This is a genomic window from Asticcacaulis sp. YBE204, from assembly GCF_000495855.1.
Lineage (GTDB): Bacteria > Pseudomonadota > Alphaproteobacteria > Caulobacterales > Caulobacteraceae > Asticcacaulis.
This window is the reverse complement of record NZ_AWGF01000009.1, coordinates 57,672-115,342: the sequence shown is the minus strand read 5'-3', so window position 1 is coordinate 115,342 and position 57,671 is coordinate 57,672. Positions and strand designations below refer to the sequence as shown.

Below are 57,671 nucleotides of genomic sequence, written 5' to 3'. Positions count from 1 at the left end.
CTGATCGTCGGCACGATCTGGGTCATGTTCCACCTGAACCACAATATGCACCCCGGCATGATGCCCGGCGGCATGGGTTAAGATTGAATTTGAAGCTATCGAAACCGCCCGGACCCCCGTCCGGGCGGTTTTTTTATTGACTCACAACCGAACGCGGCCTGACATGTCTCTGATATTTTTCGGAGGGCAGGATGGAACGTCGGCAGCTTATAACGGGATTGGCCGGTCTGACGGCGCTGGGTTTGTCACCTCTGGCGCGTGCGGCGGCCACCAGTCAGATCGCCACCCTCGCCGCGAAGGTGCAGCCCAAGGTCGTCGCGTGGCGGCGCGATGTCCACGAACACCCCGAACTCGGTAATCATGAAGTCCGCACGGCGGCTTTGGTCGCCACTGAACTGCGCCGTCTGGGCCTCGAAGTTCAGGAGAAGATCGCCTTTACCGGCGTCATCGGCGTCCTGAAAGGCGGCAAACCCGGTCCGGCAGTGGCGCTTCGCGCCGATATGGACGGCCTGCCCGTGCTGGAAAAGACCGGTCTGGCCTTCGCCTCCAAAGCCACCGGCGAATACGACGGCAAGACCGTGCCGATCACCCATGCCTGCGGCCACGACGCCCACGTCGCCATGCTGCTGGGGGCCGCCGAGGTGCTGACCGCGCTCAAAAGCGATATCGCGGGCAGCGTCGTCTTCATCTTTCAGCCCGCCGAGGAAGGCCCGCCCCCCGGCGAAAAGGGCGGCGCAGAGCTGATGGTCGCCGAGGGGGTCATCGAGACCTATAAGATCAAATCGATCTTCGGCCTGCACGTCTGGCCGATGGAAACGGGCAAGCTCTACTGGCGACCCAAGGGCTTTATGGCCGCCGCCGACCGCGTCGAAATCCGCCTGACCGGCAAGCAGACCCACGGCGCGCAGCCGTGGAACGGCGTCGATATCACGGCGCTGGCCTCGGATATTGTCGGCGCGGTCAATCAGATCGCCGCGCGTCAGATCGACGTGACGACCGAGGCCACCGTCCTGTCGATCACCACCATGCAGGGCGGTGTGCGTTTCAACATCATCCCTGAAGAGTTCAAGCTGGGCGGCACGCTGCGCACCTTTTCCGAAGCCCGTCGCGCCGACGTCCATGCCCGCGTGACCAAGACCGTTCAGGCGCTGGCCGAGGCCTATGGTGCGAAAGCGGAAGTCGAATTCGTCCTGTCGGCACCCCTGACCTATAATGACCCGAAACTGGCCGTCGATATCGCCCCGACGCTCGCCCGCGCCGCCGGGGGGACCGACAAGATCGAGCCCAACACCTCGGCCATCACCGGGGCCGAGGATTTTTCGCAGTTTCAGAAAAAGGTGCCGGGCGTCTTCGCCTTCCTCGGCGCGGCCTGGCCGGGCAAGAAACCCGGCGAAAGCCCACCCAACCACTCGCCCTATTTCGACATCTACGAACCGGCGCTGGAGGTCGGCGTCCGCGCCCATGCCGAGGCCGCCCTTTTCCTGCTCGGCTGGAAAGCCTGACGCTTCACAAAATCGTATGGGAAAAGGGTTGATCGGGGTCCAACCGGGCGTCTAAAGATAGACGCCTAAGGAGTCCCCATTGGAACCCATCTCGATCGTTCTGGTCATGCTGCTGGCCGTCGTGCTCAGCGGCGTCTTGAGCCGTATGTTACCGTGGGCCCTGCCCCTGCCTCTGGTGCAGATCGCTTTCGGCGCCCTGATCGCGCTGGTGACCGACGTCAATATCGAGCTGAATCCGGAGATTTTCTTTCTCCTCTTCCTGCCGCCGCTGCTGTTTCTCGACGGCTGGCGCATCCCCAAGGACGGCCTGTTCCGCGATATCGGCACGATCCTCGAACTGGCGCTGGGCCTCGTCGCCTTTACGGTCATCGGCGTCGGCCTGTTCATCCACTGGCTGATCCCAAGCATGCCCATCGCGGTGGCCTTCGCGCTGGCCGCTGTGTTGGCCCCGACGGACCCGATCGCCGTCTCGGCCATAGCCGCGCGCGTCCCGATCCCCAAGCGCCTGATGCACATCCTCGAAGGCGAGGCCCTGCTCAACGATGCGTCGGGCCTCGTCTGCCTGCGCTTCGCCATCGCCGCCGCCCTGACCGGGACCTTTTCGGCCGGCAATGCCGCCCTGACCTTCCTGTGGCTGGCGCTGGGCGGTCTGGCCATCGGCATCGCGGTCGCCTGGGCCATCACCCGCGCCAAGGGCTGGGTGTCCGAGCGCTACGGCAACGATCCGGGCTCGTTCATCCTGATCAGCCTGCTCATCCCCTTCGCCGCCTATCTGGCCGCCGAACACGTCCATTGCTCCGGTATCCTCGCCGCCGTCGCCGCCGGTTTCACCATGAGCTTCGTCGAAAAGCCGTCGCAGGGCGCCGCCGTCAGCCGCATCCGCCGCGACGTCGTGTGGGACATGGTGCAGTTCGCCGCCAATGGCGCAATCTTCGTCCTGCTGGGTGAGCAACTGCCCGGTATCTTTCAGGGTGCGGTCGATACGGTTCAGCTGACCGGCCACCATGAGCCGTGGTGGTTGGGCATCTACGTGCTGGCTATCACCGCGCTTCTGGCCTCGGCGCGCTTCGTCTGGGTCTGGGTGTCGCTGCGTTTCACCACCTTCCGCGCCAAACGCAAGGGTCAGCCGACCGTGCGGCCCAACTGGCGCATCATCGCCGCCACGTCGCTGGCCGGGGCCAAGGGCGCGATTACGCTCGCCGGTATCCTGACCTTGCCGCTGGCCTTGAGCGACGGCACGGATTTCCCGGCCCGCGATCTGGCGATTTGTCTCGCCGCCGGGGTGATCATCGTGTCGCTGATCGCCGCCAGCCTCGGCCTGCCGCTGCTACTGAAGAATCTCGACCTGCCGCCGGAGCACGAGGACGAAGCCCACGACGCCGCCCGCACCCGCGCCGCCGAAGCCGCCATCCGCGCGGTCGAACAGGCGCAGCACAATCTGGCCGACGGGCGCGTCGATGCCGACCTCTATGCGCAGGCGGGTTTGCGCGTCATGGCCTATTACCGTCAGCGCATCGACACGATAGCCTTTGGGGGTAACGCCAGCCCCGAAGACGCCGCCAGCGCCCAGCGCCTGCGCGACATCGAGCGCGAACTGTTCAGGGTCGGCATAGGGGCCGAGCGAGAGGAAATCCTGTTCCTCGGTCGCCGTCAGGACATCCACAACGAAACCATGCAGAAGCTGATCCGCGAAGCCGACCTGATGGAGGCGCGGCTGGCCCTGCGCTAGCTATTTATGATGTGACATCCTAAATACATGTCATGGCCTCTAAAACGACCCTGAACGCCACGAATCTCGAAGCCCTCGGCGCGGAACGGCTGGCGGCGCTTTTAATGGAAATCAGCACCGGCGACGCCAATGCCAAGCGCCGACTGCGCATGGAACTGGCCGGGCAGGACAGCCCCGACAAGCTGGCCGCCGAAATCCGCAAGCGCCTGACTACCATTGCCGCCGCCGAAACCATGATCGGCTGGCGCACGCTCAAGACCTTCCGCGCTGACCTGCACAGCCAGCGCAGGCTGATCGTCGAACAGGTCGCGCCCGCCGCCCCCGCCGAAGCCTTGTCTCTAATCGGGCAGTTCCTGCGCATGAGCAATGCCGTGCTGGAACGCGCCAGCGACAATTCCGGCGAGATGCTCGCTCTGTTCGCGCAGGCCGCCGTCGATTTCGGCGCCATCGCTGCGTCGGCCCAAATCGCCCCGCCCACCCTGATCCCGCAGGTCGTGGAATTGCTGATCCACAATGGCTATGGACAGGCCGACCCGCTCGTCGCCGGACTGGTGCCGACTCTGGGGGACGACGGCCTCGTGGCCCTGCGCGGGCAACTGGAAACCGCCGCCGCCATTCCTGAAAAAGCCGCCGCGCCGAAATCGCGGCGCATGTCGAAGTGGCGGCGTAACCGCACATTGGAATATAGCTTCGCCCGCCGCCGGTCGCGTGCCGATAGTCTTCGCGTGGCGCTGGAAGCCATTGCGGATGCGCTAGGCGATGTCGACGCCTTTATCGCACTTCAACCCAGTCGCCGGACGCTGGCGACCGCCTTGCGCATCGCCGAACGGCAACTGAGCGCCAACCGCGCCGAAGACGCTCTAGCCACGCTCGATGGCGTCACCGAGCGCCCCCGCGACCGGCCACCGGAATGGACGCGCCTGCGCGTCGAGGCATTACAGGTCGCCGGACACAGCGAAGAGGCACAGGCGCTGCGGCTCGACACCTTTCTCGCGACGCTCGATGCCACCTATCTTCGCGAACACCTGAAACGCTTGCCCGATTTCGACGATATCGAGGCCGAAGACGAAGCGCTTGACCGGGCCATGTCGCACCCCGATGCCGGTCGGGCGCTCGACCTGCTGATTGCGTGGCCGTCGCTGGAGCGCGCGGCGCGACTGATTATCGAGCGCATCCGCAACCTGAACGGCGATGACGAAGCGGGATTGACCGCCGCCGCCGACCGACTGGCCGCGCGTTATCCGCTGGCGGCGACCCTGCTGCTCAGGAAAGTCGTCGAATCGATCCTCTTCAATGCCCACAGCGACCGTTACAAGGCCGCCGCCGCCGCGGTGTGGGAGATCGAACGCCTCGACCCTCATATCGAGGATTACGGCGCATCGACACCCCATGCCGAGTGGCTCGGCGGCTTGCGCAAAACCTACCGCCACCGCGTCGAGTTCTGGCGCGCCGTAGACGAATAGGTTTCACCCTTGAAAGGCATCGAATCCTTTCAGTCCCGCCGTCTATGTCAAACGCAACCCCACGCTTTGACGACGGTGACCATGACCATACGCTACAAACTCGGCTGCACACTCGCCTACGAGGTTCGCACGCCCACCGTCTTCATTTTCAATATCGAGGTGGCGCGCCTGCAACGACATCTCGATCTGGTCGAGACCCTGACCCTGACGCCCGATCTGCCCCTCAGCCAGCATACGGTGCCGGACATCAATAACCGCTATTTCGGTATCCATGCCCCGGTCGGTCCCCTGACCGTACACTATGAGGCCGAGGTGACGCTCGACGTGTTCCGCGCCAATCCGGCCACGGTTCAGGAAACGCCGGTTGAGCGTTTGCCGCTTGATATCATGCCGTTTCTCCTGCCGTCGCGCTTCGTGCCGTCCGATCGGCTGGCGGCCTTCGCACGCAAGGAGTTCGGCTACCTCGCGCCGGGGTTCAGCCGCGTGACGGCGATCTGTAACTGGCTTTACGACAATATAGACTATCAGCGCGGATCGTCGAACGAGCAAACCACCGCCTCGGAAAGCCTGTTGCTGCGCGCCGGGGTGTGTCGCGATTTCGCCCATCTTGGCATTGCCTTCTGTCGGGCGCTGAACATCCCGGCACGTTTCGTCAGCTGCTACGCCTACGGTCTGCAACCGCGCGATTTCCATGCGGTGTTCGAAGCCTATCTCGATGGCCGCTGGTGGCTGTTCGACGGCACGCGTCAGGCGCATCTCGACGGACTGGTGCGCATCGGCGTCGGGCGTGACGCCGCCGAAATCGCCTTTTGCTCGCCGTTCGGCGGCGAGGTCGACTACGGACCGGTCGAAATCCGCATCGAACACGCCGACGGCTCGCCGGAACTGGACGGTCGGACAACGGACGCCATATCGACCGAAGAGCCCGCCCCGAATGGCGGCGCGGTGTAAATTTTTGCGTTGCCGCCGGAGCCTTGCCGTTTAAGGCCTCCGCGCACAATTATCTCCGACGATTTCGCACGATATCCGCCGTCTACTGAGTTATGGTTTTTCATCTGCGAAGGGAGAGGGTCGTGTGTGAAACCGTTATACCGTTCGGTGACGCCTTGTCTCAGGGTTACGCCGGGGTTCTGAGCATCGACCTGACGGCGCTAAGACATAATTACCACCTGTTACAAGCCACCGCGCCCGACGCCAGCATGGCCGCCGTCGTCAAGGCCGATGCCTACGGGCTGGGAGCGGCGCGGGTGGCCCAAACGCTTTATGACGCCGGGTGCCGGGATTTTTTCGTCGCGCTGGTTACCGAAGCCGTGGCCCTGCGCCCGACACTGCCCACCGACGCCCATGTTTACGTCCTGAATGGCCTGCTGCCGGGCGCCGAGGCGCTGGCGGTCGAACACGACCTTATCCCCGTCCTCAATTCGCTAGAACAGGTCGCGCGCTGGTCCGCCACGGCGCAGCAGGCGGGTCGTCCCCTCACGGCGGTTGTGCAGGTCGATACCGGCATGTCGCGGCTGGGGATGCAGCCCGATCAGTTGCGCACACTGGCTGCCGAACCGGAACGGCTCAGAGGCATCGAGATCACCCATCTGATGAGCCATCTGGCCTGCGCCGACGAACCCGAACACCCCGCCAATGCCGATCAACTCACGGTCATGGCCGAGATGTCGGCCCTGTTCCCGCACCTGCCGGTCAGCTTCGCCAATTCCGGCGGCGCGTTTCTGGGGCAGGCCTATCACAAGGCCCTGATCCGTCCGGGGATCGCGCTCTATGGCGGCGCGCCGTCCACCGACGGCAATCCCATGCGCCCCGTGGTCACCTTGCACGTCGCCGTGATCCAGACGCGTGAGGTGCCGACCGGCACACGCATCGGCTATGGCGGCACGGTCGTCGCGGATCGGCCTTTGCGGCTCGCCACTCTGTCGGCGGGCTATGCCGATGGCCTGCCGCGCGCCCTCAGCAACCACGCGGGCGTGTGGTGGCAGGGCATCCGTCTGCCCTTCATCGGGCGTGTCTCGATGGACTCGATCATCATCAACATCAGCGCCTTGCCCGACGGTGCGCTGAACCCCGGCGACGTCGTCGAACTGCTTGGCCCGCACCAGTCGATCGACGATCTGGCCTCGGCCGCGGGGACCATTTCCTATGAAATCCTGACGGCGCTGAGGTCGCGCTATTACCGGCACTATGTGGAGGCTTAAGGCATGAAAATCGTCATCCTCGGCGCCGGGGTCATCGGCATCACCTCGGCCTGGTATCTGGCCAGGGCCGGTCATGAGGTCACCGTCATCGACCGTCAGAGCGCCCCGGCGCTGGAGACCAGCTTTGCCAATGCCGGTGAAATCTCGCCCGGCTATTCGTCGCCGTGGGCCGCCCCCGGCATCCCGCAAAAGGCCGTGAAGTGGCTGTTCATGAAGCGCGCGCCGCTGATCCTCAACCCGATCTTCGACGCGGCGACCGTGCGCTGGATGATGGCCATGCTGCGCAACTGCACGGCGGAACGCTACGCCGTCAACAAGGCGCGCATGGTCCGCGTGGCCGAATATAGCCGCGACTGCCTGATGGCGCTGCGCGACGAGACGGGCATCCAATACGACCACCGCACACAGGGGACGCTGGAGGTCTTCCGCACCCAGAAGCAGATCGACGGCATCCAGAAAGACCTTCGCGTGCTCGAAGCGGGCGGCGTGCCATTCGAACTGCTCGACGTGGCCGGCTGCGTGGCCGCCGAACCGGGCCTGAGCGGCGCGCGCGACAAGCTGATGGGCGGCCTGCGCTTGCCGAACGACGAGACCGGAGACTGCTTCCTGTTCACACAGGCGCTCGCCAAAAGGGCCGAAGCTCTCGGCGTCCGCTACCTGTTCGACACCGCCATCGACGGTATCCGCACGGAGGGCAACCGCGTCGTCGCCGTCACCACTTCGGCGGGCGAGATCGAGGCCGATGTCTTCGTCGCCGCGCTCGGCAGCTATACCCCGCATATGGTCAGGCCGCTGGGCCTGTCGGTGCCGGTCTATCCGGTCAAGGGCTATTCGATCACCGTGCCGATCGCCGATGAGGTCCGCGCGCCCGTCTCGACCGTGATGGACGAGGCGCACAAGGTCGCCATCACGCGACTTGGGGGGCGCATCCGTGTCGGCGGCATGGCCGAAATCGCCGGTTTTTCAAAGAGTTTGCCGCAAAAGCGTCAGGATATGCTGACCTATGTGGTCGAAGACCTGTTCGAAGGTGCGGGCGATCAGTCTGCGGCCAAGTTCTGGTCCGGCCTGCGCCCGATGACGCCCGACGGCACGCCGGTGATCGGCCAGACGCGCTACGACAACCTGTGGCTCAATACCGGCCACGGGACTCTGGGCTGGACCATGTCGTGCGGGTCGGGTCGCATGCTGGCCGACTTGATCTCCGGTGTGAGACCGGAGATCAAGACCGACGATCTGGCCCTGAGCCGCTATCATTAGGGTATCCATTCGGCCACATTGTTGCCGGTCGAAATTTCCTTCGGCGCGCCGTCGAGTTCGAGCCGCACACGCCAGCCTTTTGCTCCCTGCGGCACGGTCAGGGACACGTCGCGTGTTTTGGGCAGGAGATCGAGCGGCGCCGCAAGGGCGGCAAAGGATGCCCGCGCCAGAACCTTGCCGTCCGCAGCCTCGATGATCACCCATCCGGCAGGCGTCGACTTTGCCCCCAGCGAATGGACGCGCACCGTCAGTTTACGTCCTTTCACGGTAATATCGTCCTTCGACAAACCGATATCGGGCCGGTTCGACGGGTCTTCGCCGGGTGTCACCAGCGTAAATTGATAGACCATGCTCCGGCGCGACGGGAAGGGCAGCGGCAGGGACGTGCCGCGTTCCAGGGCGACCGTCTGATCGAATGTAACCGCATCGGGCACATCGTCGCCGTCGGCATCGATCCCCCCCGTCACGCGCCACGTCCCCGACGCCATCTGATCCGCTGTCAGAATGCCTGTGACATCGCCGGTCTTCAGCAGGTTATAACCGATGACACGGAACGCTTTCGGATCGCCGTTGCGCACCAGCAGGGCCACATCCTCGGCGGTGCCGCCGGTGAACGCCCAGCGCACCAGATTGCCGGGATAATAGACGTTGCGGCGGTGGCCGACGCCACCCAGTCGCGTCCGTTGCAGCAGTTCGTTCGGCACGCTGACGCGGTCGGACCACAGATGGCCTTCGGTCAGGATCGGCATCCGCTGGGTGCTGGCCTCGATTTCGCGGCCATAAAGGTCGCTGATCAGCGACTTGTCGCCCGTCTGCTGCCAGCGGACGAAGGCCGCGAATTCCGTGTCGCCGATGCCGCCGAGATTGCGGTCGATGGCCCCGCCTCTGCCGCCGACCTCGCCCGCGACGATCTTCTGCGCCAGAGCCGCTCCACCGGGAGCGCGGGCCATGACGTCGGCATTGATCTGCGACAGATTGCTGAGGTTACCGCGCTGGATATCGCCCTCGATAGGCCGCAGATATTTGGTGTCGCCGGTCCAGATATAGGCCGCCCAGAACAGGCTGATCGCGCTTTGGACGCCATTGCCCGCGCCCTTGTCGGTCGCCCATTCGATGTCGGACGGGAAGGACCAGTTGCCTTTGGCGTCTTGCTTGCCGTGGGCCAGCCAGCCGTCGGCGACCTCCAGCAGCAGGGCTTTTGTCGCAGCATTGCCGTTGTAATCGACCAGCAGCAGCCCCGGATGGGTGATCAGCAGGCCGAACTGCCGCTGCCAGCCGAGCGTGCCTTCGCGGTAGATTTTGGTACCGCTGAAATAGGCGCTGACCTCGTGGCGGTGGCCGGCGGGATTGACCTCGAACAGGCGCGGAAACTCACGCGCCACGGCCATGCCGCGCTCGATGGCGGTGGGGTTGCCCCAGTCCATCTGCATCGATTGGGCGACCGTATTGATGCCTTCTTCGTAGGAATGCAGTTCGTCGGTGGCGATGCGGCTCAGGCCCCCGCTCCACATGCCGTTGGCGTAGGTCGCATCGAGCACCTTGCGCTGCGAGGTGATATAGCGCTGCGGATCGACACCCATCAGCGCCAGCGGCACCCAGGCATTGACCAGATCGGTATCGTCCGACAAACCGCCACCGAATTCGCCGTTATCGACCTGACGCTCGTCGATCCACCAGTCGACGAAGCGCTTGTAAAGTTTCAGGTCTTCGATCTGACGGCTGGCCCACAGCGGCACCTCCGGATCGAGCGGCGGCAGGGCGACCGGCGCATAGGGCTGTTCCGGGTTCTTCTCGACCCAGTAGGCGCGCGCCAGGGCATTGCCCGGATCGACGCGCAATACGTCGCTGATGTCGCGCTCGAACCGAGTCCACAGGGGATAGGCGCGGATATTGGGCTGTTCCTCGACGAAGAAGGCGAGATTGTCGCGCGCCTGCTCCATGCGGTCGGCGACGTGTTCGGCCTTGGCTTCCGACGCCGGTTTGAACACCAGCCGCACCTGCGCACCGTTGAGCGCCTGCGCGTCGAAGCCGCCCCCGGCGACGGCGATGGTGATGATAAAGCTCGCCGTCGGCGGCAGGATGCGGTCGCGCGTATCGAGCCACAGGGTGCGCGCCTCATTAGGTTTCACCGCCACATTGATGTCGATCAGGTCGCGTTCCGGCCAGTTCGGGTCGCGCACGCGGATATTCAGCGGCAGCAGCCCGTTATGCGTCGCCTCGACCTTCATGGCGGGCAGGTCGATGGCGATGCCGTCCAGCCCCGCATCCATATTCTCCCAACCGTAGGAAAAGCGCGTCGGCCCCTCGCCCGGTCGCGTATCTCGGAAATCGCCGGGGATCAGAAGATGCACGACCGGCGCGCCCTTAGCTGTCGGTTTCGCGGCCTTGCGCGGCGCGCCCTTGGGCAGGGCGACGGCCACCGCGCGTTCTTCGGGCACGAAGCGCCCGCCGATAAAGCCGCGCACCTCGTCCAGCGCCGGATAGAGCCCGGCATCGGCCGCCGTATCGACGGTATAGCTCAGGGTCGCGTAGCCCGCAGGCACCTCGCCTTTGGTGACGTTATAGGCGGCGATTTCCTGAATCGGCGTTTCCTGCGCCGTGTTCTCGAAACGCAGCTTGCCGCCCGTGTGATCGGCCACGACCGCCGAGGTACGCTCGGCGCCTTTTATCCGCTTAAACAACAGCTTGCCGTCGAGATTTAAACTTCCGTATGCGGCACCCGTCAGCTCGATCCGGTTCCACGGCTCGTCAGGTAAGCTCAGATCGTAGGCCTTGCCGCCTTGGGAATAGACGTTCCAGTCGGGCAGCTCGAAATAGTCGTGCCGCCCCTCAAGGCGCGAGCGGTTATAGACCCCCGGCCACGTCGTTTCGCGGATGCCGTCGGCCCCCTTGAACATCCTGGCTTTCAGATCGCGCATGTCGGTAAATTCGACCTTGCGAATACGGGTCACGGGATCGCTGAGATAGGCGGGCGCGGTCGTTTCCCAGCCATAGCGCTTCAGCCACGCCGCCCGGTTATCCGGCACCGGCGGCACGACGGGCGTCCCGTTCGTGGCCAGCGCCGCGACACCGGCATCGTCCAGCCTGCGGTCGTAGATGCGTATCTCGTCTATGTCGCCCGACCGGCGGAAATTGTACATCGAATGGACCTGATACGGTGCCACGATGCGCTGAAACGGTCCGAAGGCGTAGAGGCCGGAATCGTAGAGCGCCGCGCCATCTTTTTGCGCCGCCGGTTTGCCGTTGATCCACAGCTTGACGCCCGTCGCCTCGTCCCAGGCGAAGGCCACGTGCACCCAGTCGTCCTTCGCCGGAATGCGGTCCATTTTAAATGACACGCGCGAGCGGCTGAGATTGGTGTCGGTCACAAAGGCGTCGAAACCGTGCCCGTTCCAGTCGATGCGCAGCCACGCCATGTCCCAGCTTGTGCCGTCCGCCGCGCCGACGCGGAACACCGGGAACGGGGCCTCCCCCAAAGGCTCACGCGGGCGAAAGTAAAACGACAGGGTGCCGCGCTGGGCGTAGATATTGCTGGCGGCGGGCCAGACCAGCGTCAGGGTATCGTTGAGCCCCAGCCCCGGCCCCTTGGCGCCGTTGGGGATCGTCTGTGCGCCGACGGCAAACAAGGGCTCGGCCTGTCCGGCGGCGTGTTCCGCCGTCAGCCCCTTGTCGCCGGACAGGGAAAACAGCAAGCCCTCTTCAGCCATAACAGGAGGGGCTATGGCGGGCGTTGCCAGCAGCAGGGCGAGCCAACAGATAAACGGTTTCATGAACGACTCCCCATGAACGACTTTCTGAGCACACCCGCTCTGACGGCGGGTCATGCTTTATAGCCCTGTTCCACGCATTAGCGAGCAGAAACCGTCTCTATCAAGCGTGACCTCCTGGCGTTTTGCGACGTCTACGCGTTACAAAGCCCGCTTGTACAGGGCCAGAAGGTTGGCCCACGCCTTTTCGGCGGCGGCTTCGTTGTAGACCTGACTGGTGCGCACGGTCCAGCCGTGGTCGGCCCCCTCGAAGACCTCGACGATGGCCGGACGTTTGGCGGCCTCGAAGGCGGCTTTCAGGCGGTCCTTCGCCCCCGGGTCCTTGGCGTCGTCATTGGCGGCGATCTCGATCAGGTACTCGGCCTTCGTTTGCGGGATAAGCAGGTGCGGGCTCGACGGCTGATCGGTGGCCAGCCCGCCGCCGTGAAACGTCGCCACGGCTCCGATGCGCTCGGAGGCGGCGACGGCGGTGCGGAAAGCCAGCGGCCCGCCCATGCAATAGCCCTGAACGCCGACCTTGCGCTTAGTGTCGGTCACGGCCTGCGCATCGAGAAAGGCGACGAAGGCCGTCGCATCGCGCAGCGTGCCTTCCGGCGTAATACTGGCGCGCAACGGCGTCAGTTTCTCACGATCGGCAGGGACCGCAAAATTGAACGTGCCTTCGACGACGGGCGATTTGCGCACGCGGTAATAGGGATTGGGCACCAGAACCACATAGCCTTCGGCGGCCAGCCGGCGTCCCATATCCTCGAACACCGGACGCAGGCCCATCACGTCGGTCCAGATCAGGACGGCGGGCCATTTGCCCTTGCTAGCCGGGTGGAACAGGACCGCATCGGCCTCGCCGTCCGGCGTCTTGACCGTAACGGCGGAGGCGGTGACCGCCGCGGCGGCAAAGGTCTGGCTTGAAGCCAGAGTCAGTCCGCCCGCCGCCGCCAGCGCGAAACCCCGTCGCGACAGGCGCGGATCGTGAACCAGGCCCTGATGGATATCGTCATCGCACATGCTGTTCTCCTCCTTGAGCGATATGCCAAAAAGTGTCAGCGGTTTTTGGCAATAATATCGCGGCAAAAAAATCTGACTTGAAGGGAACTTACACCGTGAACCGTCCGGTTCAATAGGGTTCGTCTTTATAAACGTCGCGACTTACGCAACCGCCAGCGCTTCCATCTGGCGCTTGACCTCTTCCGACGCCGTGGCGACCTGATGGAAGGTGCCCGAAATCGTACCCATCGAGTCGGTGATGCGACCCACCGCGCTGACGGCGGATTGCATGTCCGAGCTGATCGTCGTGGTGGCGGCGTTCTGTTGCTCAAGCGCCCCGGCGATCGAGGCGACGTTTTCCAGCACGTCGTTCATCGAGCCCGAAATGAGGTTGAGCGTCCCGGTCACCTCGCTGGTCACGCCCTGCATGTTGGCGATTTCCTCGGAAATGGTCTGGGTCGAGCGCGCGGCTTGGTTGGCCAGCGACTTGACCTCGGACGCCACAACGGCGAAGCCGCGCCCGGCCTCACCGGCGCGCGCCGATTCGATGGTCGCATTGAGCGCCAGCAGGTTGATCTGGCTGGCGATATCCTGAATGAGGTTGACGACCTGAGTCATCGATTCCGCCGACTTGCCCAGCCGTTCGGCGGAGATATTGGCGGTTTCGGTGTGTTTGAACACGGCCTCGACCCCGCCGCGGGCATTGCCCATCGAGTTCGAGATTTCGCGTACCGAGGCCGACAGCTCCTCGGCGGCAGACGCCACCGCGTGGATCATGGTGCCGGTCTCGTCGGTGGCGTGAGCGACGCGCGACGTCATGGAATTGGCGTCGAGGATCTGACCGATCACCGCGCCCAGTTCCTGATTGAGGCGCTCGGAACGCTCGCGCCGCTGAACCGTGGTCGTGATATCGCTGGCGAACTTGACGACCTTGACCACCTCGCCTGAGTCGTCGAAGACCGGATTATAGGTCGCCTGAATGTGGATTTCGCGCCCGCCCTTGCCGACGCGTTTATACTCCGCCGACTGGAACTCGCCGCGTGCCAGCGCTTCCCAGAACCGGCGATAGGCCTCGCTATTGACCACCGCCGTGTCGCAGAACAGACTGTGGTGGCGACCGCGGATTTCGTCGAGCGTATAGCCGACGGCGGTGAGAAAATTGGCGTTGGCCGTCAGGATTTGGCCTTTCGGCGTGAACTCGATCACGGCCTGCGCGCGATCGATGGCGTCGATCTTGCCCTTGTAATCCATGTCGCGCAGCTTGGCCTCGGTAATATCCGAAGCGAACTTGACGACCTTGATGACCTTTCCGGCCTTGTCGCGGATTGGATTGTAGGTCGCCTGAAGCCAGAGCGGCGCACCGTCGCGGCCGAAGCGCTTATAGACCCCGGCGGCGAAGTCGCCGCGCGCCAGATCGGCCCAGAAGCGGCGATAGGCCTCGCTTTGGGCATAGGCAGGATCGCAGAACAGGCTGTGGTTGCGCCCGGCGATATCGCCCAGACTGTAGCCCGTCGCCTTGAGGAAATTGTCGTTGGCCGTCAGGATGTCGCCATGGGGCGTAAACTCGATGACGGCCTGAGAGGCATGGAGGGCGGAAACAATGGCATGATCGCTATCGGCGGTCTTATGAGAAAAGAACATAGGCACCTCACTTACACATTACTCAACCGAAAGATGAGACAGCAAGGTTAATCGCCGGTTACCGCCAGGGGTTGGGATAACGATATTTTTCTCACCTCACGCGATTGTGGGTTTGCGCGCGGGCTTTGGTTTGAAATCCGGACGTTTGGCAGAGGGCGAAATCGCCAGCCAGCGCGGATGCAGGTCGCGGAACCGCTGTTCGCTGCCGCAGGCCGAAAAGCCCGACGCGGTCATCTGTCCCTTTTCCAGAGCCTCGGCGCAGAAAAAGACCCGCGACGCCTGAGGTTCGGTCAGGTCGAAACGCGCGATATTGATGATCGCCGTGCGTCCCGGCGCGCCGTTCAGGCCGGCTATATATTGCGTGATCGGCGTATAGCCGCGCTGCGCCGTCGCCTTTTGCCGTAACCGGAACGACGCCGGGAGATTTTTCGAGGTGCCGTTGAGGCCGTATTTATACACCACGGCCAGCGCCAGTTGTGCCCGCGCCACGCCGCCATCGGCCTGAGGCTGCAAGTCCTCGGCGCGCGAGGTCATGGCGGTTTCCAGAATGTCGAGATCGGCGTGCGGATCACCGGCCAGCGTGGCGCAGCCAGCTATTAGGGTCGCCAGCCCAACCAGCGACAATATTTTAAGTCTCTGCATAATACCCCCCGATATCACTATATAGCATCCCCCCTGATATCAGGGGGGAAACCGGCTTTAGCCGGAGGGGGGTTATACCGCCGGTAATAACCCCACCGTCTTTTTGAGCTCACGCTCAAAAATCCCACCATTGGCGAAAGCTATACTTTCGCTGCACTACACCCCTAATATCAGGAGAGGTGCTTTGTTATCTTCGCCCGTCAGGCAAACAGCATCGCCGTCGTATTGACCACCAGCGAACGCAGTTCCTGCGCCGAGGCCCCGGCCCGGGCGCGGACGCCTAGATTGGCGGTGATGCCGCCGATCATCTGGGCCAGCACCTTCGGGTCCTGCCCGGGCTTGAGACAGCCGTATTTCTGACCGTCTGAAAAGAACTTCTCGAAGCGGATATCGAATTCCTCGATCGTGCTTTGCAGCATTTCAAGGATCGACTCGTGCTGAGGGGCCTCGTTCAGCGCCGTACACATGAAGGCGCAGCCCAGCGGATGCTGACTTTCACCCGTATAGGTGTCGATGATGATGTCGAAATAGCGCCGGATGATCGACAGCACCGTGTCGTTAGGATCGCCGTTGCAGATCAGCACCTCGTCCAGCCGCTCGGCCAGCGATTCGCGGTAACGCTGCATGGCCTTGAGATAGAGCGACTCCTTATCGCCGAACCCGGCATAGAGGCTGGGGCGATTGACGCCGGTTGCTTCGACCAGATCGTCGAGCGAGGTAGCGGCGAAACCCTTCTGCCAGAAGACCTTCAATGCCTTTTGCAGCACTTCGTCGGGATTGTAGGCGCGCGGACGGCCTCTCGCCTTGGGCTTGCAGACGCAGGCTTCGGGATCGAGGCTTTGCGCACCACACACACCGTTCAGGTCGAGGTTGTCGCTCAGATCGATCTCAGGCGTTTTGTGAATCACGGTTTCAAAGGGCTGATGCACCATGATGACGCTTATACTCCTGTGGCGGTGTGCGCCGACGTTCATCGGCCTTATGCACACGCCGCGTTTGACGTGACCCCACTCTAACCTCAGTTGAACCGCGCCGCCACCCTTATAAGCATCCCCCTTTATATGGGAGGACACCTTTCGGGTCGGAAGTCGGCTGACAGATGGGAATAACCCCACCCGTCGGCTTCGCCGCCACCCTCCCCTGAAACGAAGTTCGGCGTAAGCCAAATCAGGGGAGGTGCTTAAAGCCTTTATTTTTAAGTCTTCCACACCGCATTACGTCATTTTTGTGCGAATTAGTACAAAAATTTTGACTTTTTGGTGTCCGCCCTCTATTAATTTGCGGGGCAGTACATAAATAGGCCTCGTTGACGCCATTTCAAGCGTACCGCTCACCAAATTCCTTTTCCCTTTCTCCCCGAAGGTGACCCGCCATGACCCCCTCCGAACTGTACAAAAAAGTCCCCCGCAAGCCCTTGCTGGCCGCCGTGGCCGCCGCCGCCCTCGGTATCGGCGGCTTAAGCATCGCCGCCGTGACCTCCAACGCCTCCGAGCAGGCCGCTCCGGCCGCGCCCCCGGCCATCCCGGTCAAGGTCGCCGTCGTCGAAGAACAGACCACATCTAGCTGGGAATCGTTCTCGGGCCGCCTTGAGGCTGTCGAACGCGTCGAAATCCGCTCGCGGGTCTCCGGCGCAGTCAAATCGATCCACTTCCGCGAAGGTGCGTTTGTGCGTCAGGGCGATCTGCTGGTGACCATCGACCCGGCGCCTTACGCCGCCGAGGTCGCCCGCGCCAAGGCGCAGGTTCAGGCCGCCGAGGCTCGCCTGACTCTGGCCCGTTCAGACAACGACCGCGCCGAGCGCCTGCTGGCCGAACACGCCATCTCGCAGGCCGAGGCCGAAAGCCGCACCAACGGCCTGCGCGGGGCCGAAGCCGACGTCGCCGCCGCCCGCGCGGTGCTACAATCGGCCAATCTCAACCTCTCCTATACGCAGGTCCGCGCCCCCGTTTCGGGTCGCGTCGGTCGCGTCGAAATCACCCAGGGCAATCTGGTCGCGTCAGGCGCCGGTTCGCCGCTGCTGACGACGCTGGTCTCGGTGTCGCCGATCTATGCCTCGTTCGACGCCAATGAAGAGGTCATCAACCGCACCCTGAAAGACCTCAACGGCACCGCCTTCGAGCGCATTCCGGTCAAACTGGAGCTGGACGACGGCAATGCCCCGCTCGACGGTCACCTGCAACTGATCGACAATCAGTTCGACGCGCAATCCGGTACCGTCCGCGCCCGCGCGGTCTTTTCCAACGCCGACGGTCGCCTGATCCCCGGTCAGTTCGTCCGCGTTAAGTTGGGTGAGGCGACCGCCAAGCCGCTGATCCTGATCAGCGAACTGGCCGTCGGCACCGATCAGTCGAAGCGCTTCGTCTATGTCGTCGGTAAGGGCAATGCGGTCGAATACCGCGAAGTCCACCTCGGCGGCACAGTCGAGGGCCAGAAGGTCGTCATCGACGGCCTCAAGCCCGGCGAGCGTGTGGTGATGTCGGGCCTTCAGGCCCTGCGTCCCGGCGCGGTCGTCGCGCCTCAGATCGTTGCGCTGAAGCCCGTCATCGACGCCACGCCGAAACCGAACGCATAAATTCTCTCCTCCCTGCGCGCAAGCGTGGGGAGGGGGACCGCCAGCGAAGCGCAGCGGTGGTGGGGGATGACTCCCAAAGCCGGATCGCGCTGAAACCTTACCCAATCCCCCTCCGTCTCGCCGCTAACGCGTCGAGCCACCTCCCCACGCTTGCGCGCAGGGAGGAGGGAGACTCTCAACCCTCATGTTGCCCGAAGGGCCATGCCATGAACCTCTCCAAATTCTTCATCGACAGGCCGATCTTCGCCGGTGTGCTGTCGCTCCTCATCGTGGTGTTCGGGCTCCTCAGCCTGCGCAGCCTCCCCGTCTCGGAATACCCCGAAGTCGTCCCGCCGCAGGTCGTGGTGCGCGCCTTCTATCCGGGCGCCAGCCCCGCCGTCATCGCCGAAACCGTCGCCACCCCCATCGAGGAAGCGGTGACTGGCACCGAAGACATGCTCTACATGTCGTCCGCCGCCACATCGGACGGTGCGATGACCCTGACCCTGACCTTCAAGCTCGGCACCGACCCCGATCTGGCCCAGCAGATGGTTCAGAACCGCGTCTCTCAGGCCGAGGCCCGCCTCCCCGCCGACGTGCGCGCCCTGGGCGTCACCACGCAAAAGAGCCAGTCCTCGCTGCCGCTGGTCGTTCACCTCGTCTCGCCCAACGGACGTTACGACGAAAACTACCTGCGTAACTACGCCCTGATCCACGTCAAGGACCGCCTGCAAAAGATCGAAGGCGTCGCCCCGCTGCAAATGTTCGGCGGCGGCGAATATTCGATGCGCATCTGGCTCGACCCGCAACGGGTCGCCGAACGCGGCCTGTCCGCATCGGACGTCGCCAACGCCGTGCGCGGTGAAAACGTGCAGGCCGCCGCCGGCATCGTCGGGGCCTCGCCCGGACAGCCGGACATCACCCTGCAAATGTCGGTCAATGCTCAGGGCCGCCTGAAGACCGAAGAGGACTTCCGCAACATCGTCGTCCGTTCGCAGGATGGCGCGGTAACCTATCTCGGCGACATCGCCCGCGTTGAATTAGGCGCGTCCGACTACGCCCTGCGCTCGCTGCTCAACAATCAGAAAGCCGTCGCCGTGCCGATCTTCGAGCAGGCCGGGGCCAATTCGCTGCAAGTCTCCGCCGACGTCAAATCAACCATGGCCGAGTTGCAAAAGACCATGCCCGAAGGCGTCGAATACCGCATCGCCTACGACACGACCGAATACGTGCAGGAATCGATCGACTCGGTCATCCACACCCTGCTCGAAGCGATCATCCTCGTCGTCATCGTGGTCATAGTCTTCCTTCAGACGTGGCGCGCCTCGATCATCCCGCTGCTGGCCGTCCCCGTTTCGGTCATCGGCACCTTCGCCATCATGCATCTGGCCGGGTTCTCGATCAACGCCCTGACCCTGTTCGGTCTGGTGCTGGCCATTGGGATCGTCGTCGACGACGCCATCGTCGTGGTCGAAAACGTCGAGCGCAATATCGAAGCCGGGAAGTCGCCCAAGGAAGCCACCTATCAGGCCATGCGCGAAGTCTCCGGCCCCATCATCGCCATCGCTCTGGTGCTGGTCGCCGTCTTCGTACCGCTGGCCTTCATCACCGGTCTGTCGGGGCAATTCTACCGTCAGTTCTCGCTGACCATCGCCATCTCGACCGTCATTTCGGCGATCAACTCGCTGACCCTGTCGCCCGCTCTGGCCGCGCTCCTGCTGAAGGATCACCACGCCAAGAAGGACGGCCTGACGCGCTTCATGGACAAGTGGCTGGGCGGCTTCTTCCGTCTGTTCAACCGCTTCTTCAACCGGTCGTCGGATAACTACGGCAAGAGCCTGGGCGGCATCATCTCGCGCAAGGCCCTGATGCTCGGCCTCTATGTCGTGCTGGTCGGCACCACCCTGTTCATGTTCAAGACCGTCCCCACCGGCTTCATCCCGGCGCAGGACAAGGCCTACCTCGTCGGCATGGTGCAACTGCCCGAAGGCGCGACGCTCGACCGCACCGAGGCCGTAGCCCGCGCCATGACCGACATCGCCATGAAGCAGGAAGGCGTCAAAGACGCCCTGTCCTTCCCCGGCCTGTCGATCAACGGCTTTACGCTGGCGTCCAACTCCGCCGTCGTCTTTCTGGCGCTCGACTCGTTCGAGCATCGCTCGAAGCACCACCTCGACGCCAATGCCATCGCGGGCGCCCTGAACCAGAAGTTCATGGGTATCGGCGAAGGCTATGTCGTCGCCTTCCCGCCGCCGCCGATCCTCGGCCTCGGCACCACCGGCGGCTTCAAGCTGCAACTTCAGGACCGCGGCGCGCTGGGTCCGGAAGCCCTCGATCAGGCGACCAAGGCCTTCATGGCCAAGGCCTATCAGACCAAGGAACTGGCCGGGGTCTTCTCGAACTACCAGATCAATGTCCCGCAGGTCTATGCCGACATCGACCGCGTCAAGGCCCGCCAACTGGGCGTCAATGTGCAGGATGTCTTCGACACCATGCAGATCTATCTCGGCTCGATGTACGTCAACGACTTCAACAAGTTCGGCCGCACCTATTCCGTGCGCCTTCAGGCCGACGCGCCTTACCGCGCCCGTCCGGAAGACATCGGCAAGCTCAAGGTGCGTTCCGCCAGCGGCGAGATGATCCCCTTGTCGGCGCTGCTCAAGGTTGAACCCTCGTTCGGTCCGGTCAACGCGACGCGCTATAACGGCTATCTGGCGGCCGACATCAATGGCGGTCCCGCCCCCGGCTTCTCGTCAGGCCAAGCCGAAGCCGCCGCCGAACGCATCGCCAAAGAGGTGCTTCCGGCTGGGATCGACTACGAATGGACGGACCTGACCTATCAGCAGATTTTGGCGGGCGACTCGTCTGCCGTCATCTTCCCGTTGGTCATCCTGCTCGTCTTCCTCGTTCTGGCGGCGCAATATGAAAGCATGGTCCTGCCGATTTCGATCCTGCTGATCGTGCCGATGGGCCTGCTCGCCGCCATCACCGGCGTGTGGATTTCGGGCGGCGACAACAACATCTTCACCCAGATCGGCCTGTTCGTTCTGGTAGGGCTGTCGGCCAAGAACGCCATCCTGATCGTCGAGTTCGCCCGCGAACTGGAACTGTCAGGCCGCAAACCGCTCGACGCCGCGATCGAAGCCAGCCGCCTGCGTCTGCGCCCGATCCTGATGACCTCGATCGCCTTCATCATGGGGGTTCTGCCTCTGGTGCTGGCGCATGGCGCAGGGGCCGAAATGCGCCACGCCATGGGCGTCGCGGTCTTCGCCGGCATGATCGGGGCCACCGTCTTCGGCCTGTTCCTGACGCCTGTCTTCTACGTCACGCTGCGCGCCCTGAGCGGTAATCGCCCGCTCAAGGCCCACAATACCCCCCACGACGACGCCGGTCACGAGGTCATCGACACGACCCCGACCACCGCCGCGCTTTCAACCCAACCGGAGGCATAACCATGTCCCGTCTTAAATCTCTCCTCCCTCTGTCCTTCGCGGCCTTGCTCCTCGCAAGCTGCGCCACGGAACCCCTGACCAAGGACACCGGTCTCGCCACGCCGACGGCGTTCAAGGCCCCGGTGACGACCGAGACCACCGCCCCGCCGCTGGCCAAGAAAACCGGCGCGTGGTGGCTGATCTTCTCGGACCCCGTGCTCGACGATCTTCAGGCTCGCGCCATGACGCGCAATACAGACCTTGAGATCGCCGCCGCCCGCTTGCAGCAGTCGCGCGCCTTCGTCCGCCAGGCCCGCGCCGTGCAACTGCCGCAGGTCAATGCGGGTCTGCAATCGAGCCGTGGCTCCGACGGCGGCCCCAAGGCCTCGACCATCCACGCGCTGGGTGTCGATCTCGACTACGAGGTCGATCTGTTCGGCCGCCTGTCGAAGGCGACCAGCGCGGCGAAGCTCGATGCCGAGGCGTCCGCCGAACTCTATCGCGGGGCGCAGCTTCTGGTCTCGGCGCAGGTCGCGGAAACCTATTTCGCGCTCCGTGCGATTGATGAGGACCGCGCCATCGTCAACGAGACCCTGACCGCCTATCGTGAGACGCTCAAGGTCACCCAACGCCGCTACGAGGCCGGGGACGTGGCCGAACTCGACGTGGTGCGGCTGCAAACCGAGGTATCGTCGACCGAGGCGGAACTGAAGGCGCTCGACCGTCAGCGCGCCCAGATCGAAAACGCGCTGGCCGTGCTGGTCGGCGACATCGCCTCGACCTTTACGGTTCAGGCATCGGTGTGGGACGCGCAGGCGTGGTCGCACGCCGTGCCGCTGATCCCGGCGGGCCTGCCGTCGGAACTGCTGGAACGCCGTCCCGACGTCATCGCCGCCGAAAAAACCATGCAGGCGGCACAAAAGCGCGTCGGCATCGCCAAGGCGGCGTGGTTCCCGCGTCTGGCGCTGACCGCGTCGGGTGGCGGCGCGTCGAACGAGCTGGGTGACCTGTTCGAAGATGCGGCACGGAGCTGGTCCCTGACCGGCATTCTGACGCAGGCCATCTTCGACGGCGGCCAGCGCAAGGCCGCGACCGAGCTGGCCGAGGGCGATCTGGCCGTGGCCTTCGCCCAGTACCGTCAGAGCGTGCTGGTCGCCTTTGCCGATGTCGAAAACCAGTTGTCGGACATCGACGGTCTGGCTAGTGAGGCGAAGACCCAGGGCGAGGCGCTCACCGCCGCGCAACGGGCGCTCGACCTGTCGCAGTCGCGCTACAGGCACGGCTACGTGTCGCAGCTTGAGGTGCTGGACGCCCAGCGCTCCTATCTGCGCCTGCGCCGTCAGGACCTGTCCGTCCGCGCCCAGCAGTATCAGGCGACCGTCCGCCTGATCCGCGCGCTCGGCGGCGACTGGAAGGCGTAACTCTCTCCTCCCTGTGCCGCAGGCATGGGGAGGTGGCATTTGCGCAGCAAATGACGGAGGGGGATAACGCCGGACTTTTCAGCCTGCACTGGCCTTCGGAGTCATCCCCCTCCACCATTCTGCACTTCGTTTGAATGGTCCCCCTCCCCATCGCTGCGCGACAGGGAGGAGATGTCAGCTTCTCGGCTTGACCTGCCCCGGATCGACGATATCGCCGGGCGCAGGCGGGGTGATCACCGTCGGCGCGGCCCAGTAGCGCCCACCCATCCAGCTATCGAGTTCGCCTACCGTCAAATTCGTGACAGGGGCGAATTTCGCTGAGGCCATATAGTCCAGCACCGACCGGCGCAAAGATGGCGCCCCGGCATGGCCCTTCAATCCGGCGTCCGACAGATCGAACGAGGTGACCATCAAACGCCCCTCGCCGACCTTCGCTTCGAACAGCATAGCCAGACGCAGATTGCGGTTCCAGTCGTCGATCGGCTGCACCACCGGCGTCAGGGTCTTCGGCAAGGCCTCGACATTCAGCGCCGTCGTCTTTTCCAGCAGATCGACCCACTGCCAGTCGCAGTTCGCCTGCGTCGGGAAGCCGCCCAGCGCCGCGTGTTGAGTGTCGCACAGCAGGCCAAGCATCCACGCACGGCTGGGGTTCATCAGGCGGTTCCAGAAGATCGGCACGGTCGTCAGGGCCAGATCGGGCACGGGTTTTTCCGGCTTGCCCGACAGGAACAGCACGCGCCCGCCTCTGGCCAGAGCCGCCTTGGCCTCATCCCACGAGGCGGTCACTGTTACCCCGACGGGCACGCCCGCATCGACGCTGGCCGGATAAACCCAGAACGGCCAGCTATTGCGGAAGGCCGTGCCTTTCAGTTCCAGCACCAGCGTGTAGGCCGCAGGGCTTTTCAGCTTCGACAGGTCCGCCGTGATCGTCCCCAGCTTCAGGTTCTTGCCGCGCGGTGCGGCGCGCTTGGCCAAGGCGCCCGACTGCACCGTCTTGCCCGCCGCATCGAGGATCCGCCACACCGGCGTCACGGACGACAAGGCTTTCGGCCCGAAATGCGCCAGTTCGGCCTCGGCGGAGAGCGTCTTGTCGGACGTGAATACGCGATCTTTCAACCGCACCAGCGGCACGGTCGTGTTGCAATACTGACGGAACTCATCCGCCGTGACATAGCCCTTCTCTTCCCAGAAGGCGTCGAGCAGCCCCATCAGCGCCCCGCCCTGCCCCAGATAGTCGTGCAGATCGAGCAGGTGATACCCCGAATAGGACGGGGTGCGCAGATTGGCCTCGATCTCCTCCTTGTAGCAGGCGACCTGAAAGCGGCCCGAGGCATGGGCCAGGGCCTTGTTGCGCGACAACATCCCGTGCGCCTCGGCGGAATCGCGCATGATCTCGTAATTGCCGGGGACCATATAGGCCTGTTTCCCCCAGCCGATACCTTCCGGGAAGGCGGCGTATTTCCCTTTGCCTGAGAACTTTTCGATGATGCCGAAGTCGGGATAGGCGCACCATTGCCCGACCTCGTGGGCGATGCACGGAATGTCGGCATTGCCAGTCGATTCGGTCAGGGCCTGCTCGTAATCGTTGCCGAACCAGCCGCCCGGCCCGCGCCCGCGGATCGTCCCCAAAAAATCCGAGGCATAGGGCGTCCCCGGGCCGCCCGGCGGCGGCGAAAAGCGCCCGATACCGTCGGCGTAAAGACGACGCGGATCGGCCTTGCGCCACTTCAAATCCCATTCGGGCAGTTGCGTCGGGTACTGCCCCGCCGGCTCGTTCGACGCCGCCAGCATGATGAAGGACGGATGGTTGCCATAGGCCTTGAGCAGCTTTTCCGTCTCTTCGTTGAGGACGCCCAGCATCTTGCGGCCCGGATCGAAATTGTTCCACATGCCGCATTCGGGTTGCAGATAGAAACCCAGCTCATCCGCCGCCGTGAAGGCCGCTTCGGGCGGGCACCACGAATGGAAGCGCATCGCATTGAGCCCCCATTGCTTGCAGATACCGAGGATGCGCCGCCACGTCTCGACATCGGTGGCCGGATAGCCGGTGAGCGGGAAGCCGCCGCCGTCGTGCGTAGCGCGGAAATCGAGCTGTTCGCCGTTGAGCAGGATCTTGCGGCCATCGGTTTTGATCTCGCGCATCCCGAAGGTCAGGTCGCGCGTATCGTCGGCATCGGTCCCTTTCAGGGCGACCGTCAGCTTTTGCAGGACCGGCGTAAATTCCGACCACGGTCTGGCGTCCGGCATCGGCACATCGATCACCGCTTCGCCACCGTCAACAGCCCACGACACCGGCACGGAGACCTTGCCCGCGTTCAGCGTACCCGACCCAGCCTTGCCAGTCAGATTGCCGATCTTTACGCGGACCTGCGCCGATTTCTTGCCGAGATCGGTATAGACCTGCGCGTCGTCGATCCATACCGGCGAGGTGGCCTTAAGCTCGATACGCCCCACCACGCCGTTCCACGTCGAGCCTTCGCCATCCGACACCCCGTGGCCGTCCGGGCGATAGACCGGCTCCTGCATCGAATTGTCGATGCGCAGAGTCAGGCGGTGCGTACCGGGCTTGAGAATGCCCAGATCGAAATCGTGCGGCGCGACCAGCGACGAATCCGTCCCCACCAGCCGGTTGCCGACCCACACATCGGTGCGCCAGCGCGTCCGCTCCAGCGACAGGGCGATGCGCTTACCCGCCCACGTCTCCGGAATCTCGATATCGCGCTGATACCAGGCGACGCCGAGATAGTGGCGGATGGGTTGCGACAGGTACGGCACCTTGACGTTGCCGGGTTCGGTATAGGCCTTGTACTGCGGCAGCAGATACCAGCGCATGTCGCGCGGCAAGGCGGCAACAAACTGCGTCTCGGCGGTGATCTCGTTGCCGTACCCTTGCGTTTGCAGGATGCCGGGAAGCTTGATCTTCAGGTCCGACGGCATGGTCTTGTTGAACCAGTAATCCGCCGCCCCGACATCGGCGCGGTCGAGCGCGAAACGCCAGTCTCCGGCCAGCGACACGGTCCCTTCCCGCGCCGGCGTTTCCGGCGTCGACGCCGCGTGCAGCACGGTCGGCGCCACGGCGGCGGCGGACCCCAGCAGGGCGATAAAGGTACGGCGGTCGGGATGGACGGTCATGGATAGCCCCTGTCGGTGATGGGCCGCTGCCGGGCCCTTTGGTATAAGTCATATAATTATCAGGTCGGAGCCACAAGGCGGATATTTAAGACAACCTCTCTCATACCTCCCTGGCTTGCCAGGGAGGTATAATAAAACGCAGCGGCAAGTGTTCCAAATTCAGCAACACCAAGTCATCACATCGCACACTTCTGAAACACCGGCGTTACGGCTATTTCTCCGTCAACGACCTGAACCACAGGCCGCGCTTTTAAAACCCACCTTTGAAAGGAACCTGTGTCCTGTCCAAGCTCGAATCCGTCACCCCCGCCTTTGCCCGTCTGCTGATCGCGGCCCTGTTCATCCTGTCCGGCCTGTCGAAGCTGGCCGCCCCCGAAGGCACCATCGGCTATATCGCCTCGGTCGGCCTGCCCTTCCCCGAACTGGCCTATGTCGGGGCCGTCGCCGTCGAAATCCTCGGCGGTCTGGTCTTCCTCGTCGGCTATCAGACGCGTCTCGTCTCGCTGGCTCTGGCCGCCTTTACCGTCGCGACCGCCGTGTTCTTCCATAGCAATCTCGCCGATCAGAACCAGTTCATCCACTTCATGAAGAATATCTCGATCGCCGGTGGCTTCCTCTATGCCGCGATTTACGGCGGCGGCGCGGTGAGCCTCGATCACTGGCTGGCCAATCGCAGCAAGGCCCGCCTCGCCAACGCCTAAACGCTTTTGCCTAAACCTTCGCCCGCCGCTCTCCTCCCCCGGAGCGGCGGGCGCTTTTTATTTGCGCGCCGCGTCCGTGCCGCCTATAAGTCAGACAAATAAAAAACAGGAACCGTCCGATGAAAAAGGCCCTTCTTCTTACGCTTGCCGCGCTGACGCTCATCCCTCTTTCTTTGGCAGGCTGCGCCCACGTCACCAGCGGATCGGGCGTCGCACCCAAGCCGCTGTTCCGCGATCCTGTCTACGACGGCGCGGCGGACGTCTCCATCGTCTACGACAAGGCGGCGAAGGACTGGAAGATGTTCTACACCAACCGCCGCGCCACGCTGAAACTGCCGGACAAGGACGTGAGCTGGGTCCACGGCACGGCCATCGGCATCGCGTCGTCGAAGGACGGCGTGAAATGGGACTATCAGGGCACAGCCAGCGTCCCGGCGGCCTGTACCGGCGAGACCCTGTGGGCGCCCGAACTGTATGAGGAAAACGGCACCTACCACATGTGGCTGACCGTCGTGCCGGGCGTGTTCAAAAACTGGCAGGGCGACCGGTTCATCGTCCACCTGACCAGTCCGGACCTGAAAACGTGGGCGTGCAGCGACCGGCTGGCGCTGGGTACCGACCGCGCCATCGACGCCAGCGTCGTCAAGAAGGACGGCGTCTACCGCCTGTGGTTCAAGGACGAGCGCAAGGGCAGCCGCCTGTTCACGCTGGAAAGCCCCGATCTGAAATCTTGGGTCCGTCAGCCCGACCCGGTCATCGACACCAATGCCGAAGGCCCGAAGGTGTTTCAGTTCGGCGGCCATTACTGGCTGATCGCCGATGTGTGGAAGGGCCTGATGGTTTTGCGCTCCGACGACCTCAAGACCTGGACACCGCAGCCGACGCGCCTGCTGGAACAGCCCGGCCTGCAACCAACCGACAATGACAAGGGCCAGCACCCGGACGTGATCGTTAACGATGGGAAAGCCCTGATCTATTACTTCGTCCATCAGTACAAGGCCCCCGAAGCCGCCAGCGATCCGAGCTATGGACAACGCACGGTCATACAGGTGGCCGAGTTGAAAATCGGAGCCGACGGCTGGCTGACGGTCGATCGTGAGGCGAAATTCGATGCGCGGTTAAAGGCTCCGAAGTAGGCATTACGCCCCTCCCCTAATTTTAGGGGAGGTACCCGCCAACAGGCGGGGGGTGGGGTTAATACCGCTCTATAACCCCCCTCCGGCTTCGCCGGGTTCCCCCCTGATATCAGGGGGGATGCTTAGGGTGTTCATCCCTCCTCGCTGTTGTTCGTCCCGCACGCCCTGTTCAGGTCCGCGCGAAACGGCCACAGCGGTGTCATGCACACGCTCAACATCCTTACCCATATCGCCGCCGGTTGCGCCGCCCTTGGCCTCGGCCTGTTTCCGCTCCTGACCGCAAAAGGCAGCCGCTGGCATCGCTTCACCGGCTGGCTGTTCGTCATCGCAGGCAGCTTCGTGCTGGGTTGCGCGGTGATCGGCGTCACCTTTTACCCGCAGCCCGCCCCGCTCATCATGGCGACGCTATCGGCTAGCTACCAGTTCATCGGCGGTTTGCGGGCGCTGAAACGGCTCAACACCATCGACACCCTGATGGCGCTGGCGATGCTCGGCGCGTGCGTCTGGCTGGCGTTGAACATGCATAACGCCAACCGGTCGTGGCCGCCGGTGATCGGCTATTCGATCCTCGGCTTCCTCAGCACAATCGCCCTCTACGACCTGAGCCGCTCCCTGTGGCGCGCGACATGGACGCGGATCCGCCATATCGACCACGGCCTCAAGATGACCGGGGCTTATTTTGCGATGGCCTCGGCAGGGCTCGGCAATCTTTGGCCCGCCGGTCAGCCGTGGAGCCAACTGGCACCCTCGCTGATCGGGCTGGTCGTCATGGTCTTGCTATTAGCCGTACATCTGAGCGAAAAGAGGGAAACGAAAGTCGTTCCATGAAACTGCCGAGCTGGTGGCCCCTTGCCCTGACCGGGCTGATTTACGGCGAAACCGTCGGGTTTGCGGCCACCGCCGCGCGCGACCTGAGCGGCGGCACGATGTCGTGGACAGCGGCACTCCTGTGGCAAGGGCTGAACTATGGCACGTGGCTTCCCTTTGCCGCCCTTGTCCTCTGGCTGGCGCGACGGCTGGGCCTGAGTGTGAAATTCCTCATCGCGCTTTACCCCACGATTGCCGCCTATACGTTTCTGCACGGCGGAATCAGTGTCGGGTTATCATGGCTTTTCGCCGACAGCGCACCGTCGTTTCGCGGCTGGTTGTACCGCCTGCCTGTAGAGGTGCTGATCGCCACGGCTATTGCGGCTTCGGTCGCCGCCCTGCGCGCCTACCGTCTGGCGGTCGTGGAGCGCGAGCGTGCGAGCGCGCTGCAAGCTGCACTCGATGAAGCCCGCGGCACCCCACCGGCCACCGAGGAGCGCCTCTGGGTATCGACCGGACGTCGCAAGACCGCTGTCAACCTGAGCGAAGTCGAATGGTTCGCCGCCGCCGGGAACTACGTCGTCGTCAACTGGAATGGCCGCGAAGGCCTGATGCGCGAAACCCTGAGCGCGCTGTCCGAGCGGCTCGACCCGGCGGTTTTCGTGCGTACTCACCGCTCCAGCCTTGTCAATCTGGGGAAGGTCCGCAGTACTGCCTTGCTAGCCGACAGTTGGGTGCTGACGCTGGAGTCCGGCGCGGAACTGGCCGTCAGCCGCACCTGCCGCGATGCGGTTCTAACGAGATTAGGACACAAAAAACCCGCCTGAAGCGGAAGGGTTTTAGCAGACACTCGCATTCCCGCGAACCTCCCTCCTCCCTACGCTTGCGTGGGGTATAGCGTCAGCGAAGGTATAGCCTTCGCCAGCGGTGGCCGAAACGCAAAGCGTTGAGGCGGAGGGGGTAACGCCAAGCTGTTCAACGGGCTGGGAATTTCGGAGTCATCCCCCTCCGGCAGTCTGCGTCGCAGACTGCCACCTCCCCATCGCTGCGCGACAGGGAGGAGGGAGTGTATTTGGATAAGACGGCTCTCTATGGTTTTGTAACCCCGCCCCATCCTCCGGCAAGCCGGATCGCTTAATTCAACCCACCGCCCAGCGTGGCGTACAGATTGACCAGATTGAGCGAGCGCACCAGGCGCACGCCGATCAGGGTCTGTTGCGCGCCGTAAAGCGTGCGTTGCGCATCCGTCAGGGTCAGGCGCGAATCGACACCGCGGTCGAAACGAGCCTGCGACAGGGTCTGGGTCTCGGTCGCCGCTTCGACGACGCGGGTCTGCGCCGCCAGACGACGATCGATCGTCGAACGCGTGGCCAATTCGTCGGCCACGTCGCGGAAGGCCGCCTGAATAGCACCTTCGTATTGCGCCTGAGCGATGTCGCGCGCCTTGCGCGTGGCTTCGAGATTGGCGGTATTGGCCCCGCCCGAGAAGATCGGGATCGAGATCGACGGGCCATAGCTCCAGGTGCTGCCGCCGTCGAACAGATTGCCCAGATCGGTCGAGGCCTTACCCACGCTGCCGGTCAGGGAAATGCGCGGGAAGAAGGCCGCGCGCGCCGCGCCGATATCGGCATTGGCACCTTTCAGCGTATATTCCGCCGCCACGACGTCCGGGCGCTTGAGCAGGACTTCGGACGGCACGCCCGCCGGCAGGTCGGCCAGGATGGCGTTTTCCGGCAAGGTGTCCGGCAGAAGATCGGCGGCGACTTCGGCCCCGACCAGCAGGCGCAGGGCGTTCTTGTCCTGCTGCACCGTGGCTTCCAGTTGCGCGACGTCGGCGCGGGCCTGTTCGGCCAGGGTTTCGATCTGACGCAGTTCCAGTGCCGAGGTCGCCCCCAGATCGAAGCGACGTTGCGTCAGGTTGAGGCTGTCCTCGCGCAGGCGCAGGGTCTCACGCGACAGGCGCAGCTGATCCTGATCGGCCCCGAGGTTCAGCCAGGCGCTGGCCACCGCCGAGATCAGGCTGATCTGGGCCGCCTTGCGGTTTTCCTCAACGGCGAAATAGGATTGCAGGGCGGAGTCGCTCAAAGAGCGCACACGACCGAACAGGTCCAGTTCCCAAGACGCGCCGATATCGGCGGAATAGGACTCGGTTTCACCCGCGCCGGTATCGGCCTTTCGACCGCTGACCGTCCCGTCGAGCGCCGGAAACAGCGAGGCGCGCTGAATGCGGTACTGGGCGCGGGCGCGCTCGACATTGAGCACCGCCACACGCAGGTCGCGGTTGTTGGTCAGGGCCTGATCGACCACGCTTTGCAGACGCGGATCGAGCAGAACCTGTTTCCAGCTCAGGGTCTCGGCGGAGGCCCCCTGCGCCGTGGAGGCGGTCGGGAACTGATCGGTGACCGGCAGGGTACCGCGCTCGTATGTCGGGGCCAGGGTACAGGCCGAGAGCGTCACCGCACCGGCAGCGGCCAGAAGGGCAGGTTTCAGAAACAGACGCATATTAGTGACCTTCCGGAGTGTGATCGGCACGGTTTTGTCTCGATTGTTCCAGCGCCGCCAGCGCCAGACGTTCGTCAGCCTGAGCTTTAAGGTGTTTTTCGTCGGCTTTGAACAGTTTTTCAATGATGACGAAGAAGAGAGGAATAAAGAACACCGCCAGGAAGGTCGCCGACAGGATGCCGCCGACAAGGCCGGTACCGATGGCGTTCTGGCTGCCCGACCCCGCGCCATTGGCGAAGAAGAGCGGCAGGATGCCGAAGGTGAAGGCCAGCGACGTCATGATGATCGGACGCAGGCGGACGCGGGCGGCTTGCAGGGTGGCCTCGATCAGGTCCATGCCGCGTTCGTGGTTATGCTTGGCGAATTCCACGATCAGGATGGCGTTCTTCGCCGACAAACCGATAATGGTCAGCAAGGCCACCTGAAGATATATGTCGTTCGACAGGCCACGCAGCATGGTGGCGAGCAGTGCCCCCAGGACGCCGAGCGGGATGACCATGACGATGGCGACCGGGATCGACCAGCTTTCATAGAGCGCCGCCAGCAGGATGAAGACCACGAAGATCGACAGGGCGTAAAGCATCGGGGCTTCGGCGCCGGACTGCTTTTCCTGAAGCGACAGGCCCGTCCACTCGTAGGAAATCCCGGCGGGCAGCGTGGCGATGATCTCTTCCATAGCGGCCATGGCCTGACCCGATGAGTGACCCGGCGAGGCCATGCCCTGAAGGTTCATCGACGGCGAACCGTTGTAACGCTCCAGACGCGGCGAACCGTAGGCCCAGTGCGAGGTGGCAAACGCCGTGAACGGCACCATCTCGCCCTGATCGTTGCGGACGTACCACTGGTTCAGGTCTTCCGGCTTCATGCGGAACGGTGCATCGGCCTGTACGAAAACCTTCTTGACGCGGTTGCGGTCGATGAAGTCGTTGACATAGGCCCCGCCCATCGCGGTCGACAGCGTCGCATTGATGTCGGCCAGGCTGACGCCCATCGAACCGGCGGCGGTCTGATCGATTTCGAGCTTCAGTTCCGGCGTGTCTTCCATGCCGTTCGGACGCACGGCCATCAGGGCCGGGTTCTGCGCCGCCATACCAAGGATCTGGTTGCGGGCATTGAGCAGGGCATCGTGGCCGAGGCCGCCGACGTCCTTGAGCTGAAGGTCGAAGCCCGACGAGTTACCGAGTTCGGACACCGCCGGCGGCACGATGGCAAAGGCCATGGCGTCGCGGAACTGGCTGAAGGCGCCCATGGCACGACCGGCGACGGCCGGGGCCTTGAGGTTGTCGCCCTTGCGGTCGTGGAAGTCCTTGAGGCGAACGAAAGCCAGACCGGCATTCTGACCCGGACCGGAGAAGGAGAAGCCCGACACGGTAAAGACCGCTTCGACGGCCTCCTCTTTGCGGAAGTGCGCGCCAATCTGATCCAGCACGGCATTGGTGCGCTCTTCGGCGGCACCCGGCGGCAACTGCACGATGGTGAACAGGATGCCCTGGTCTTCGTCCGGCAGGAATGAGGTCGGGATGCGGGTGAACAGCAGGACCATCAGGCCGACGATCACGGCAAAGACCACCATGTACCGAACGCTCTGGCCAAGAATCTTCGACACGATACCGCGGTAGCCGTTGGCCATGCGGTCGAAGTTGCGGTTGAACCAGCCGAAGAAGCCCTTCTTTTCATGGTGGTGCGCGTCATCGACCGGCTTGAGCAGGTGGGCGCAGAGCGCGGGCGTCAGGATCAGGGCCACAACGACCGACAGGGCCATGGCCGAGACGAGCGTGATCGAGAACTGGCGGTAGATGACGCCCTGAGAGCCACCGAAGAAGGCCATGGGGATGAACACCGCCGACAGGACCAGCGCTATACCGATCAGCGCCCCGGTGATTTCTTCCATCGACTTGAGGGTCGCGGCCATCGGCGGCAGCTTTTCCTCGGTCATCACGCGTTCGACGTTCTCGACGACGACAATAGCGTCGTCGACCAGCAGACCGATCGCCAGCACCAGACCGAACAAGGTCAGCGTATTGATCGAGTAGCCAAAGGCCGCCAGCACGCCGAAGGTACCGAGCAGAACCACCGGCACGGCGATGGTCGGAATGATCGTCGCGCGCCAGTTTTGCAGGAATAGGAACATGACGACGAAGACAAGCACGACGGCTTCGATCAGGGTCTTGACCACTTCGTGGATCGACAGCTCGATGAACGGCGTCGTGTCATACGGCACGACATAGTGGTAACCCTTGGGGAAGTTTTTCTCAAGCTCGACCATCTTGGCCTTGACGGCATTGGCGGTATCGAGCGCGTTGGCGCCCGTCGCCAGACTGAGGGCGATGCCCGCCGCCGGACGGCCATTATATTTGGCAGTACCGGTATATTGCTGCGCGCCCAGTTCGATGCGCGCCACGTCGGACAGTTTGACCACCGCGCCGGTTGAGGCGTTCTTGACGATGATATTGCGGAACTGCTCGATCGTGGTCAGGCGCGACTGCGCCGTGATCGTGGCATTGAGCGCCGTGCCCTTGACCGACGGCAGGCCGCCCAGTTGTCCGGCGGACACCTGGGTGTTCTGGGCGCGAATGGCCGCGATGACATCGGTGGGCGTCAGGCTGAAACTGTTCAGCTTGGCAGGGTCGAGCCAGATGCGCATGGCGTATTGCGACCCAAAGTTCTGGATCGTGCCCACCCCGTCGACACGGCTGACCTGATCGACGATGGTCGATTGCAGATAGTCGCCGAGGTCGGCATTGGTCACCGTCGCGTCGTCGGAGTAAAGCCCGACCACCATCAGGAACCCGCTGGTCGCCTTGGCGACCGTCAGGCCCTGCTGCTGCACTTCCTGCGGCAGGAGCGGCGTCGCCGATTGCAGCTTGTTCTGAACCTGAACCTGCGCGATGTCCGGATCGGTCCCGGCCTTGAACGTCAGGGTGATCGAGGCCGCACCGCTCGAATCCGAGGTCGCGTTCATGTAAAGGAGCCCGTCGAGGCCCTTCATCTGCTGCTCGACGATCTGCGTCACCGAGTCTTCGACGGTCTTGGCCGATGCCCCCGGATAGAAGGCCGAGACCGAGACCTGCGGCAGGGCGATCTGCGGATACTGCGCCACCGGCAGGTTGGCGATCGAGAGCAGGCCCGCCATCATGATGACGATGGCCACCACCCAGGCAAAAATAGGTCGATGAATAAAGAAACGCGAGATCATGACGGTGTCCTCGGAGGGAGCTGAGGTGTCTGAATTGGGCGGGCGGCGAAACCACCTGGATTAAAGACGCACTTCGGGCGTCAGTTGCCACCAGCCAAAATTTAAACGCTTAAATTACTTAGACTTTTGTTCGGCAGGCTTTTCACCCGCAGGGGCAGCGGCGGCTTGACCTTCCTTGGTTGCCGTGATGACCGAAGCCTTCACCGGCGCATCCGGACGGACCTTTTGCAGGCCTTCGACGATGACCTTGTCACCGGCCTGAAGGCCTTCGGTAACCAGCCACTTGTCGCCGACGGTCTGGGCGACCTTGATCTGACGCTGCTCGGCCTTGTTGTCCTTGGACACGACCATCACGAGCGCGTTGCCCTTGGGGTCGCGCGTCACGGCGGGCTGCGGCACCAGAATGCCGTTGCCTACGACGCCGGAGACGATGCGCGCCTTGGCGTACATGCCCGGCAAAAGCGTGCCGTTCGGGTTCGGGAACAGGGCGCGCAGGGTCACCGTGCCGGTGGCCTCATCGACACTGACATCCGAGAATTGCAGCTTGCCCTTGAGCGGATAGACGCTGCCGTCCTCGAGGATCAGTTCGACGTCGGCGGTCGCCGCCTCGCCGATCTGGCCCGTGGCGGTACGGCGCTTGAGCGCCATCAGTTCGTTCACCGACTGGTTGATATCGAGATAGACGCTGTCGATGTTCTGAATCTTGGCCAGTTCCACCGTCTGCGACGCCGTGACCAGCGCGCCGGGGGTGACGTTCGACTTGCCGATGCGGCCGGAAATCGGCGCGATGACCTTGGTGTAGTTCAGGCTGATGCCGGCGGTTTGCAGACCGGCCTTGGCCGTCGCCACCGTCGCCTTCGCCTGAGCATAGGCGGCCTGAGCGTCGTCATTGTCCTGCTTGGAGACGGCGTTGATCTTGACCAGTTCGGCATAGCGCTCGGCCTTGAGACGCGACGAGGTCAGATTGGCCTCGGCCTGAGCGACCTGAGCCTGCGCAGAAGCGTATTCGGCCTGGAACGGCGCGGAATCGATCTGATAGAGCGACTGACCGGCCTTCACGTAGCCGCCTTCGGTGAAATAGCGCGCCTTGACGATGCCGCCGACCTGCGGACGGACATCCGAGATCAGATAGGCCGAGGTGCGGCCCGACAGTTCCGCCGTCAGATTGACCGGCTCGGACGCCACGACCACGACGCCGACCTCGGTCGGCCCGCCGCCGCCCATGCCGCCGCCCGCGCCGCCGTCTTTCTTACCGCACGCGGTGAGCGCCAAACCGAGCATCAGCAACGCAGCAGCAGGCTTGATCATGTAGGAGGGCGATGTCATGCGGGGTCTCTCCGGAAAATTCAGTCGCTTCAAAATGTCGCCACACGGCGCTATGTCAAAGGGTGCAACGCAATACTAACAGACACCTGTCGCACAGGCATGTAAAAAAATGTCAGCAGTGAATGAGAGTGAACGATCATTCTCATTTTTAGTGGCATTAAGCCCCTTTTTCATGTATGTCAAGCGAAGCAACGACATTAAAAAATCTTAACCACCTTACGTACCAAGGATCAGCCATCATAGATGGATAAGCCTGCCCCCTCCCCCGTCATGCCTGAAATCCCCGTTTCCAAGCCTCGCCAGAGTCGCGAAGCGCGCCAGCAACAGATCCTCGACGCCACGCTGCGCTGCGTCAGACAGTCCGGCTTTCATGGCGCGTCCATGTCCGACATTGCGGCGGAAGCGAAGATGAGCGTCGGCGTCATCTACCGTTACTTCGAGAACAAGGAAGCCATCGTCGAGGCCATCGTCGCCAACGATCTCGCCGAGATGCGCGCCAAGTTCGCCGAATGGGACCAGACAGCGGACGAAGACCTGCTCGATACCCTGCTCGACACCATCGACTTCGCGCTGGAACATAAGTACGGTCCCGACAATTCGGCGCTGGCGCTGGAAGTGCTGGCCGAGGCCGCGCGCAACCCGCGCGTCGCCGCCATCGTTCAGGCCGCCGACGTGCAGGAACGCGAACTGGGCCGTCATCTGTGTACCCGCCTGAACGCCGATTGCGATCCGCAGCGGCTGGATGCCCGCGGTGAAATCATCGGGATGCTGTTCGACGGCATGATGATCCGCGCCGTGTCCAACCCCCATATCGACCGCAAGGCATTGGCGCTGGAACTGCGCGACGTGCTGCGCTACCTGTTCGTGATCCGGTAGGATTTTGCCATAGTTTGTATCGGCGGGCGCACCGTCACACAACCGTCATCAAACTGTTGTAATCGACCCTCTGACCTGACTGTCACGGTCGTTCAAGCCTTGTGTCATATTAGTTTTACGCAGGAGTGATTTACCGGTGGTCAGACACACCGCACCGTGGCACAAAATCCCGCCCGGAACGGATCATCGGAGACGACTGTATGTTCAAGCCTTTCGCCGTCGCGCTCGGTGCGCTTCTGCTGTTGACCGCCTGCTCGGACAAGAGCGCGGAAAAGGCTGGCGACGCCCCCGCTGCGGGCGATATCACCGGCGCGGGATCGACCTTCTTTGCGCCCTTGGGGGCCAAGTGGGCGGAAACCTACAAGGGTGAAACCGGCGTCCGTCTGAACTATCAGTCGATCGGCTCCGGCGGCGGCGTCCGCCAGATCAAGGTCAAGACCGTCGATTTCGGTGCCACGGATAAGCCGGTGAAGCCCGAAGACCTCGCCGAATCGGACCTGCTGCAATTCCCGGTCGTCATGGGCGGCATCGTCCCCATCGTGAACCTGCCCGACGTCAAGAGCGGTCAGATGAACCTGACCGGGCCTTTGATCGCCGACATCTATATGGGCAAGATCAAGCGCTGGGACGACCCGGCCATCGTCGCGCTCAATCCAGGCCTCAAGCTGCCGCACCTGCCGATCACGGTCGTCCACCGCGCCGACGGGTCCGGCACCACCTTCCTGTTCTCCAACTATCTGGCCAAGGTCAGCCCGACGTGGAAAAAAGAGGTCGGGGCGTCCGACGCGCTGGAATGGCCGGTCGGCCTCGGCGGCAAGGGCAATGAAGGCGTTTCGGCCTTTGTGAAACAAACCATCGGTGCCATCGGCTACGTCGAATACGCGGTGGCCGTGCGCACCGGAACCGCCGTCACCAACATGACCAATCACGACGGTCAGATGATTGCCCCGTCGATCGAAGCCTTCGCCGCCGCTGCGGCCGGTGCCGACTGGGCCAATGCTCCCGGCAATCAGCTTCTGCTGCTCGATCAGCCGGGTGCCAAGGCCTGGCCGATGACCGCCACGGTTTTCGTCGTGATGCACAAGACGCAGGACAAGCCTGCCGCCGCCCGCGCCGCCCTGACCTTCTTCGACTGGGCCTATACCAAGGGCGACACGCTCGCCATCGAGATGCACTACGTTCCCCTGCCCGACAACGTGAAGGCCATGATGCGCGCCCAGTGGTCGCAGATCGTCGCCGCCGACGGCAAGCCGGTCTATACGCCCGCCGCCGCCCCCGCCCAAAACTAAAAGAGTAGACTGATGTCCCTTCAGAGCGCCCGGCAATCCTCGTTTCTGGCCCGATTTCTGGCCGACCCTGCCGACCCGATCTTCCGCAGTCTGGCCTTCGCAGCGGCCACTATGCTGCTCGTCACGCTCGGCGGCCTGATCATCGCCCTGATCATCGGCGGCTGGCCCGCCCTGTCGAAGTTCGGTCTCTCGTTCCTGTTCACCAATTCGTGGAACCCGGTCACCGAAGTCTATGGCGCCGCCGGTCCCATCGTCGGCACGCTGATCACTGCGCTTTTGTCGCTGGCCATCGCCCTGCCCATCGCGGTCTGCGTCTCGGTGTTCCTCACCCAGTACTGCCCCAAGGTCATCGCACAGCCGATATCGACGGCGATCGAGCTTCTGGCCGGTATTCCCTCGATCGTTTACGGCATGTGGGGCCTGTTCGTCTTCGCCCCCTGGTTTGCGAAGACGGTACAACTCCCCATCCTGACCAATCTGGACCCGGAAAGCTTCTGGGGCAAACTCCTGTCGGGCGTGCCGAACGGTGCCAACATCTTCACCGCCTCGATCGTTCTGGCGATCATGATCCTGCCCTATATGGCCGCGGTCTTCCGCGAACTGTTCCGCTCGATCCCGCCGCACGTGCGCGAAGCTGCCTTCGGCCTCGGCTGCACCTCGTTCGAGGTCGTCGGCTCCGTGCTGATTCCCTACGTCAAAAAGGGTATGATCGGCGTCGTCATGCTGGGCTTTGGGCGGGCTTTGGGTGAAACCATGGCCGTGACCTTTATCATCGGCAATTCGCACCGCTTTCCCGACTCGCTGTTCGCCTCGGGCTCGACGCTCGCCTCGACCATCGCCAACGAGTTCAACGAAGCGCAGGGCCTGCACCTCGCCTCGCTGATCGGGCTCGGCCTCGTATTGTTCCTGATCACCTTCATCGTTCTGGCCATCGCCCGGACGCTGCTGTCCTCGCAACGCTACTAGGAGGGAAAGACCCATGGATCGCGCCCTTCGCCGCAAACTTCTCAATCAGGCCTTCGTCGTCGTCTGCACCGGGGCGGCGCTTATCGCGCTGGCCGCTCTGGCCCTGATCATGTTCTCGCTGTTCACCAAAGGCATGGGCGGCGTCGATGTGATGCTGTTCACCGCCGACACGCCCGCCCCGGATTCGCCGGGCGGCCTGCGCAACGCCATCGTCGGCTCGATCATGATGTGCAGTGTCGCCATGCTGATCGCCGTCGTCATCGGCGTGCTGGCCGGGACGTGGCTGGCCGAAATCGGCGGCAGCAGCCCTTACGGCCACGTGGTGCGCTTCCTCAACGACGTGCTGCTGTCGGCGCCGTCGATCCTGATCGGCCTGTTCGTCTACTGGTGGGTGGTCGTGCCGATGGGCGGCTTCTCCGGCTGGGCCGGGGCCATCGCGCTCGGCATCCTCGCCACGCCCATCGTGACGCGCACCACCGAGGACATCCTCAACCTGCAACCCAATGCCTTGCGCGAAGCCGGCATGGCGCTCGGCGCCTCGCAGTGGGTGACGGTCAAGAGCATCATCTGGCGCGCCGCCGGTGCCGGGATGCTGACCGGGGGCCTGCTGGGTTTTGCCCGTATCTCCGGCGAAACCGCACCGCTGCTGTTCACCGCGCTCAACAACCAGTTCCTCAGCTTCGACATGTCGAAGCCGTTCGCCAGCCTGCCCGGCGCCATCTATCCCTTCGCCATGTCGCCCTATGACACATGGAATACGCTGGCCTGGGCCGGTGCCCTCCTCATCACCCTGGCCGTTCTGGGCGTCAACATCCTCGGCCGCTGGCTTGCCCGCGACAAAGATCACAAATAGGCTTCATCCATGTCCGATACCGAAACCGAATTCAAAAGCGTCATCACGCCGCCGCCGGGCGACCAGATCGTACTGGAAACGCGCAAGCTGAACTTCTTCTACGGCACGCATCAGTCGCTGTTCGACGTCTCGATCCCCGTCAAGCGCAACGGCATCACCGCGCTAATCGGCCCGTCGGGCTGCGGCAAGTCGACACTTCTGCGCACGATGAACCGCATGTACGACCTCTATCCGGGTCAGCGCGCCGAAGGCGAAATCCTCATCGACGGCGAAAACATCGTCGGTTCCAAGGTCGATGTGACCGCGCTCCGCGCCAAGGTCGGCATGGTGTTCCAGAAGCCAACCCCCTTCCCCATGTCGATCTACGACAATGTGGCTTTCGGCGTGAAGCTGTACCACAAGAAGTCGAAGTCCGAGATGGACGAGGTCGTGGAAACCAGCCTGCGCCGCGCCGCCCTGTGGGACGAGGTCAAGGACAAGCTGAACAAGTCCGGCCTGTCGCTCTCCGGCGGTCAGCAGCAGCGTCTGTGCGTGGCGCGCGGCATCGCGGTGCAGCCGGAAATTCTGCTCCTCGACGAACCGGCCTCGGCGCTCGATCCGGTCTCGACGGCCAAGCTTGAGGACACGCTCGAAGAACTGAAGCGCGACATCACGATCATCATCGTGACGCACAACCTGCAACAGGCGGCGCGTCTGTCGGACTATACGGGCTTCATGTATCTGGGCAAGCTGATCGAATTCGGCCCGACCGAGACGCTGTTCGTCAACCCGAAGTGCGAAAAGACCTCGGACTATATCGGCGGCCGCTTCGGTTAAGTCCGGCGATTATTCCAAAACAAAAACACCGGTCTGAAGGCTCAGACCGGTGTTTTTGTTTATAAAACTGTCGATCAATTACCCGCGCGACACGCCCGGACGGGTCGTCTGCTTCGTCCACGCCTCGATGCCGAGTTGCGCCGGAAGCCCTTCCAGAGCCTTGTTCAGTGCGTCGTTTTGCGGCGAGCGGCAGCCCTTGTCGTGTTCCAGCACCGTTTGCGTGCCGTCGGCCTTCGTCCACACGATTCGATAGTGCTGCTGATCGCTTATGCGCTGCTCGCACTGGGTCTCAGCCGTCGTGCCGTCGGCGGGCCGATAGGCGTTAAGGGCCTTGGCAATCGTGGCGTAGGCCTTGCCGGAGTCGAGTTCTTTGGGGCCGATTTCCGCCGTGTGGCGTTCGCCGGTAAATTTCAGATGACCCGACGGCGCGACCTCGACCGCATAGACCGGACAGAAGCCGAAGCACGGCCCGACCGAATACGAAATGGTTTCCTTGTCGATGGCCACCGCCGGAGCGCCGGACATGGTGGCGCACCCGGCGAGACCGGACGCCAGAAGTCCGGCGGCCATCAAACTCGTGAAGCGGATCGTGGTCATAGTGTTATTCCTGTACCGTAAAGGGTTGGCTTCGTCTTAGGTACAGATAGTGTCGGCAATATGAACCTGACCTGAAAGTCAGTCGATAACCCTGCGCTCCGCATCCAGTCGGATCGTCAGGTCGGCGCGGGTGGGCATCTCGGTCAGAATATACCGCGTCAGGCGCTCATAGTGCTGGATAAAGCGGGCGACTTCGGTATCACTCATACCGCCGGTGCGGCCCTCAAGCGCCAGTTTGCGGCGCAGGTCGTGCTCCTGTTGCGTGCGCCAGCCCTGCACCACCTCGAACCCCGGCGCGGCGAGCAGAATCAGCCGGTCGAGCTTCGCAAACAGCGCCGCGTAGGGTCCGGCCAGTTGCGCATTGACGTAGCGGCGCCACACGCCGTCCGGGTCTTCGTCGCGTTCCAGCGGGTTCACCGGCGCGATCAGATCGGCCTCGGCCTGCGGCACCGCGCCAACGCACCAGCCTTCGAGCAGCAATACGTCGAACGGAAATTCGGTGTGTTGGCGCTGATCTTCGGGATAAGGCCGGTCCGTCGCCTTGTCGAAACATGGCCAGCTTATCGGCTGATCGCCTTCCATCCGTTCGATGATCTGAACCCCCAGCGCCGGGTCATGCGTTCCCGGCACGCCGCGCGTGGCAAACAAGGGGTGTACATCCACAGGCCGGTCTTCCGGCGCCAAATAAAGGTCGTCGATCGACAGAACCTTTGTCGCAATGGCGTTCGCGTCTAACCGGTCAGCAACAGCGTCACACAGGGTGGACTTGCCTGCCCCCTGCGCCCCGCACACGCCGACGATCAGCGGCCAGCCATGTTCGGACAGCCAGCGCCATATCGTATCCGCCAGTTGGTCAGGCAATGCCGTCAAGCAGATCTTCCCCGGCAAAGAAGCGATCCAGATTATAGGCGGCGCGCAGGCCCATATTGTTGCGCGTCTCGACCGTCGCCGAGCCCAGATGCGGCAGCAGCACCGCATTGTCGAGCGGCAACAGGGCCGGGTTCACCACCGGCTCTTTCTCATAGACATCGAGGCCCGCCGCCGCAATCGTGCGCGCCGCCAAAGCTTCGGCCAGTTCGACCTCATTGACCACCGACCCGCGCGCCGTATTGATCAGGATCGCCGTCGGCTTCATGCGTTTCAAAAGCGCGGCATTGATCATGTGATGCGTCTCCGGCCCGCCCGGCGTGTGCAGTGACAGGACATCGGCCCGCGCCGCCAGTTCATCGAGCGACCCGACATAAAGCGCGCCCAGCTCCGCCTCGATCTCAGGCGCAACACGATGGCGGCTGTAATAGGCGATGTTCATCCCCAAGGCCGCACGCGCCTTACGCGCCACGGCCTGCCCGATGCGCCCGAATCCGGCGAGGCCCAGGGTCTTGCCGTCGAGGCTCTGGCCGAGGAACTGCGTCGGTTTCCAGCCGGCCCACGCGCCGTTGCGCAAACCGCGTTCAGCTTCAGACGCCCGGCGGCTGGTCATCAGGATCAGCAGCAGCGCGATTTCCGCCGTCGCTTCGGTCAGGACGTCCGGGGTATTGGTGACTCGAATGCCCGCCGCCTTGGCCGCGGCGAGGTCGATATGCTCGAACCCCGCACCGAAATTGGCGATCATCTTTACGCGCGCACCGGCGACGCCCAGAACCTCCGCCGTCAGCTTGTCGGTGACGGTCGGGCACAGGGCGTCATACTGGCTCATCGCCGCGATCAGTTGATCCTTGGTCAGCGGCACACCGCTGTCGCTGACCGTGACATCGTAACGTATTTTGAGGTACTCGAATGCCCCTTCGGGCCACGGACGGGTCAGCAGGATCTTGGGCGGCATGACGGTCCCTCTCTTAATACTCCCCCAATTGTGGGGGAGGTGGCATTTGAGCGCCAGCGAAAAATGACGGAGGGGGGCCTTACCGTCCGCAAGGCCCCCCTCCGTCCGCTTCGCGGCCACGGCACGGGCCGCCCCGCTCCCCCGCGTGGCGGGGGAGTATCTTATTTACTTACCAGACATTGCGGGCCGATCTCCTTGATCGACTTGACGCCGGTGAGCGCCATGGCCACGCGCATTTCCTTCTCGAACAGGGTCAGCAGATTCTCGACCCCGGCCTGACCCTGCGCCGCCAATGCGTAGATAAACGCCCGGCCCAGCAGCACGCCGTCGGCCCCCAGCGCGATCATGCGCACCACATCGAGACCGGTACGAATACCGCTGTCGGCCAGAATGGTGATGTCGCCCTTGACCGCCTCGGCAATCGCCGGCAGCGCCCGCGCCGAGGACAGCACCCCATCGAGCTGACGCCCGCCGTGGTTCGACACCACGATCCCGTCGGCCCCGAAGGTCACCGCATCCTTGGCATCTTCCGGATCGAGGATGCCCTTGATGATCATCGGGCCCTTCCAGAAGTCGCGAATCCACTCCAGATCCTTCCACGAGATCGAGGGATCGAAATTAGCCCCCAGCCAGCCGATATAGTCGGCCAGACCCGTCGCCTTGCCGAGATATTTCGACACGTTGCCCAGATCGTGCGGACGCCCCAGCAGCCCGACATCGACGGCCCATTCCGGGTGCGTCGCGGCCTGCCACAGACGGCGGAGTTCGGCGTTCGGACCGCTCATGCCCGAATGCATGTCACGGTAGCGCGCCCCGGGCACCGGCATGTCGACGGTGAAAACCAGCTTGGTGATCCCCGCCGCCTGCGCGCGTTCCAGCGCGTTCTTCATGAAGCCGCGATCTTTCAGCACGTAAAGCTGGAACCAGATCGAGCGGTCGCAGTTCGACTGCACCTCTTCGATCGAGCAGACGCTGACGGTCGACAGGGTCAGGGGGATACCCTTGTTGCACGCGGCCTTCGCCGCCTGCACTTCGCCGCGACGGGCGTACATGCCGGTCAGACCCACCGGGGCCAGCACCGCGGGCATGGCCAGAGTTTCGCCGAATAGTTCGGTCTCAAGACTAAGGCTGGCCACGTCCTTCAGCACGCGCTGACGCAGCGCGACATCCGACAGGTCCTCGACATTGCGCTTCAGCGTATGTTCGGCATAGGCGCCGCCGTCGATGTAGTGGAACAGGAACGGCGGCAGCTTGCGGCGGGCGGCTTCGCGATAGTCGGTAGAGGCGGAGATGATCATCGGAAGGCCCTGAGTCTTATGCAATGGATTTTGACCGGTACTAACACGCGGTGACCGCGCGATGCAATTGGCCGACGCTCCGAATTGATCAATTCGGAGCGAAATCGATCACACCAATAAAAGCCTTCCCTCGGCCTTTTTGCCTGTGCTACGCGGTAAGCGCACGCCAAAAAGTGTGAAGCGGATTTTGGCTTCGCCGAACTTCGTTTGGATTAAGTGCGCGCCAAATACTGGAGTTTACAATGTCTGCTGCCTCGATGTTCGACCTGACCGGAAAAATCGCCCTGATCACCGGGGCCAATCGCGGTCTGGGGCAAGGCATGGCGCTGGCGCTGGCCGAAGCCGGGGCCGATATCTGCGCGGTGGGCTCGTCCAACGCCGACGATACGGCGGCTAAGGTTGCGGCCATCGGTCGCAGGTTCCATTTCATCAAGGCCGACCTGATGTCTTCGATCGAGCCCATCGCCGGGATCGTCGCCGAAACGCTCGACGTCATGGGCGGGCTCGATATCCTCGTCAACAATGCCGGTGGCATCCGCCGCGGCGAGATCACCGAATTCAGCGAAAAAGACTGGGACGAGGTGATGACCCTGAATCTCAAATCGCTGTTCTTCATGTGTCAGGCCGTAGGTCCGCACATGATTTCAAAGGGTTCCGGCAAGATCATCAACACCGCCTCGCTGATGTCGTTTCAGGGCGGCATCCGCGTCCCGTCCTATACCGCCTCGAAATCGGGCGTCGCGGGGATCACCCGGTTGCTGGCCAACGAATGGGCGGCGAAAGGCATCAATATTAACGCCATCGCCCCCGGTTACATGGCGACCGAACTGACCGAGGCCTTGCAAAACGATCCCACACGCGCCGACGCCATCCTCAGCCGTATCCCCGCCGCGCGCTGGGGCACGCCGGCCGATGTCGGCGGCGCGACGGTTTTTCTCGCTTCCCCCGTGTCAAATTACGTAAACGGAGTTATACTCCCCGTCGATGGCGGGTGGCTGGCCCGCTGATTTAGTAATTTTTTTGACGCGCATCTGATCCGAAAACCCCAAGAAGATTACTTGACACTTTTCGGGATGCGCTTGGTAAAGGACACAGATGACCACTCAGACCTTTCCGGTAGCCGCGCCGCTCAAGATGGCCGATATCGCGCGTATGGCCGGAGTCTCCGTATCCACCGTCTCCCGCGCCCTCGCCGGCAGCCCGCTGATTCCGAAAGCGCTCCGTGACAAGATCACCGCGATTGCCGACGAAAACGGCTATGTCGTCAACCACGCCGCGCGCAATCTGCGCCTCAAGACGACGCGCACCATCGGCCTGGTCCTCCCCGAAGATAACGACCGCCGCCTGCGCGATCCCGGTCTGCTGCACCTGATGGGCGCCCTGACGCAAGAGGTGTTCAAGCGCGGCTATGAACTTCTGGTACTCAAGACCCCGACCAAGCGCTCCGGCGCCCTGAAAGACCTCGTTCAGTCGCAGCGCTTCGACGGTATGCTGGTTCTGCCGGATACCGCCGTCGATCAACACGAGGCGCTCAACGAACTGGCCCGCTATTATGCGCCGCTGGTCGTCTGGGGCCGCCTGCCCGACCATACCTATTGCGGCGTCGACGCCGTCGAGGAGCGCCCTCAGATCGACGAAAGCGCCGAGGAAATGGTCGATCTGCTGTTCCGCCGCCTGAACGGTGAAAAGACCGAAGCCAGCCCGGCCGAATAAGCACCGGATCGGATTGGCCGAATGGTATCCGATAGCTATCGCTTCGACCGTTTCGTGCTGAACGTGCATGACCGTCAACTTCTGCGCGACGGTCAGCCGGTCGATCTGAATGCCCGCTATCTCGACGCTTTGGTGCTGCTGGTCAGCGAGCAAGGTAAACTGGTCTCCAAGGAACGCTTTCTCGAAGAGGTCTGGCGCGGCGTGCCGGTGACCGACGAGGCCCTGACCCAGTGCATCAAGACCCTGCGCCGCGTACTGGGCGACGATGCGGCAAAACCGCGCTTTATCGAGACCGTCGTCAAGCACGGCTACCGCTTTATCGGATCGATAAACACCGCTGAAGCGCCCCCTGCCCCACCTCCGTTGCGCACCCCTTCGCCCTTTCACCAGGGCCTTGTCGGCACGCTTGGGGCCAGCGCCGCCGGAGTGATCGGTGGCCTGCTCTACGGTTTCGGCGCGGCGTCGCAGTCGTCGGAGGCCGGGACTTCGGCACTGCTCGTCCTGATGTGCCTGACCACGCTGATTGCCGCGCTTGGCGGTGCCGGGGTCGGTTTCGGTATCGCCATCGGTGCGTCGCGCGGTCCCCGACTATGGGGAGCGGTATTAGGCGGCGCGGCGGGCGGCCTGATCGTCGGGGCCGTCGTCAAGTTGCTCGGCCTCGACGCCTTTACGCTGCTGTTCGGGCAATCGCCGGGCGATATCACCGGCGCACCCGAAGGCTTGCTCCTCGGCGCAAGCGTGGGTCTCGGCACGGGACTGGCCGAGCGATTTTCGCTAAAACGTGGTGTGGCATTAGCGGCTTTGTGCGGCGGTCTGACCGGTATCATCATCGCGCTGATGGGCGGGCGGATGATGATGGGCAGCCTCGTCCTGCTGGGCCAGCAGTTTCCCGGTTCGCGCCTGCATTTCGATCAGATGTGGCGTGTATTCGGCGAGAACGGCTTCGGGCCGGTCAGTCAGGTCGCGACCGCCGGTCTCGAAGGCGCGCTGTTCGCTGGATGCATCGTCGGCGCTATGAAGCTTTTTCAGTCGCGTTAGCGGCCTTGTGGAACAGGCCCGCCGACACCAGCCACGACACCCCGAACATCGCCGTCAGAATCGTCGCCGGGTAACCGTCCGAGAGAGCGATCACTGCCCCTACCCCCTGCACCAGCGCCATCGACATCAGCACCCAGACCATGCGCCGCGCCTGAAACCGCACGATCAGCGTCCCGATCAGCCCTACGCCAAGCACCGCCGCGAAGATCAGATTGGCCGGATTGTCCTCGGCGCCGATAATCCCGACAGCCAGACTGACCCAGACCAGTGCGAACCCGGTCAGGATGGCCAGACCCGCCGCCGCGCGATAGGCCCAGTGCCCGCTCAACCGCACGGCCAACTCGAACGCCCCCAGCGCGCACAGGAGCATGGCGCCGAATACCGCAAAGTCGCTCCCTGTCCACGCAACTTCGGTCGTGAACTGCATGGCGACCAGCGGCAGCAGCAACAGCGCTCCCGCACCGCCCCATAAAACAAGACGCCACGTTTTGCGCCACAGATCGGGTTTCAGTGTATCCGTCATCGATTTACCTCCAGAAATGAAGGGCTTGCGTACACCTGAACACGATGAGCGGCATGAGGACGGGGTGATATCGCGCTGAAAAAGGCTGTACTGACAGATTTTTGTCCAGCCATCAGTGATGATAGGCCCCTCTTTTGAGGAAACGGCCATGACCCCCACGGACTATCTGCCCTTTGCCACCCGCGACGACCTGTCGGCATGGATGGCCGCCAATCATACCACCAAAACCGAACTGTGGGTGCGCATGTACAAAAAAGGCTCGGCCATGCCGTCCGTCAATTGGGAAGACTGCGTCGTTGTGGCGCTGATGTGGGGCTGGATCGACGGCCAGCGACAGGCGCTCGATGAGATTTCGTTCGTACAGCGCCTGTCGCCGCGCCGCGCAGGGTCCAACTGGTCGAAAAAGAACTGCGATCATGTGGAACGGCTGATGACCGAGGGCCTGATGCAGCCGTCGGGCTTGATCCATGTCGAGGCGGCGAAAACCGATGGCCGCTGGGACAGCGCTTACGCCGGGTCGTCGGAGATGGTCATGCCGGAGGATTTTCTGGCGGCACTGGAAGACGATGCGGAGGCAAAGGCGTTTTACGAGACGCTGAACCGGACGAACCTGTTTGCCATCTACCACCGCCTCCAGACGGCCAAGCGCCCGGAAACGCGCGCCAAACGTATGACGGATATTCTCGGCAAGCTGCGGGACGGCACCAAGTGGCATTAGTCACTCATACCCCGCCACTATCGGGGGAACAGTGACCCATTTCATTCCGAAACAAAAAAGCCCTCCGGTTCGCACCGGAGGGCTTTGACGTTTTGCCGTCGACCGTTCTTTAGAACGTCGTCGACAGGCTGATCGAGACCGAGGCGCCCGGATCGTAACGGTCGACATAGACGCGTTTGTCGTTAACCGTTTGATATTCCTTGTACTCGGTGCCGGTGAGGTTACGCGCCTCGACCTGAAGGTTCAGATCGCGACCGAAGGTGGTCAGGCCCTTGCGGTAGACGAAGTCGACCTGGGTGCCCGGTTCCTGCATGATGTCGGGGTCCCCGACGATGCCCGAACCGCGAACCGAGATGCGCTCGCTGACATAGGTCACCAGCAGGGTCGCCTGCGACTTGGCCTCATCGTCCTGCCAGCCGAACTGGAAGTTGGCGAGGTGGTCCGACTGGCCTTGCAGTTTCGAGCCGTCCTTGATGTAGAGCGAGGCTTCGACCGGCTGGAAGGTCGTGCGGCTGAAGGCGATCTTGTCGCCCGTCTTCACCTGCACGCTGGAGTCGGTGAAGGTATAGTTGGCCTGAACCAGCCATTCCTTGCCTTCGAAGAACTTGCCCTGCATCGGGCTTTCAAACAGGCCCTTGTAGTCGACTTCGAAGCCCTGGATCTTGGCTTTCGGGGCGTTGACGAAGGTCTGTTGCAGCTGGGTGCCGGTCGAGATGGTTTCAACCGGGTTGTCGAGCGTCTTGTGGAACAGGCCGGCGGTCAGGTATTCACCCGCGCCGTAGTACCACTCGTAACGCGCGTCCAGGTTGGTCAGCTCGGTGTCCTTCAGGAACGGGTTGCCGGTGAAGGAACGGTCGCTGTCGGATTCGCGGAAGGTCGGCTCGGCCAGTTCGCGGAACTGCGGGCGACCGATGGTCTTCGACGCGCCGAAGCGGAGCTGCATGTCTTCCTTGAAGTTCCAGGTCGCGGTCGCCGACGGCAGGACGTAGTTTTCCTTGATGACGGTTGAGGCACGTTCCGGCTTGGCGTTGGTCTGGTACAGGTAGCTCAGGTCCGAGCGTTCCTTGCCGTTTTCAAAGCGCAGACCGGCGGCGACGCGGACCAGCGGCAGGACGGCGACGTCGGTCTTGATGTAGTAGGCCGAGACGATCAGACCGGCCTTGTAGGCCTGCGGGCTGTCCGAACCGGTTTCCCACAGTTGCAGGAAGTCCGGGCGGATGTTGAAGTCCGAGAACAGGTAATCGACGCGCGTATATTTGGCGAGCGAGTCGTTGACCGACTTGAACTCGAAGGCGCGGCGCTGATAGTCGCGCTGGTTGTCGAGCGACGAGGCGCCGACCATCAGCTTGCCGTCGCGACCGTCACCGAGGCTGTAGTCCCAGGTCAGGTTGGCGCCGAGGTACTTCGCCGTGTCCTTCAGGTTCGAGAAGGCCGTCTCGTTGCTGCCGCCGTTGCGCAGGTCGGTGAAATAGAGGCCGTTGAACGCGCCGCCCGACTGATCGAGCGTGTAGTTGATGAACTTGTCGTACGGCGTGTCGCGCACGGTGACGGCGTAGGAGGCCGTCCAGTCGAACGTCAGGGTCGGCGTCAGGGCGTGGTTGCCGGTCAGCTGGCTGAGGCCCAGTTCGCGCTGATACCAGCCGGTGCGATCCTTGCGGTAGAAGAAGCCGTTCGAGTTATAGCCGTCGCGGGTCGATGCGAACTTCGTCGTCTTGCGGATATACATGCCGGTCCATTTGACCGTATGGCCGCCGTGCGTATAGCCGAGGCTGAGCAGGCCGTTCCACGACACGTTGTTGGCCGAGTTTTCGTAGTCGTCCTCGTAGTGGACGCCGCGCTTGACCGACCAGTTGTTCGAGAAGTCGCCGACCGCGACGACGCCGAGCTTGCCGCCCAGCACGTCATAGGCGTCGCCCAGACCGATATTGGTGCTGAAGTTCGGCGTCGGGCGGCCGATTTGCAGCAGGTTCAGGTCGGCATTGGTGAAGGACTGACCGATGTTTTGCAGTTCGCGCGTCGCGCCGGTGCCGGTCGAGGGATAGTTGTTCGGGTTGATCAGCTTGCCCTTGCCCATCGCCGTACGCAGGGCGTCCGGCAGGCTGCGCGCGCCGTCGTCGTAACCCAGCCAGTCGGTGGCCGAGCCGAAATAGGTGACGGTCTTCTGGCCGGTCGTTTCGGTATTGAAACCGGTGCCGAGGCCGAAGGTCAGGAAGCTGTCGCGCGGGATGGCGAGGGTTTGCAGGTCGACGACGCCGCCGCCGAACTCACCGGGGAATTCCGCCGAATAGGTCTTCTGGACCGAGACGCGGCTGAGCAGCGAGGACGGGAACAGGTCGAGCGGCACGACGCGTTGCAGCGGTTCCGGCGACGGCAGCGGCGCGCCGTTCAGAAGCGCCGAGGAGTAACGCTCGCCAAGGCCGCGGACGTAGATGAACTTGCCTTCGACGATGCTGAGACCGGCGACGCGCGTCAGGGCGGCGGCAGCGTTGTCGTCGCCGGTACGCTTGAGGTCTTCGGTGGTCAGGATCGCCGAAACTTCGGCGGTGCGGCGCATCGTCTTGGGGACGTTCTTGCCGCGCACGACGACTTCGGTGATTTCCTTGTCAGCCGCCGGGCTGACGTTGGAATCGCCTGCCGTGGCTTCGGCGGTATTGGTTTGTTCTTGCGCGGTGGCGACGGAGACCGCCGCCAGCGACGTGGTGGCCATCAGCAAGGCGCCGAGGGAGAGAGTGTGCAGTTTCATGGGATCAACCTTTGCTGAAGGACTTATCGAAGAACGTGACGGCGGGGTTGCCCCCGCCGTCTATCGAACGTCCTACTGGCAGGACTTCTCGCCGGTCGCCATGCCGCAGGTCCAGCCCTTGTACCAGGTCTCCGAAGCGCTGTTCACGGCGCCGATGTTGGTCGGCTTGGTGAAGAAGCCGACGTTGTTGTTGACGCCGTCGTTCAGGATCGTCGGGTCGGTGACCGCCACGGCGTTTTCATTGGCGCCGTTGATGAAGTCGCCGGTCAGGGTCGTCGCAGTGCCCAGCGTGTTGTTCATGACGGTCGGCAGCAGGACCGAGGTCGAGGACGAGACGCGGGTGATGTTGCCAGCGGTCCACAGGGCGTCGGCGGCGGCTTGCGTCGGGGCGACCTGGCCGGTGTTCGAGGTACCCGTCTGGACACCGATCGTGGCGATGCCGCCGCAGATCGCGTAGACCGAGCGGAAGGCGACCTGAGCGAGAACGGTGTTGTCGTCCTGGATCTGGAAGCAGTTCGACGAGGCGCTGGTGGTGCGGACGATCGAGTTGATCAGCAGCAGGCCGGTGCCGGTGTCGAGCTTCAGCGCCTGGGTGTTGGCGGTGTTCTTCATGATGATCGTCGCGTTCGAGACCTTCGGGTAGGAGAACGGACGGATCGTGCCGGTGTTGACGGCCGAAGAGGTCGGGCACATCGAACGGATGCCGCTGTTGCCGCCCTTGTTACACGACATTTCGAAGCCGAAGGAGCCCGAGGTCGAACGCGCGGCCTGAACGGCCAGCATCCACTGGACCGAACCCGACCAGGTGTTGTCGGTGTCGAACTGCTCGTCGTCGTTGCCGTAGAGCACCAGGTGCTTGGCGTTGACCGTGCCGCCGAAGAATTCAACGCCGTCGTCCGACGAGTTGTAGACCTGAACGTAGTCGACCGTGGTGCCCGCGCCGACGCCGGCGAAGGTGATGCCGTTCAGTTCCTTGCCGACATCGACCTGATAGCCGGTGTAGCGAACCTGCACGTATTTCAGGACGCCGGAGTTGTCGGCGAGGTTGTTACCGCCGAAGTTCAGACCGGCCACGGCTTCGAAGTTCGTCGTACAATCCTTGAAGCCGTTCAGGGTCGCCGGAACGGCGTCGGTCGGGCAGGTGTTGGTCGGCGCGCGGCCGAGGATGACCAGGCCGCCCCATTCGCCGATCGAGTTGGCCGTCGAAGCGCCGGTGACGTTGTTGCGCGAGGTGAAGACGATCGGGTTGGCAGCGGTGCCTTCGGCGAAGATTTGCGAGCCGCGCTGAACGGCGATGTAGTCGAGACCGGCCGAACCGAAGACCGTGACGCCCGGCTCGATGGTCAGGACGCCCTTGGCGGCGCCGGAGATGGGGGCGTTGACGTCCGAACCCTGATCGACGCCGACATTGACGCGGCCCGACACGGAGTAGATGACGCCGTCGAGCTTGGCCAGGGTCAGGCTGCCCGAAATGGTGTTCGGCAGCTGGCAGTTACGGGCCTGAGCGCCACCGGCAAGCGTGATGATGCCGACATTGTCGAGGCCGGTCGGGCACGACGCGGCGGCAACGCCCGACGTCGAGGAAGAGGACGACGAAGACGACGAAGAACCGCCGCCGATCAGGACGCCTTCACCCGGCGAGGCGACGTTGTCGGCGCCGAAGCAGCCAGCCAAAGCGATGGCGGCGGTGAAGCCCATCAGGCCCAGACGGATTTTCGTGGATTTGTTCATTGTGCTCTCCAACGGTTGCGCAACCGGCATGCCGGAGGTTTCTGCCCCCGCCTCTACACGCCCTGCCATTGAATGCGGCTTATAGGAGCGCTCTGTGACAGAACGCGAAAGCTTGCGTGACAGATTTGTGTAAGCCACACGCGGGAGGGGATTTGCGCGCACACGGACGAGATTTCATGGCCGTACTGTGTCGGAATCGGCACATCGGCATGGACTTTTGAGGGCAAGCCCGTATCTCTGCTACCTCAGGAGGCTTTCATGTCCAGATCGCGACCCATCCCTTCTCCCCCCAAATCGCCTTCTGGCCCCCTGATCGCCATCAAGGCCCGCCCGTGGCTGGTGACGGCGACCGCGCTGGCCTTCGGTATGGTCACCGCCCTTACTCTGCTGACGCCGTGGCGACTGGCGCAGGACGTGCTGGTCGCGTGGAACCTCGCGGCGGGCGTTTATCTCAGCGCCGCCGCCGTCATCATGTGGCGCAGCGACACCGACGGCATAGAGCGCCGCGCGGAGGCACAGGACGTCGGCAAATGGACGATCCTGCTGCTGACCGGCATGGCGGTGGCCGTCTGCATCGTCGCTATCGCCACCGAACTGATCGCCGCGCGCGACCTGCACGGTTGGGACAAGGCCGTCAATCTGGGGCTGGTCGGCGCGACCATCGTCACGACGTGGCTCTTCGTACACACGACCTTCGCCCTGCACTACGCCCATGCCTATTATGTGTCGCTGAAGACCACCCCGGAGCCGTGCCTGACCTTTCCGGACAAGGACTGCACGCCGGATTACGTCGATTTCCTCTATTTCGCCTTCATCATGGGGACGGCGGCGCAAACCGCCGACGTGGCCATCGCCTCACCGGCCATGCGGCGGCTGAACCTCGCCCATGCCGTGTTCGCCTTCTTTTTCAACACGACGATTCTGGCGATCGTGATCAATATCGCGGCCAGTCTGGTGCAATAGCGGTCGCACATGACAGCGCTGTGCATCCTGAAATATACTCACCACAATCAAAGGTTTTTATTTGCCGCTTTAAACGTGTCTTTTGCGTAACAAAACGGCGAAAAGTGGGACATGTAAGACCTAATACAAATTTCAACTTGACTTGAATGGTAGCGCAACCAAATAGTTGACTGCACCCAAGAGCCGATAATTCGGAGGTTCGGCATAAGGACCCCGATAGGGAGTCGGCTCAGCGGGGACATTTCACACGCGACACTTTTCATCATGCCCGCGGTTCAGGACCGTGCGTGTGCCTGAGCCTTTATGCCCCAGGTTTCGGGGTGCCGCTGCGTGACGTTTTGCCTCCGCCCACGGGTCGTCAAAGCCAATAAAAACGAGCCATTTCAAATGGCATCGGGAGGAAAAAAAATGAAGACACCCCAGTTGAAAAAGCTCATGGCCAGCACAGGCCTTGTCATGATAGCGGTAACATTGGCGCCAATGGCTACGGCTCAGGAAGTGGCCAAGGCAGAGGATCCTATCGAAGTCGTTGTCGTCGGCTCGCGCGCGTCGCAGCAGTCGTCGATCAACCGCAAGAAGAAGGCCAAGACGGCGACCGATTCGATCGTCGCCGACGATGTCGGCTCGTTTCCGGACCGCAACCTCAACGAAGCCATTTCACGTATCCCCGGCATGGCGCTGACGCGCGGTGAAACCGGCGAAGGCGAAACCATGGCGCTGCGCGGCAACGGCGCCGACCTGACGCGCGTCGAAATGGACGGCATGTCGGTCGCCTCATCCGGTTTCGATCTGGCGCTGAACCAGCAGGGCGGTCGCGCCTCGGATCTGCGCGAACTGCCCGCCGACCTGATCAAGAGCGTCGACGTGGTCAAGGGCCAGACGCCGGACATGACCCAGGGCGGTCTCGGCGGCACGGTTCAGGTCCAGACCCGTTCCGGCCTCGATTTCAAGAAGCCCTATTTCTCGATGCGCGTCGCCGGCGAACGCAACTCGCTGAGCCAGAAATGGGCACCCGACATCAACATCGTCGCCTCGCGCAAGTTCTTCGACAATCGTCTGGGGGTGATCTTCAACTTGTCCTCACGCCGTTATCTGGGCGACAGCCATCAGATGTCGAACGCGGGCGGCAATAACTGGGGCGGCTATCTGCGCGCCATCGACCTCGACAATTCACCGGACAAGACCTTCCAATATAACCCCGCCCTGGTCACCGGCGACGGCGCCAATACGCCCATCGGCAGCTGGGACATGGTCAATGGCGGCAAGTTCCTCAGCAGCACGCCGGTGCAGATCGTCACCAAGGCGGCGGCGGCCAAGACCAAGGCCGACTGCGATGCCGCCTTCCCGCTCTATTCCGATACCGAACTGAACACCATCGTCGGCACCAGCAGCGGCAACAGCCGCCGCGACGCTCAGGCCCAGCGCATCCGCGAACGCGTCAGCTGCCTGAACCAGTGGAACGACTATACGCCACAGATCGTGCGCGAAACCTGGCTTGAGCAGTACGAAGACCGCCTGACCTGGGACGTGCGCTTCGACTACCGCATCAACCAGAACCTGACCGTTTTCGCCAAGTATCAGGATACGGGCCGTCACCAGTACGACGCGCGCTCCAACCGCACCCAGGGCGGCATCAGCGTCCTTACGGCCCCGACGGCGAACGTCTCGACCGTCCCCTATATCAGCAACCCGACGGTCAGCTACCCGGTCAATACGCCGATGATTCTGACGGTCCTGCCGAACACCGGTTATTATCTGTATAACGGCGGCTACGCGACCGGTCTGGTGCAGTACGACAACACGGCGGGCTCGACCACGACCAACAACTCCTTCCCGGTCATCGGTCAGGCAGTCAATATCGTCCCCGGCTCGATCGTGATGGACAAGAACCACCATCTGGTCTCGGCTGAAATCACCAACTCGGTCTATAATATCGACCATATCCGCAACGACCAGAACTGGGACACCAACTATCTTCAGGTCGGTGCCGACTACAACAAGGGACCGCTCAAGGTCGAGTTCCGCGCCAACCGTTCGGAAACCAGCTACACCCGCTACGACAAGCGTCTGGCCTTCAACCTGCCCTACGGCAACACCAAGATGTACGCGCAGTCGAACGGCACCTGGGCGTTTCAGTTCCCGGCGGGCGTCGATCTCAACAACCCGGCCAACTACGTCGTGCTGAACCCCGCTACCGGCGCGACCGCCGCGCAGGCGGCGCTTTACACCAGCAATATCCAGCTCGGTTACGGCCCGCGTCAGGTCGAATCCACGCAGGACGAAGCCAAGCTCGACCTGACCTACCGCCTGCCGGAAAACCTGCCCTTCTTCACCTCGTTCAAGACCGGCGTGCAATACCGCAAGGCGGGCACCGAGGCGTGGAACGGCGACGGCTATATTCCGAAGGCCGGCGTCTACGTGCCGACGCTCAACCTGCGCAGCCAGCTGCGCGCCTGTCAGAACCAGGCGACGACCACGGCCGTCAATGCCTGCGTCTACAGCTACGTGCCGAACGCCTCGAACACCGTCAACTTCAACCACGGCGTCCAGACGGTAACGGTGGCCCAGCTGACCGAAATCATCGGCTCGAGCTTCCTGCCGAACGACGGCGAGTTCCTGCCCGATATCGAAGGCGCCGACGGCATGAAGCTGTGGAACTCGATCGACATCGACAAGTTCTATGCGCAGGTCGAGGCCGCCAAGAACTACAATTTCAACTGCCTGAAATCTTGCACGGCCAGCGACGGCAATGTCTATCCGATGATCTCGCGCCTTTCGAGCGAGCAGTTCAACGCCGCCTACTATATGCTCGAATTCGAGCAGGAGTTGCCGTTCGGTATGGAATTCGGCGGCAACTTCGGCGTCCGCGTCGTCGAATCCAAGATCGCCGGTACCGGCTTCGTCTCGGTCAACTCGATCCGCAAGAACATCACCGGCGTGCCGACGACCGAGTGGAACCCGAACGAAGGCAATAGCCGCGTCACGACGACCACCATCGTCAAACCGGTCGCCATCGAGCGCGAATACCGCTACTGGCTGCCGAGCTACAACGCCTATCTGTGGGCCGTGCCGGACAAGGTCGTCCTGCGCTATTCGTGGACCAAGGCCGTGGCCCCGCCGCCGCTCAGCGCCATCTTCCCCGCCGGTTCCTGTACGGTCGACGAGCGCATCGAGGACCGTTACGACGACGGTGAGACGGACCTGTTGCAGGGCTGCTCCGGCTTCGGCAATCCGGACCTCAAGCCCTATGCGGCCAACCGCAACAACACCTCGATCGAATGGTACGCCAACAAGGACACCATGTTCTCGCTGGCCTATTACCGTCAGAAGGTGAGCGTCGGCGCACCGGTCGATCAGACCCTGCTCAACTATCCCCTGTTCGAAGGCAGCGAGGAAATCGACCCGGTCACCGGGCGCAAGCTGTCGGACTTCAAGTTCAGTTACGGCACCAAGATCAACGGCCCCGGCTACACCCAGGCGGGCTGGGAATTCGCGACCAAGACGGCCCTGACCTTCCTGCCGTGGAAGCTGCGCTATTCCGGCTTCGACTTCAACTACTCGACCAACAAGTCGGTCGGCAGCGGCGGCGGGTTCATCGACCCGATCACCGGCACGGGCCTCGGCACGGCCAACCGCCCGGACTACACCGCCAACCTGTCGATCTGGTACGATGACGGCAGGACCAATGCCCGCATCAGCTACCAGAAAAAGGCCGCGGTTCTGGAATGCGTGTCGTCGTGTACCCGCAACGACAACACGGTCTATTCCTTCCCGAACGCCAACCCGCTCAAGGTGGTGGGCCTGCCCTACAATCCCGGCGAAGGCTTCTATCAGGCCGAAAGCGCCTATGTGGACGCCAAGATCACGCACAAGCTGACGCCCAATATCGAACTGTATTGGGAAGGCCGCAACCTGATGCGTGAAACCGCCCGCCGTATCGGCACCAAGGACCGGGGCTTCTCGGACCTGCCCGAAACGCCGTGGACCTTCCAGTACGGCGGCCGTCGCTTCACGGTCGGCATGATCTACAAGATGCAGTAAATCAGCGCCTTCGCGTAAAAAAAGCCGCCGTTCGGAGACCCGGACGGCGGCTTTTTCATGGGGAGAAAGGGATCAGGGCACAAGCGCCGCGGTCAGCTCCGGCACCGCTTTCACCAGCTCCGCCGCGACGATCTTCGAGAAAAAATCCGCCCCTTCGTCGCCCAGATGCGTATAGTCGAAACGCGACTTCGCCTGACCGACCGGTTCGGCGACATTGGCGGGCGTATTCCCCGAAATCGTCGTGCCGGATTTGGCGGCGTCGCGCACGTGTACCGGCGGCGGTTCCGGCGCGAAT

The 57,671-nt window shown here is 63.1% G+C and carries 42 protein-coding genes (2 of these 42 cut by a window edge); 25 read left to right on the top strand and 17 right to left on the bottom strand.

All coding sequences use genetic code 11. The annotated features are described in order from the left end of the window. The 7 genes from cyoD to AEYBE204_RS31380 all read left to right on the top strand — a co-directional run. On the top strand, positions 1 to 81 hold the final stretch of the coding sequence (cyoD, locus tag AEYBE204_RS31410) for a cytochrome o ubiquinol oxidase subunit IV (protein WP_023462519.1). Its footprint begins 354 nt before the window's first position; 81 of the gene's 435 nt are visible here — the last part of the coding sequence; its start codon lies off the left edge, out of view; it ends in the stop codon at positions 79 to 81. Between the two features lie 110 nt (positions 82 to 191). Continuing rightward, the gene (locus tag AEYBE204_RS31405) at positions 192 to 1,502 is read left to right on the top strand and encodes an amidohydrolase (RefSeq protein WP_031230709.1); all 1,311 of its coding nucleotides are present in this window, start codon (positions 192 to 194) and stop codon (positions 1,500 to 1,502) included. Positions 1,503 to 1,581: 79 nt separating this feature from the next. Further along, complete coding sequence (locus AEYBE204_RS31400; protein ID WP_023462517.1) at positions 1,582 to 3,231, top strand: Na+/H+ antiporter; 1,650 nt, start codon at positions 1,582 to 1,584, stop codon at positions 3,229 to 3,231. A gap of 32 nt (positions 3,232 to 3,263) precedes the next feature. Continuing rightward, positions 3,264 to 4,694 carry a DUF6880 family protein gene (locus AEYBE204_RS31395; protein WP_023462516.1) on the top strand — a complete coding sequence of 477 codons (1,431 nt, stop codon included), beginning with the start codon at positions 3,264 to 3,266 and terminating at the stop codon, positions 4,692 to 4,694. 81 nt (positions 4,695 to 4,775) lie between these two features. Further along, a complete protein-coding gene (locus AEYBE204_RS31390) occupies positions 4,776 to 5,645 on the top strand; it encodes a transglutaminase family protein (RefSeq protein ID WP_023462515.1) in 870 nt (289 codons plus the stop codon). Positions 5,646 to 5,767: 122 nt separating this feature from the next. After that, a complete protein-coding gene (alr, locus tag AEYBE204_RS31385) occupies positions 5,768 to 6,895 on the top strand; it encodes an alanine racemase (protein WP_023462514.1) in 1,128 nt (375 codons plus the stop codon). Between the two features lie 3 nt (positions 6,896 to 6,898). Continuing rightward, positions 6,899 to 8,152 carry a D-amino acid dehydrogenase gene (locus tag AEYBE204_RS31380; protein ID WP_023462513.1) on the top strand — a complete coding sequence of 418 codons (1,254 nt, stop codon included), beginning with the start codon at positions 6,899 to 6,901 and terminating at the stop codon, positions 8,150 to 8,152. On the opposite strand, the gene AEYBE204_RS31375 is transcribed toward AEYBE204_RS31380, so the two are convergent. The 5 genes from AEYBE204_RS31375 to AEYBE204_RS31355 form a co-directional block, all read right to left on the bottom strand. Further along, positions 8,149 to 11,922 carry a LamG-like jellyroll fold domain-containing protein gene (locus AEYBE204_RS31375; protein ID WP_023462512.1) on the bottom strand — a complete coding sequence of 1,258 codons (3,774 nt, stop codon included), beginning with the start codon at positions 11,920 to 11,922 and terminating at the stop codon, positions 8,149 to 8,151. The two genes, AEYBE204_RS31380 and AEYBE204_RS31375, sit on opposite strands and share 4 nt — an antisense overlap. Before the next feature lie 138 nt (positions 11,923 to 12,060). After that, entirely contained in the window at positions 12,061 to 12,924 is an 864-nt protein-coding gene (locus tag AEYBE204_RS31370; RefSeq protein ID WP_023462511.1) for a dienelactone hydrolase family protein, read from the bottom strand. 141 nt (positions 12,925 to 13,065) lie between these two features. Beyond that, positions 13,066 to 14,544, bottom strand: coding sequence for a PAS domain-containing methyl-accepting chemotaxis protein (locus tag AEYBE204_RS31365; protein WP_023462510.1), 1,479 nt, complete (start codon positions 14,542 to 14,544; stop codon positions 13,066 to 13,068). A gap of 96 nt (positions 14,545 to 14,640) precedes the next feature. Further along, positions 14,641 to 15,186 (bottom strand): hypothetical protein, encoded by a 546-nt coding sequence (locus tag AEYBE204_RS31360; RefSeq protein ID WP_031230705.1) that lies wholly within the window; start codon positions 15,184 to 15,186, stop codon positions 14,641 to 14,643. Between the two features lie 200 nt (positions 15,187 to 15,386). Next, positions 15,387 to 16,118, bottom strand: a complete 732-nt coding sequence (locus AEYBE204_RS31355; protein WP_023462508.1) for a TetR/AcrR family transcriptional regulator — start codon at positions 16,116 to 16,118, stop codon at positions 15,387 to 15,389. A gap of 440 nt (positions 16,119 to 16,558) precedes the next feature. Here AEYBE204_RS31355 and AEYBE204_RS31350 point away from each other — a divergent pair, with 440 nt between their 5' ends. The 3 genes from AEYBE204_RS31350 (at position 16,559) to AEYBE204_RS31340 (ending at position 22,589) form a co-directional block, all read left to right on the top strand. Then, on the top strand, positions 16,559 to 17,758 hold the full coding sequence (locus AEYBE204_RS31350) for an efflux RND transporter periplasmic adaptor subunit (protein ID WP_023462507.1): 1,200 nt from the start codon (positions 16,559 to 16,561) through the stop codon (positions 17,756 to 17,758). Between the two features lie 206 nt (positions 17,759 to 17,964). Then, positions 17,965 to 21,189 carry an efflux RND transporter permease subunit gene (locus AEYBE204_RS31345; protein ID WP_023462506.1) on the top strand — a complete coding sequence of 1,075 codons (3,225 nt, stop codon included), beginning with the start codon at positions 17,965 to 17,967 and terminating at the stop codon, positions 21,187 to 21,189. Between the two features lie 2 nt (positions 21,190 to 21,191). Further along, complete coding sequence (locus AEYBE204_RS31340) at positions 21,192 to 22,589, top strand: efflux transporter outer membrane subunit (RefSeq protein WP_023462505.1); 1,398 nt, start codon at positions 21,192 to 21,194, stop codon at positions 22,587 to 22,589. A gap of 174 nt (positions 22,590 to 22,763) precedes the next feature. On the opposite strand, the gene AEYBE204_RS31335 is transcribed toward AEYBE204_RS31340, so the two are convergent. Continuing rightward, positions 22,764 to 25,721, bottom strand: a complete 2,958-nt coding sequence (locus AEYBE204_RS31335; protein ID WP_023462504.1) for a sugar-binding domain-containing protein — start codon at positions 25,719 to 25,721, stop codon at positions 22,764 to 22,766. Positions 25,722 to 25,984: 263 nt separating this feature from the next. Between AEYBE204_RS31335 and AEYBE204_RS31330 the strand changes: the two genes are divergently transcribed. From AEYBE204_RS31330 to AEYBE204_RS31315, 4 genes are all read left to right on the top strand, one after another. After that, on the top strand, positions 25,985 to 26,422 hold the full coding sequence (locus AEYBE204_RS31330) for a DoxX family protein (protein WP_023462503.1): 438 nt from the start codon (positions 25,985 to 25,987) through the stop codon (positions 26,420 to 26,422). Between the two features lie 119 nt (positions 26,423 to 26,541). After that, positions 26,542 to 27,558 (top strand): family 43 glycosylhydrolase, encoded by a 1,017-nt coding sequence (locus tag AEYBE204_RS31325; RefSeq protein ID WP_023462502.1) that lies wholly within the window; start codon positions 26,542 to 26,544, stop codon positions 27,556 to 27,558. A 201-nt stretch (positions 27,559 to 27,759) separates the two neighbouring features. After that, positions 27,760 to 28,386: a hypothetical protein gene (locus AEYBE204_RS31320; protein ID WP_023462501.1), complete on the top strand. Its 627-nt coding sequence runs from the start codon at positions 27,760 to 27,762 to the stop codon at positions 28,384 to 28,386. Then, the gene (locus AEYBE204_RS31315) at positions 28,383 to 29,192 is read left to right on the top strand and encodes a LytTR family DNA-binding domain-containing protein (protein ID WP_023462500.1); all 810 of its coding nucleotides are present in this window, start codon (positions 28,383 to 28,385) and stop codon (positions 29,190 to 29,192) included. The genes AEYBE204_RS31320 and AEYBE204_RS31315 overlap by 4 nt, the downstream gene beginning before the upstream one ends. A 307-nt stretch (positions 29,193 to 29,499) precedes the next feature. Here AEYBE204_RS31315 and AEYBE204_RS31310 read toward each other — a convergent pair whose 3' ends face one another. The 3 genes from AEYBE204_RS31310 to AEYBE204_RS31300 all read right to left on the bottom strand — a co-directional run bounded on the left by AEYBE204_RS31310 (position 29,500) and on the right by AEYBE204_RS31300 (position 35,389). Beyond that, positions 29,500 to 30,867, bottom strand: coding sequence for an efflux transporter outer membrane subunit (locus AEYBE204_RS31310; protein WP_023462499.1), 1,368 nt, complete (start codon positions 30,865 to 30,867; stop codon positions 29,500 to 29,502). A gap of 1 nt (position 30,868) precedes the next feature. Continuing rightward, positions 30,869 to 34,063: an efflux RND transporter permease subunit gene (locus AEYBE204_RS31305; protein WP_023462498.1), complete on the bottom strand. Its 3,195-nt coding sequence runs from the start codon at positions 34,061 to 34,063 to the stop codon at positions 30,869 to 30,871. 114 nt (positions 34,064 to 34,177) lie between these two features. After that, positions 34,178 to 35,389: an efflux RND transporter periplasmic adaptor subunit gene (locus AEYBE204_RS31300; RefSeq protein WP_023462497.1), complete on the bottom strand. Its 1,212-nt coding sequence runs from the start codon at positions 35,387 to 35,389 to the stop codon at positions 34,178 to 34,180. 243 nt (positions 35,390 to 35,632) lie between these two features. Here AEYBE204_RS31300 and AEYBE204_RS31295 point away from each other — a divergent pair, with 243 nt between their 5' ends. From AEYBE204_RS31295 to pstB, 5 genes are all read left to right on the top strand, one after another. After that, a complete protein-coding gene (locus AEYBE204_RS31295) occupies positions 35,633 to 36,265 on the top strand; it encodes a TetR/AcrR family transcriptional regulator (RefSeq protein WP_023462496.1) in 633 nt (210 codons plus the stop codon). A gap of 200 nt (positions 36,266 to 36,465) precedes the next feature. Continuing rightward, positions 36,466 to 37,554, top strand: a complete 1,089-nt coding sequence (gene pstS / locus AEYBE204_RS31290) for a phosphate ABC transporter substrate-binding protein PstS (RefSeq protein ID WP_023462495.1) — start codon at positions 36,466 to 36,468, stop codon at positions 37,552 to 37,554. Positions 37,555 to 37,566: 12 nt separating this feature from the next. Further along, positions 37,567 to 38,520, top strand: coding sequence for a phosphate ABC transporter permease subunit PstC (gene pstC / locus AEYBE204_RS31285; protein WP_023462494.1), 954 nt, complete (start codon positions 37,567 to 37,569; stop codon positions 38,518 to 38,520). 13 nt (positions 38,521 to 38,533) lie between these two features. Next, the gene (pstA, locus tag AEYBE204_RS31280; RefSeq protein ID WP_023462493.1) at positions 38,534 to 39,373 is read left to right on the top strand and encodes a phosphate ABC transporter permease PstA; all 840 of its coding nucleotides are present in this window, start codon (positions 38,534 to 38,536) and stop codon (positions 39,371 to 39,373) included. Between the two features lie 9 nt (positions 39,374 to 39,382). Continuing rightward, entirely contained in the window at positions 39,383 to 40,189 is an 807-nt protein-coding gene (gene pstB, locus AEYBE204_RS31275) for a phosphate ABC transporter ATP-binding protein PstB (RefSeq protein WP_023462492.1), read from the top strand. Between the two features lie 78 nt (positions 40,190 to 40,267). Here pstB and AEYBE204_RS31270 read toward each other — a convergent pair whose 3' ends face one another. The 4 genes from AEYBE204_RS31270 to lldD form a co-directional block, all read right to left on the bottom strand. Then, the gene (locus AEYBE204_RS31270) at positions 40,268 to 40,786 is read right to left on the bottom strand and encodes a DUF6438 domain-containing protein (protein WP_023462491.1); all 519 of its coding nucleotides are present in this window, start codon (positions 40,784 to 40,786) and stop codon (positions 40,268 to 40,270) included. Between the two features lie 78 nt (positions 40,787 to 40,864). After that, positions 40,865 to 41,656 carry a kinase gene (locus AEYBE204_RS31265; protein WP_081724686.1) on the bottom strand — a complete coding sequence of 264 codons (792 nt, stop codon included), beginning with the start codon at positions 41,654 to 41,656 and terminating at the stop codon, positions 40,865 to 40,867. Further along, complete coding sequence (locus AEYBE204_RS31260) at positions 41,640 to 42,608, bottom strand: D-glycerate dehydrogenase (protein ID WP_023462489.1); 969 nt, start codon at positions 42,606 to 42,608, stop codon at positions 41,640 to 41,642. Before AEYBE204_RS31260 ends, AEYBE204_RS31265 begins: the two co-directional genes overlap by 17 nt. Positions 42,609 to 42,769: 161 nt before the next feature. Then, positions 42,770 to 43,906 carry an FMN-dependent L-lactate dehydrogenase LldD gene (gene lldD / locus AEYBE204_RS31255; RefSeq protein WP_023462488.1) on the bottom strand — a complete coding sequence of 379 codons (1,137 nt, stop codon included), beginning with the start codon at positions 43,904 to 43,906 and terminating at the stop codon, positions 42,770 to 42,772. Between the two features lie 242 nt (positions 43,907 to 44,148). On the opposite strand from lldD, the gene kduD reads away from it, so the two are divergent. The 3 genes from kduD to AEYBE204_RS31240 all read left to right on the top strand — a co-directional run bounded on the left by kduD (position 44,149) and on the right by AEYBE204_RS31240 (position 46,657). After that, a complete protein-coding gene (kduD, locus tag AEYBE204_RS31250; protein WP_023462487.1) occupies positions 44,149 to 44,913 on the top strand; it encodes a 2-dehydro-3-deoxy-D-gluconate 5-dehydrogenase KduD in 765 nt (254 codons plus the stop codon). 88 nt (positions 44,914 to 45,001) lie between these two features. Next, positions 45,002 to 45,619, top strand: a complete 618-nt coding sequence (locus AEYBE204_RS31245; protein ID WP_023462486.1) for a LacI family DNA-binding transcriptional regulator — start codon at positions 45,002 to 45,004, stop codon at positions 45,617 to 45,619. A gap of 21 nt (positions 45,620 to 45,640) precedes the next feature. After that, positions 45,641 to 46,657, top strand: a complete 1,017-nt coding sequence (locus AEYBE204_RS31240) for a transcriptional regulator (protein ID WP_023462485.1) — start codon at positions 45,641 to 45,643, stop codon at positions 46,655 to 46,657. Here AEYBE204_RS31240 and AEYBE204_RS31235 read toward each other — a convergent pair. Beyond that, on the bottom strand, positions 46,632 to 47,180 hold the full coding sequence (locus tag AEYBE204_RS31235) for a hypothetical protein (RefSeq protein ID WP_023462484.1): 549 nt from the start codon (positions 47,178 to 47,180) through the stop codon (positions 46,632 to 46,634). The genes AEYBE204_RS31240 and AEYBE204_RS31235 overlap by 26 nt on opposite strands. A 148-nt stretch (positions 47,181 to 47,328) precedes the next feature. Between AEYBE204_RS31235 and AEYBE204_RS31230 the strand changes: the two genes are divergently transcribed. After that, the gene (locus tag AEYBE204_RS31230) at positions 47,329 to 47,898 is read left to right on the top strand and encodes a YdeI family protein (protein ID WP_023462483.1); all 570 of its coding nucleotides are present in this window, start codon (positions 47,329 to 47,331) and stop codon (positions 47,896 to 47,898) included. Between the two features lie 109 nt (positions 47,899 to 48,007). On the opposite strand, the gene AEYBE204_RS31225 is transcribed toward AEYBE204_RS31230, so the two are convergent. Continuing rightward, complete coding sequence (locus tag AEYBE204_RS31225) at positions 48,008 to 50,641, bottom strand: TonB-dependent receptor domain-containing protein (protein ID WP_023462482.1); 2,634 nt, start codon at positions 50,639 to 50,641, stop codon at positions 48,008 to 48,010. A 72-nt stretch (positions 50,642 to 50,713) separates the two neighbouring features. Beyond that, entirely contained in the window at positions 50,714 to 52,372 is a 1,659-nt protein-coding gene (locus tag AEYBE204_RS31220; RefSeq protein ID WP_023462481.1) for a hypothetical protein, read from the bottom strand. A gap of 258 nt (positions 52,373 to 52,630) precedes the next feature. Here AEYBE204_RS31220 and AEYBE204_RS31215 point away from each other — a divergent pair, with 258 nt between their 5' ends. Both AEYBE204_RS31215 and AEYBE204_RS31210 read left to right on the top strand, forming a co-directional pair. Beyond that, complete coding sequence (locus AEYBE204_RS31215) at positions 52,631 to 53,335, top strand: DUF1345 domain-containing protein (RefSeq protein ID WP_023462480.1); 705 nt, start codon at positions 52,631 to 52,633, stop codon at positions 53,333 to 53,335. 408 nt (positions 53,336 to 53,743) lie between these two features. Next, a complete protein-coding gene (locus AEYBE204_RS31210; RefSeq protein WP_162148407.1) occupies positions 53,744 to 57,376 on the top strand; it encodes a TonB-dependent receptor in 3,633 nt (1,210 codons plus the stop codon). Between the two features lie 72 nt (positions 57,377 to 57,448). Here the strand turns inward: AEYBE204_RS31210 and AEYBE204_RS31205 are convergent, their stop codons facing one another. After that, positions 57,449 to 57,671, bottom strand: the 3' end of a protein-coding gene (locus AEYBE204_RS31205; RefSeq protein WP_155908371.1) for a rhamnogalacturonan acetylesterase. The gene runs 623 nt beyond the window's last position; the window shows 223 of its 846 coding nt (coding positions 624–846); its start codon lies beyond the right edge, outside the window; its stop codon occupies positions 57,449 to 57,451.

Bases quoted from the DNA above. Each gene is read 5' to 3' on its own strand.
- AEYBE204_RS31405 (WP_031230709.1), top strand. From the start codon at position 192: ATGGAACGTCGGCAGCTTATAACGGGATTGGCCGGTCTGACGGCGCTG.
- AEYBE204_RS31395 (WP_023462516.1), top strand. From the start codon at position 3,264: ATGGCCTCTAAAACGACCCTGAACGCCACGAATCTCGAAGCCCTCGGC.
- AEYBE204_RS31390 (WP_023462515.1), top strand. From the start codon at position 4,776: ATGACCATACGCTACAAACTCGGCTGCACACTCGCCTACGAGGTTCGC.
- AEYBE204_RS31380 (WP_023462513.1), top strand. From the start codon at position 6,899: ATGAAAATCGTCATCCTCGGCGCCGGGGTCATCGGCATCACCTCGGCC.
- AEYBE204_RS31375 (WP_023462512.1), bottom strand. From the start codon at position 11,922: ATGAAACCGTTTATCTGTTGGCTCGCCCTGCTGCTGGCAACGCCCGCC.
- AEYBE204_RS31370 (WP_023462511.1), bottom strand. From the start codon at position 12,924: ATGTGCGATGACGATATCCATCAGGGCCTGGTTCACGATCCGCGCCTG.
- AEYBE204_RS31365 (WP_023462510.1), bottom strand. From the start codon at position 14,544: ATGTTCTTTTCTCATAAGACCGCCGATAGCGATCATGCCATTGTTTCC.
- AEYBE204_RS31360 (WP_031230705.1), bottom strand. From the start codon at position 15,186: ATGCAGAGACTTAAAATATTGTCGCTGGTTGGGCTGGCGACCCTAATA.
- AEYBE204_RS31355 (WP_023462508.1), bottom strand. From the start codon at position 16,118: ATGGTGCATCAGCCCTTTGAAACCGTGATTCACAAAACGCCTGAGATC.
- AEYBE204_RS31350 (WP_023462507.1), top strand. From the start codon at position 16,559: ATGACCCCCTCCGAACTGTACAAAAAAGTCCCCCGCAAGCCCTTGCTG.
- AEYBE204_RS31345 (WP_023462506.1), top strand. From the start codon at position 17,965: ATGAACCTCTCCAAATTCTTCATCGACAGGCCGATCTTCGCCGGTGTG.
- AEYBE204_RS31340 (WP_023462505.1), top strand. From the start codon at position 21,192: ATGTCCCGTCTTAAATCTCTCCTCCCTCTGTCCTTCGCGGCCTTGCTC.
- AEYBE204_RS31335 (WP_023462504.1), bottom strand. From the start codon at position 25,721: ATGACCGTCCATCCCGACCGCCGTACCTTTATCGCCCTGCTGGGGTCC.
- AEYBE204_RS31325 (WP_023462502.1), top strand. From the start codon at position 26,542: ATGAAAAAGGCCCTTCTTCTTACGCTTGCCGCGCTGACGCTCATCCCT.
- AEYBE204_RS31320 (WP_023462501.1), top strand. From the start codon at position 27,760: ATGCACACGCTCAACATCCTTACCCATATCGCCGCCGGTTGCGCCGCC.
- AEYBE204_RS31315 (WP_023462500.1), top strand. From the start codon at position 28,383: ATGAAACTGCCGAGCTGGTGGCCCCTTGCCCTGACCGGGCTGATTTAC.
- AEYBE204_RS31310 (WP_023462499.1), bottom strand. From the start codon at position 30,867: ATGCGTCTGTTTCTGAAACCTGCCCTTCTGGCCGCTGCCGGTGCGGTG.
- AEYBE204_RS31305 (WP_023462498.1), bottom strand. From the start codon at position 34,063: ATGATCTCGCGTTTCTTTATTCATCGACCTATTTTTGCCTGGGTGGTG.
- AEYBE204_RS31300 (WP_023462497.1), bottom strand. From the start codon at position 35,389: ATGACATCGCCCTCCTACATGATCAAGCCTGCTGCTGCGTTGCTGATG.
- AEYBE204_RS31295 (WP_023462496.1), top strand. From the start codon at position 35,633: ATGGATAAGCCTGCCCCCTCCCCCGTCATGCCTGAAATCCCCGTTTCC.
- pstS (WP_023462495.1), top strand. From the start codon at position 36,466: ATGTTCAAGCCTTTCGCCGTCGCGCTCGGTGCGCTTCTGCTGTTGACC.
- pstC (WP_023462494.1), top strand. From the start codon at position 37,567: ATGTCCCTTCAGAGCGCCCGGCAATCCTCGTTTCTGGCCCGATTTCTG.
- pstA (WP_023462493.1), top strand. From the start codon at position 38,534: ATGGATCGCGCCCTTCGCCGCAAACTTCTCAATCAGGCCTTCGTCGTC.
- pstB (WP_023462492.1), top strand. From the start codon at position 39,383: ATGTCCGATACCGAAACCGAATTCAAAAGCGTCATCACGCCGCCGCCG.
- AEYBE204_RS31270 (WP_023462491.1), bottom strand. From the start codon at position 40,786: ATGACCACGATCCGCTTCACGAGTTTGATGGCCGCCGGACTTCTGGCG.
- AEYBE204_RS31260 (WP_023462489.1), bottom strand. From the start codon at position 42,608: ATGCCGCCCAAGATCCTGCTGACCCGTCCGTGGCCCGAAGGGGCATTC.
- lldD (WP_023462488.1), bottom strand. From the start codon at position 43,906: ATGATCATCTCCGCCTCTACCGACTATCGCGAAGCCGCCCGCCGCAAG.
- kduD (WP_023462487.1), top strand. From the start codon at position 44,149: ATGTCTGCTGCCTCGATGTTCGACCTGACCGGAAAAATCGCCCTGATC.
- AEYBE204_RS31245 (WP_023462486.1), top strand. From the start codon at position 45,002: ATGACCACTCAGACCTTTCCGGTAGCCGCGCCGCTCAAGATGGCCGAT.
- AEYBE204_RS31240 (WP_023462485.1), top strand. From the start codon at position 45,641: ATGGTATCCGATAGCTATCGCTTCGACCGTTTCGTGCTGAACGTGCAT.
- AEYBE204_RS31235 (WP_023462484.1), bottom strand. From the start codon at position 47,180: ATGACGGATACACTGAAACCCGATCTGTGGCGCAAAACGTGGCGTCTT.
- AEYBE204_RS31230 (WP_023462483.1), top strand. From the start codon at position 47,329: ATGACCCCCACGGACTATCTGCCCTTTGCCACCCGCGACGACCTGTCG.
- AEYBE204_RS31225 (WP_023462482.1), bottom strand. From the start codon at position 50,641: ATGAAACTGCACACTCTCTCCCTCGGCGCCTTGCTGATGGCCACCACG.
- AEYBE204_RS31220 (WP_023462481.1), bottom strand. From the start codon at position 52,372: ATGAACAAATCCACGAAAATCCGTCTGGGCCTGATGGGCTTCACCGCC.
- AEYBE204_RS31215 (WP_023462480.1), top strand. From the start codon at position 52,631: ATGTCCAGATCGCGACCCATCCCTTCTCCCCCCAAATCGCCTTCTGGC.
- AEYBE204_RS31210 (WP_162148407.1), top strand. From the start codon at position 53,744: ATGAAGACACCCCAGTTGAAAAAGCTCATGGCCAGCACAGGCCTTGTC.